The 57,671-nt window shown below is 62.7% G+C and carries 50 protein-coding genes and 3 pseudogenes (2 of these 53 cut by a window edge); 32 read left to right on the top strand and 21 right to left on the bottom strand.

The genetic code is table 11. From position 1 onward, the window contains the following. The 16 genes from V5B40_RS17340 to V5B40_RS17415 all read left to right on the top strand — a co-directional run. Positions 1-434: the 3' portion of a sulfurtransferase gene (locus tag V5B40_RS17340; protein ID WP_332355654.1), read on the top strand. The gene continues 415 nt to the left of window position 1, outside the view; only the last 434 of its 849 coding nucleotides appear in the window; its start codon lies beyond the left edge, outside the window; the stop codon is at positions 432-434. A 155-nt stretch (positions 435-589) separates the two neighbouring features. Next, positions 590-1,174 (top strand): hypothetical protein, encoded by a 585-nt coding sequence (locus V5B40_RS17345; protein ID WP_332355655.1) that lies wholly within the window; start codon positions 590-592, stop codon positions 1,172-1,174. Positions 1,175-1,403: 229 nt separating this feature from the next. Continuing rightward, positions 1,404-2,027, top strand: a complete 624-nt coding sequence (locus V5B40_RS17350) for a lytic transglycosylase domain-containing protein (protein WP_332355656.1) — start codon at positions 1,404-1,406, stop codon at positions 2,025-2,027. An 83-nt stretch (positions 2,028-2,110) separates the two neighbouring features. Then, positions 2,111-2,539, top strand: coding sequence for a type II secretion system major pseudopilin GspG (gene gspG, locus V5B40_RS17355; protein ID WP_332355788.1), 429 nt, complete (start codon positions 2,111-2,113; stop codon positions 2,537-2,539). Positions 2,540-2,557: 18 nt separating this feature from the next. Then, a complete protein-coding gene (locus V5B40_RS17360; protein WP_332355657.1) occupies positions 2,558-3,760 on the top strand; it encodes a type II secretion system F family protein in 1,203 nt (400 codons plus the stop codon). Continuing rightward, the gene (locus V5B40_RS17365; RefSeq protein WP_332355658.1) at positions 3,757-5,469 is read left to right on the top strand and encodes a GspE/PulE family protein; all 1,713 of its coding nucleotides are present in this window, start codon (positions 3,757-3,759) and stop codon (positions 5,467-5,469) included. Before V5B40_RS17360 ends, V5B40_RS17365 begins: the two co-directional genes overlap by 4 nt. Beyond that, entirely contained in the window at positions 5,450-6,355 is a 906-nt protein-coding gene (locus tag V5B40_RS17370; protein ID WP_332355659.1) for a hypothetical protein, read from the top strand. Before V5B40_RS17365 ends, V5B40_RS17370 begins: the two co-directional genes overlap by 20 nt. After that, positions 6,352-6,957 carry a hypothetical protein gene (locus V5B40_RS17375; protein WP_332355660.1) on the top strand — a complete coding sequence of 202 codons (606 nt, stop codon included), beginning with the start codon at positions 6,352-6,354 and terminating at the stop codon, positions 6,955-6,957. Before V5B40_RS17370 ends, V5B40_RS17375 begins: the two co-directional genes overlap by 4 nt. After that, complete coding sequence (locus tag V5B40_RS17380) at positions 6,954-7,598, top strand: hypothetical protein (RefSeq protein ID WP_332355661.1); 645 nt, start codon at positions 6,954-6,956, stop codon at positions 7,596-7,598. Before V5B40_RS17375 ends, V5B40_RS17380 begins: the two co-directional genes overlap by 4 nt. Continuing rightward, on the top strand, positions 7,595-8,188 hold the full coding sequence (locus tag V5B40_RS17385; RefSeq protein ID WP_332355662.1) for a hypothetical protein: 594 nt from the start codon (positions 7,595-7,597) through the stop codon (positions 8,186-8,188). The genes V5B40_RS17380 and V5B40_RS17385 overlap by 4 nt, the downstream gene beginning before the upstream one ends. After that, a complete protein-coding gene (locus V5B40_RS17390; RefSeq protein ID WP_332355663.1) occupies positions 8,188-10,581 on the top strand; it encodes a secretin N-terminal domain-containing protein in 2,394 nt (797 codons plus the stop codon). The genes V5B40_RS17385 and V5B40_RS17390 overlap by 1 nt, the downstream gene beginning before the upstream one ends. Positions 10,582-10,662: 81 nt before the next feature. Further along, complete coding sequence (locus V5B40_RS17395) at positions 10,663-11,145, top strand: type II secretion system protein (protein ID WP_332355789.1); 483 nt, start codon at positions 10,663-10,665, stop codon at positions 11,143-11,145. Positions 11,146-11,149: 4 nt separating this feature from the next. Then, positions 11,150-11,545 (top strand): type II secretion system protein, encoded by a 396-nt coding sequence (locus V5B40_RS17400; protein ID WP_332355664.1) that lies wholly within the window; start codon positions 11,150-11,152, stop codon positions 11,543-11,545. Between the two features lie 2 nt (positions 11,546-11,547). Next, entirely contained in the window at positions 11,548-12,225 is a 678-nt protein-coding gene (locus tag V5B40_RS17405; protein ID WP_332355665.1) for a type II secretion system protein, read from the top strand. Between the two features lie 137 nt (positions 12,226-12,362). Next, positions 12,363-13,142 carry a GAF domain-containing protein gene (locus V5B40_RS17410; RefSeq protein WP_332355666.1) on the top strand — a complete coding sequence of 260 codons (780 nt, stop codon included), beginning with the start codon at positions 12,363-12,365 and terminating at the stop codon, positions 13,140-13,142. 148 nt (positions 13,143-13,290) lie between these two features. Beyond that, entirely contained in the window at positions 13,291-15,507 is a 2,217-nt protein-coding gene (locus V5B40_RS17415; RefSeq protein ID WP_332355667.1) for a putative transposase, read from the top strand. Between the two features lie 272 nt (positions 15,508-15,779). Here V5B40_RS17415 and V5B40_RS17420 read toward each other — a convergent pair whose 3' ends face one another. Both V5B40_RS17420 and V5B40_RS17425 read right to left on the bottom strand, forming a co-directional pair. Next, positions 15,780-16,331, bottom strand: a complete 552-nt coding sequence (locus tag V5B40_RS17420) for a hypothetical protein (protein ID WP_332355668.1) — start codon at positions 16,329-16,331, stop codon at positions 15,780-15,782. Between the two features lie 293 nt (positions 16,332-16,624). After that, complete coding sequence (locus tag V5B40_RS17425; protein ID WP_332355669.1) at positions 16,625-17,062, bottom strand: DUF411 domain-containing protein; 438 nt, start codon at positions 17,060-17,062, stop codon at positions 16,625-16,627. A 429-nt stretch (positions 17,063-17,491) separates the two neighbouring features. On the opposite strand from V5B40_RS17425, the gene V5B40_RS17430 reads away from it, so the two are divergent. Next, positions 17,492-18,538, top strand: coding sequence for a DMT family transporter (locus V5B40_RS17430; RefSeq protein ID WP_332355670.1), 1,047 nt, complete (start codon positions 17,492-17,494; stop codon positions 18,536-18,538). Between the two features lie 226 nt (positions 18,539-18,764). Here the strand turns inward: V5B40_RS17430 and V5B40_RS17435 are convergent, their stop codons facing one another. The 3 genes from V5B40_RS17435 to V5B40_RS17445 form a co-directional block, all read right to left on the bottom strand. Then, the gene (locus tag V5B40_RS17435; protein ID WP_332355671.1) at positions 18,765-20,516 is read right to left on the bottom strand and encodes a type I restriction enzyme endonuclease domain-containing protein; all 1,752 of its coding nucleotides are present in this window, start codon (positions 20,514-20,516) and stop codon (positions 18,765-18,767) included. A 131-nt stretch (positions 20,517-20,647) separates the two neighbouring features. Next, complete coding sequence (gene istB, locus V5B40_RS17440) at positions 20,648-21,394, bottom strand: IS21-like element helper ATPase IstB (RefSeq protein ID WP_332355672.1); 747 nt, start codon at positions 21,392-21,394, stop codon at positions 20,648-20,650. Next, positions 21,381-22,181: a Mu transposase domain-containing protein gene (locus V5B40_RS17445; RefSeq protein ID WP_332355673.1), complete on the bottom strand. Its 801-nt coding sequence runs from the start codon at positions 22,179-22,181 to the stop codon at positions 21,381-21,383. The genes istB and V5B40_RS17445 overlap by 14 nt, the downstream gene beginning before the upstream one ends. Here V5B40_RS17445 and V5B40_RS17450 point away from each other — a divergent pair. The 5 genes and pseudogenes from V5B40_RS17450 to V5B40_RS17470 all read left to right on the top strand — a co-directional run bounded on the left by V5B40_RS17450 (position 22,145) and on the right by V5B40_RS17470 (position 25,618). After that, on the top strand, positions 22,145-22,555 hold the full coding sequence (locus V5B40_RS17450) for a DUF5372 family protein (protein ID WP_332355674.1): 411 nt from the start codon (positions 22,145-22,147) through the stop codon (positions 22,553-22,555). The two genes, V5B40_RS17445 and V5B40_RS17450, sit on opposite strands and share 37 nt — an antisense overlap. A 170-nt stretch (positions 22,556-22,725) precedes the next feature. Then, entirely contained in the window at positions 22,726-23,193 is a 468-nt protein-coding gene (locus tag V5B40_RS17455) for a helix-turn-helix domain-containing protein (protein WP_332355675.1), read from the top strand. Further along, the gene (locus tag V5B40_RS17460) at positions 23,190-23,468 is read left to right on the top strand and encodes a hypothetical protein (protein WP_332355676.1); all 279 of its coding nucleotides are present in this window, start codon (positions 23,190-23,192) and stop codon (positions 23,466-23,468) included. Before V5B40_RS17455 ends, V5B40_RS17460 begins: the two co-directional genes overlap by 4 nt. Further along, positions 23,465-24,478 (top strand): annotated as a pseudogene (locus tag V5B40_RS17465) (recombinase family protein); the annotation flags it as partial. The gene V5B40_RS17460 and the pseudogene V5B40_RS17465, both read left to right, overlap by 4 nt. Before the next feature lie 366 nt (positions 24,479-24,844). Then, positions 24,845-25,618 carry a hypothetical protein gene (locus V5B40_RS17470; RefSeq protein ID WP_332355677.1) on the top strand — a complete coding sequence of 258 codons (774 nt, stop codon included), beginning with the start codon at positions 24,845-24,847 and terminating at the stop codon, positions 25,616-25,618. Between the two features lie 50 nt (positions 25,619-25,668). Here the strand turns inward: V5B40_RS17470 and V5B40_RS17475 are convergent, their stop codons facing one another. From V5B40_RS17475 to V5B40_RS17485, 3 genes are all read right to left on the bottom strand, one after another. Next, the gene (locus tag V5B40_RS17475; protein ID WP_332355678.1) at positions 25,669-26,601 is read right to left on the bottom strand and encodes a transglutaminase family protein; all 933 of its coding nucleotides are present in this window, start codon (positions 26,599-26,601) and stop codon (positions 25,669-25,671) included. 23 nt (positions 26,602-26,624) lie between these two features. Then, positions 26,625-27,278: a DsbA family oxidoreductase gene (locus V5B40_RS17480; RefSeq protein WP_332355679.1), complete on the bottom strand. Its 654-nt coding sequence runs from the start codon at positions 27,276-27,278 to the stop codon at positions 26,625-26,627. Positions 27,279-27,388: 110 nt separating this feature from the next. Continuing rightward, positions 27,389-28,081, bottom strand: coding sequence for a TetR/AcrR family transcriptional regulator (locus V5B40_RS17485; protein WP_332355680.1), 693 nt, complete (start codon positions 28,079-28,081; stop codon positions 27,389-27,391). Between the two features lie 81 nt (positions 28,082-28,162). Here V5B40_RS17485 and V5B40_RS17490 point away from each other — a divergent pair. The 3 genes and pseudogenes from V5B40_RS17490 (at position 28,163) to V5B40_RS17500 (ending at position 35,196) form a co-directional block, all read left to right on the top strand. Next, a pseudogene (locus tag V5B40_RS17490) lies at positions 28,163-29,774 on the top strand (4-hydroxyphenylacetate 3-hydroxylase family protein). 180 nt (positions 29,775-29,954) lie between these two features. Further along, the gene (locus V5B40_RS17495) at positions 29,955-31,148 is read left to right on the top strand and encodes an ATP-binding protein (protein WP_332355681.1); all 1,194 of its coding nucleotides are present in this window, start codon (positions 29,955-29,957) and stop codon (positions 31,146-31,148) included. Positions 31,149-31,152: 4 nt separating this feature from the next. Further along, positions 31,153-35,196, top strand: a complete 4,044-nt coding sequence (locus V5B40_RS17500) for a hypothetical protein (protein ID WP_332355682.1) — start codon at positions 31,153-31,155, stop codon at positions 35,194-35,196. A 140-nt stretch (positions 35,197-35,336) separates the two neighbouring features. Here the strand turns inward: V5B40_RS17500 and V5B40_RS17505 are convergent, their stop codons facing one another. Next, a complete protein-coding gene (locus V5B40_RS17505) occupies positions 35,337-37,565 on the bottom strand; it encodes a thioredoxin domain-containing protein (RefSeq protein ID WP_332355683.1) in 2,229 nt (742 codons plus the stop codon). 119 nt (positions 37,566-37,684) lie between these two features. Here V5B40_RS17505 and V5B40_RS17510 point away from each other — a divergent pair, with 119 nt between their 5' ends. The 4 genes from V5B40_RS17510 (at position 37,685) to V5B40_RS17525 (ending at position 41,466) form a co-directional block, all read left to right on the top strand. After that, complete coding sequence (locus V5B40_RS17510) at positions 37,685-38,161, top strand: TerB family tellurite resistance protein (protein WP_332355684.1); 477 nt, start codon at positions 37,685-37,687, stop codon at positions 38,159-38,161. Positions 38,162-38,297: 136 nt separating this feature from the next. Further along, positions 38,298-39,371, top strand: a complete 1,074-nt coding sequence (locus V5B40_RS17515; RefSeq protein WP_332355685.1) for a hypothetical protein — start codon at positions 38,298-38,300, stop codon at positions 39,369-39,371. Positions 39,372-39,467: 96 nt separating this feature from the next. Continuing rightward, a complete protein-coding gene (gene gor, locus V5B40_RS17520) occupies positions 39,468-40,826 on the top strand; it encodes a glutathione-disulfide reductase (protein WP_332355686.1) in 1,359 nt (452 codons plus the stop codon). Between the two features lie 115 nt (positions 40,827-40,941). Continuing rightward, positions 40,942-41,466: a peroxiredoxin gene (locus V5B40_RS17525; protein WP_332355687.1), complete on the top strand. Its 525-nt coding sequence runs from the start codon at positions 40,942-40,944 to the stop codon at positions 41,464-41,466. A 121-nt stretch (positions 41,467-41,587) separates the two neighbouring features. Here the strand turns inward: V5B40_RS17525 and V5B40_RS17530 are convergent, their stop codons facing one another. The 3 genes from V5B40_RS17530 to V5B40_RS17540 form a co-directional block, all read right to left on the bottom strand. After that, positions 41,588-42,430 (bottom strand): putative RNA methyltransferase, encoded by an 843-nt coding sequence (locus V5B40_RS17530; protein WP_332355688.1) that lies wholly within the window; start codon positions 42,428-42,430, stop codon positions 41,588-41,590. A gap of 203 nt (positions 42,431-42,633) precedes the next feature. Beyond that, positions 42,634-44,370, bottom strand: a complete 1,737-nt coding sequence (locus V5B40_RS17535) for a bifunctional protein-serine/threonine kinase/phosphatase (protein WP_332355689.1) — start codon at positions 44,368-44,370, stop codon at positions 42,634-42,636. A 91-nt stretch (positions 44,371-44,461) separates the two neighbouring features. Then, positions 44,462-45,316, bottom strand: coding sequence for a formate/nitrite transporter family protein (locus V5B40_RS17540; protein WP_332355691.1), 855 nt, complete (start codon positions 45,314-45,316; stop codon positions 44,462-44,464). Positions 45,317-45,753: 437 nt separating this feature from the next. Between V5B40_RS17540 and cynS the strand changes: the two genes are divergently transcribed. Further along, complete coding sequence (gene cynS / locus V5B40_RS17545; RefSeq protein ID WP_332355692.1) at positions 45,754-46,197, top strand: cyanase; 444 nt, start codon at positions 45,754-45,756, stop codon at positions 46,195-46,197. A gap of 90 nt (positions 46,198-46,287) precedes the next feature. On the opposite strand, the gene V5B40_RS17550 is transcribed toward cynS, so the two are convergent. The 4 genes from V5B40_RS17550 to V5B40_RS17565 all read right to left on the bottom strand — a co-directional run bounded on the left by V5B40_RS17550 (position 46,288) and on the right by V5B40_RS17565 (position 49,629). After that, on the bottom strand, positions 46,288-46,947 hold the full coding sequence (locus V5B40_RS17550) for a DUF998 domain-containing protein (protein WP_332355693.1): 660 nt from the start codon (positions 46,945-46,947) through the stop codon (positions 46,288-46,290). Between the two features lie 93 nt (positions 46,948-47,040). Beyond that, complete coding sequence (locus tag V5B40_RS17555) at positions 47,041-47,694, bottom strand: SDR family oxidoreductase (RefSeq protein ID WP_332355694.1); 654 nt, start codon at positions 47,692-47,694, stop codon at positions 47,041-47,043. A gap of 358 nt (positions 47,695-48,052) precedes the next feature. Then, the gene (locus V5B40_RS17560; RefSeq protein ID WP_332355695.1) at positions 48,053-48,565 is read right to left on the bottom strand and encodes a hypothetical protein; all 513 of its coding nucleotides are present in this window, start codon (positions 48,563-48,565) and stop codon (positions 48,053-48,055) included. Continuing rightward, on the bottom strand, positions 48,556-49,629 hold the full coding sequence (locus tag V5B40_RS17565) for a Druantia anti-phage system protein DruA (RefSeq protein WP_332355696.1): 1,074 nt from the start codon (positions 49,627-49,629) through the stop codon (positions 48,556-48,558). Before V5B40_RS17565 ends, V5B40_RS17560 begins: the two co-directional genes overlap by 10 nt. A gap of 458 nt (positions 49,630-50,087) precedes the next feature. On the opposite strand from V5B40_RS17565, the gene V5B40_RS17570 reads away from it, so the two are divergent. Together V5B40_RS17570 and V5B40_RS17575 are read left to right on the top strand one after the other, a co-directional pair. Then, entirely contained in the window at positions 50,088-50,513 is a 426-nt protein-coding gene (locus V5B40_RS17570; RefSeq protein ID WP_332355697.1) for a hypothetical protein, read from the top strand. Next, complete coding sequence (locus V5B40_RS17575; protein WP_332355698.1) at positions 50,513-51,586, top strand: hypothetical protein; 1,074 nt, start codon at positions 50,513-50,515, stop codon at positions 51,584-51,586. Before V5B40_RS17570 ends, V5B40_RS17575 begins: the two co-directional genes overlap by 1 nt. A 16-nt stretch (positions 51,587-51,602) precedes the next feature. On the opposite strand, the gene V5B40_RS17580 is transcribed toward V5B40_RS17575, so the two are convergent. The 5 genes and pseudogenes from V5B40_RS17580 to V5B40_RS17600 form a co-directional block, all read right to left on the bottom strand. Continuing rightward, positions 51,603-54,158, bottom strand: a complete 2,556-nt coding sequence (locus V5B40_RS17580) for a tetratricopeptide repeat protein (RefSeq protein WP_332355699.1) — start codon at positions 54,156-54,158, stop codon at positions 51,603-51,605. A 410-nt stretch (positions 54,159-54,568) separates the two neighbouring features. Further along, the gene (gene guaB / locus V5B40_RS17585; protein ID WP_332355700.1) at positions 54,569-56,053 is read right to left on the bottom strand and encodes an IMP dehydrogenase; all 1,485 of its coding nucleotides are present in this window, start codon (positions 56,051-56,053) and stop codon (positions 54,569-54,571) included. Positions 56,054-56,394: 341 nt separating this feature from the next. Then, positions 56,395-56,784 (bottom strand): annotated as a pseudogene (locus V5B40_RS17590) (tyrosine-type recombinase/integrase); the annotation flags it as partial. A 91-nt stretch (positions 56,785-56,875) separates the two neighbouring features. Further along, positions 56,876-57,106, bottom strand: a complete 231-nt coding sequence (locus V5B40_RS17595; RefSeq protein ID WP_332355701.1) for a hypothetical protein — start codon at positions 57,104-57,106, stop codon at positions 56,876-56,878. A 150-nt stretch (positions 57,107-57,256) separates the two neighbouring features. Beyond that, positions 57,257-57,671: the 3' portion of a hypothetical protein gene (locus V5B40_RS17600; RefSeq protein ID WP_332355702.1), read on the bottom strand. It continues 284 nt past the right edge of the window; 415 of the gene's 699 nt are visible here — the last part of the coding sequence; its start codon lies beyond the right edge, outside the window; its stop codon occupies positions 57,257-57,259.

Here is a 57,671-nt window from a genome sequence, read left to right on the forward strand (position 1 = left end):
CAGAAGTTGCCGCAGCGCGTTTCGCGGGATCGCCACGTGACTGGGTAGCCACGACTCAGGAGGTCCTGGCTGATGTTAGCAACGGCCAGTTCTGCCTGATTGACGCCCGCAGCCCCGATCGCTTCCGTGGCGAGAACGAAACGCTCGACCCGGTCGGCGGCCATATTCCCGGTGCGCGCAATCGCTTCTTTCGCGACAATCTCGATAGCGAAGGTTGTTTTCGCTCCGCCGCCGAACTGCGCCGGGAGCTACTGGCGCTGCTCGCCGGGATCGATCCGAAGCAGGCGGTAATGAGCTGTGGCTCGGGCGTCACCGCCTGTCACAATCTCCTGGCCATGGAAATTGCCGGCCTGCATGACGCACGCCTGTATGCCGGTTCGTGGAGCGAGTGGTGTAGTGACCCGGCGCGGCCGGTCGCCAGTCAGGCTTCCTGACGCGTCAAACGGCGCACAGGGCGACGGCCGATTCTCTTGTCTTTCCGGTTGAATTAATGAGATTTTCTAAGATACTTTTTGCAACTTTCACGGGTCGGCGAGCCGATCTATTACTGGCGTTTCCTGTTTTTCAACATCACTTAGGAAGAAAAACCATGAAAAAACTTGCAGCTATGGTAGCGGGTGGTTTGTTGCTGTGCGGTGGCGCCGGTGTTGCGACGGCGGATTCTCGTGCGTCGCGTTGCGAAGAGTTCAGGGGAAAGCTGACGTTGGATTGGGCGACTTCTTGCGAGGAGTTCAACACGATAATGCGAAAAGAACGCATTTTTGAGGACGCGTTCTTTCTACCGTCGGGGGCGCCGGCGATCTGCTTGGCGGGGACGATGACTGATGCCATGTTGGGCGGGCGTGCGGTTGAGGCTAAGTCGCTATCGGCACTTACAGCCAATAGCTTCGCGAATGTTCTGCTTCCCGGGCAGGATGCATTTACCGCGGCAACGGTGGTGACTATTTCTGCCGATCGAGAGCCTCGGCTAGACAAGGAACTGGGCCAGATATTCCTGCGGGATACGGGCGTTTTGCGCAGTGATACGTTCGCGGTCGAGCAGCTTATTGGCGTTGGCGGCACCAAGAAGTTCTCCAAGGCCAGCGCTTCAATGGAGATCGTTGGCTACGAGTTCAAGACGGCCCAAGACCTAGGTCTCCGGCCCGCCGAGTTCAAAGGCACCATCTGTCGTTAAGCGATGCCGGCCAGCGAGGTGCACGGAAACCGCTGACCAACAGTGGCTACCACCTCGCCCCGGTCGTATGCGAACGCTCGAACGATGCAGGGAATCGGGCGCAGTTTCAGAAGCCGCGGTCGGCGAGCGTGCTATGCTCGGAGGCTAATTCCCCCCTGCTCGAGCATGGACGTGTCGTTCTGATGTTAAAAAAAGGGTGGTCGATGCTACCCACGAGTGTTACCCGATAATGCCAATCCGGCTACTCATGGCTCTGGCATCGTGTGCCTGCTGCCTGCCGTTGTTTTCGGCGAATGCCGCGACCGTTGGCAGGGTTTTCGTTTCCTACGCCGGTGACGGGAGTCCCCGTTATGCCAGCCAGCGTCTCGACGCCAGTTATCGCTTGTTCATTCGCGGCGAGACGGTGCGCCAGAAAAGCAGCACTGCGCCAGGAGCAGGAAGGCGCGCCAGCCAGCGACAGGAGCGGCAGAAGCTGACGCCATTGATCGAGCATTTCGCGCGTCTTCACCAGGTCAAGCCGCAACTGGTTGCAGCGGTGGTTGCCGTCGAATCCGGCTTCAACACTGCCGCTGTTTCGCCGGCAGGGGCAGTGGGTGCGATGCAACTGATGCCAGCGACTGCGGCACGCTACGGCGTGACCGACGCCGCCGATCCGGCGCAGAACATCGACGCCGGCGTGCGCCATCTCAAGGACCTGCTTCGCCAGCATGGTGGCAACGTTGCCCTGGCGCTGGCGGCTTACAACGCCGGCCAGGGAGCGGTGGCCAGGAATGGCGGCCGGATTCCGCCTTATCGCGAAACCATGCTCTATGTACCAGCGGTACTATCGGCAGCGGCACGGGGGGCAAGGTAGTGAGCAGAAGCCAGGACAGCATTTTCAAACGACGGAGTGGTGATGGTGCCGCCTGCGCTATTTCTGTGGCGGTCGCTCCTGCCCTGCGCAGAGGTCGCGGTCAGGGGCGCACCGCCGCCGGCTTCACCCTGCTCGAACTGCTCGTGGTGGTGACCATCATCGGCCTGTTGGCGGCCTATGTGGGTCCGAAGTACTTCTCGCAGTTGGGCAGATCCGAACAGGGGGTGGCCAAGGCGCAGGTGGAGGCCTTCGCACGCGCGCTCGACACCTATCGGCTGGAAGTCGGCCGCTATCCGAGCAGCGAGGAAGGGCTCGATGCCTTGCTCAGCAAACCGGCCAACGCCGCTCGCTGGAACGGCCCTTACCTGCAGAAGGCGGTGCCCGACGATCCCTGGGGTCACGCCTACATCTATCGGTCGCCAGGCGTCACTGGCGACTTCGAGATCACCTCGTATGGCAAGGACGGCCAGCCCGGAGGGACCGGCGATGCCGCCGACGTCACTTATCAATGAGAATCTGGCGGAGCGAGGATGCGCTTTGAGGTTCGTGCCTTATCTTCCGACAACCTGATCGAGACGCACAGCATCGATGCCGCGGATGCCGGGGAGGTAGGCCGGTTGCTCCAGCAACGGCGGCTGCAGCCGTTGTCGATCAAGGCGGCAGGTGGTGTCGGTGACGCGGCGGCGCGCTTGCCGGGGCGCGGCAGGCGAGCGTTTTCACTGCTCTTGTTCAGCGCCGAATTGTTGGCCTTGCTGGAAGCCGGCTTGAGTCTGGTCGAGACCTTCGAAGCCTTGCTCGAGAAAGAAAGCTCTCCGACCTCGCGGGCAGTACTCGAACGATTGACCACTCACCTGCGCGAAGGCCTGCGTTTTTCGGCCGCGCTAGCCTTGCAACCCGGGGTCTTCCCGCCACTTTACGTCGGCATCGTCAGGGCGGCCGAGGGGACCAGCGACCTGCCGCACGCCCTGGCGCGCTATATCGACTATCAGACGCGGCTCGACGCCGTGCGCAGCAAGCTGCTCAGTGCGGCCATTTACCCGGCCATCCTGCTCGCCGTCGGCGCTGCGGTGACTGTTTTCCTGATGGCTTACGTGGTGCCGCGTTTTTCTGCCGTGTACCAGGGGAGCGGTCGTTCGCTGCCCTGGTTGTCACAGCGACTGCTCGACTGGGGACAATTGGTCAGCGAGCATGCCGACGCCGTCTTTTTGGGGCTGCTGGTGCTGACCACGCTGGCTATTTTCTGGCTGCGGCACTTCATGCGCAGCGGTGGCTGGATCGTTTTCCTGACCCGCCTGCCGGGTATTGGCGAGCGCATCCGGGTGATCGAGTTGTCGCGCCTGTACCTGACCACCGGCATGTTGCTCGAAGGGGGGATACCGATCCTGACGGCGCTTGATATCGTCGGCGACGCCGTTTCTCCGAAAACGCGCGACGCACTGCGTACTGCGCGCAGCTTCATCTCCGACGGCGGCGCCTTGTCGGAGGCTTTCGAGCGCAGCGGGCTGGCGACGCCGGTTGCTCTGCGCCTGCTGCGCGTCGGCGAAAAGTCCGGGCAGATGGGCGCCATGCTGACCCGCTCGGCCTTGTTCTACGAAGGTGAGAGTGCGCGCTGGATAGAGCGCTTCGCAAAAGTCTTCGAGCCGCTGCTGATGACTGCCATCGGTCTCCTGGTGGGGCTGATCGTGGTTCTTTTGTACATGCCGATTTTCGACCTCGCGGGTGCGCTGCAATGAACCCTGCCGGCGAGCCGTGCAGCGAAAGCTTGGACGATGCCCTGCTGCAGAAAGCCAGGAATCTGGCGCGCGGCTCCGGGTGCTCGCTGGTCAGCGAACTCGAAGCGCTGACCGCCAGTGAACCGCGCCAGCTGGTCGACGCTCTGGCGCGGCGCTTTCAGCTGCTGGTCATGGATACCACCGAGATGCTCGCCTGTGGTGCGGCTTTCGACCTGCTGCCGATGCTCAAGGCGCAGCAGCGTGGCTGTGTGCTGCTGCGCCGGCTATCCAGCAGCGGCGAGGAGGCTGAAACGCGGCTCATCGCTGTCATCGCCGATCCTTTTGACAGCGACTGCATGGTCTGGCTGAGCAGCCTGGCCGCTACGCCGCTGCAGTATTGCCTGGCTCTGGCGGCCGACATCCAGGCCTATCTGTCGAAACATGAAGAATCGCTGCATGCCGTGCAGTCGCTGGTGCACGATAGCGCCAGCGCCGCCGATCGCTCGCGGAGCGCAGAAGTGCTCAGTTTTGCGTCGCTCAGCGAAGCCTCGAGCCCGGCTGTCAAGCTGGTTAATTCGACCGTCTATGACGCGGTACGGGCGGCCGCCAGCGACGTGCATCTCGAGAGCACGCCGACCGGCATTACCATCAAGTATCGCCTCGACGGGGTACTCGACACGGTCGCGCAGATCAGTGGCGTGGCCCTCGCCGAGCAGGTGGTGTCGCGCCTGAAAGTGCTCGCCGAACTCGATATCGGTGAGCGGCGAACGCCACAGGATGGCAGCTTTCGAGTTCAGGTGGCCGGTCGCGACATCGACCTGCGGGTGTCGATCATGCCCAGCATTCATGGTGAGGATGCGGTCGTGCGCATCCTCGACAAGCGTGGCGTCATCGAGGCGCACGGCTCGCTGACCCTGGACCTGCTGGGCTTCGACGCACTCTCGCTGAAAGCCCTGCGGCGCCTGGTCGAAGAGCCTTACGGGATGTTGCTGGTGACCGGCCCGACCGGCTCGGGCAAGACCACCACCCTGTACGGCGCGATTTCCGAGATCAATAGCGGTCGCGACAAGATCATCACCATCGAAGACCCGGTCGAGTACCAGCTGCCCGGCGTTCTGCAGATTCCGGTCAATGACAAGAAAGGCCTGACTTTTGCGCGCGGCCTGCGTTCGATTCTGCGCCACGATCCCGACAAGATCATGATTGGCGAAATCCGTGACCGCGAAACCGCCGAGATCGCCGTGCAGTCGGCGCTGACCGGGCATCTGGTGTTGACCACCGTGCATGCCAACAATGTTTTCGATGTTTTCGGTCGTTTCACGCACATGGGCATCGACCCCTACGCCTTTGCCTCGGCGCTGAACGGCATCTGGGCGCAACGTCTGCTGCGCGTCAACTGCGCGCGCTGCAGCGAAGCCTATACGCCCGGCGAGGCGGAGCTCGAACGCTTCGTCATCGCCGCCGATGCGCTGGCGGATTTCGATTTCCGCCGCGGCAGCGGCTGCGGCGATTGTCGAGGTAGCGGTTATCGCGGGCGCAAGGCGATCGCCGAGATTCTGAATCTGAACGACGAGTTGCGCGAATTGATCATCGAAAAACGTCCGCTCAGACAGCTCAAGGAAGTCGCCTACCGCAACGGCACGCGCAGCCTGACCGAAGCCGCGCTGCGTCTGGTCGCCAGCGGCGAGACCACCCTCGAGGAGCTGCACCGTGTCACGCTTTCGCGCTAGACGACTGCTGCTCGGCTGCAGCGCGAGCGACCTCGTCCTCCTGGCCGAGCCGGAAGCAACTACGGACGCACCGCAGCTTCTCGCGGCGCTGGCTGTCGCCGCCCCTGCCGCGGCGACAGCCAGCGCCGCCACGGCAGCCTTGGGCGCGGCCCTGGCAGGGCTGCAGCCGGCGCCGCTGGCGGCCGCCGACCAGGCGCCGGCTGGCGCGCAGTCCGACGCGCAGTCCGACGCGCAGTCCCACTTTTTGAGCGTTACGCTTGATGACCACCTGGTCAGGAGTTTCGTCGTCACGCCGCCACGTGGCGCGCGAGGGTTGCGCGAATTGCGTGCCACGGCGGCAGCCCGCTTTGCGGGGCTCTATGGCGAGTCGGCCGAGCATTGGCTGCTGTCTGGCGACTGGCATGCGAGCTTCCCGTTCATCGTCTGCGCGCTGCCGCGGGCCCTTTATCAGGCGCTCGATCAGTGGGCGCAGGCGCATTCCTGGCGGCTCGATTCAATGACTCCGGCCCTGGTCCGCGTCTGCAATCGCCTGTGCGCATCGATTCCGAGCGACGGCTGGCTGCTGGTCGGCTTCGGGCAGACGCTGAGTTTGCTCAATCTCTGCAACGACCAGATCGCAAGTACGCGCAGCGTGCTCTTGCCCGGTGTCCCGGATTTCGCCGCTCTGGAAACACTGTTGGCTCAGGAGCGCCTGCGCAGCCCGGATCGGGGTGCGAGCGGCAAACAGCAGTCGCTGTTGTGGGCGGGCGCGGCCGACTGGCTGCCGCTCGCAAGCCGCATTGCCGGCCTCCCGTCGCGGACGATTCGCCTGCCTGACGCTGGGGCGCTAGCTGGCGCCGGAAGCTCGGCAGCCACACAGCTGGCGCTTGCCGAGCGGCGCTCATGAAGCCCCTGAACATCGATTTCGTCGCCCGTCCGCCGTGGCAGCAGCCCCTGGCCACGCGCAGCCGGGCGATTCTGATCGCCTTTGGCGGGGTGGCGGTGCTTGCCGCCGCAGCGCTGGCCTGGCAAGTGCTACAGCTCGAACGGCAGCTCGCTGCAAGCGCTCAGGCGATCGCTCGGGCACGCCAGGAAGTTGCCGCCCATACGCCGCCGCCGCGACCGCCGCTGTTTTTGTCGGCCGCGCAGGTGCTGGCCATCAACGCCGCCATCGGGCAACTGAATACACCGTGGCCGGCGATGCTCGACGCTTTCGAGAGCGTGGCCAGCGGCGACATTGCGCTGCTGCAGATCGAGCCCGATAACCGGCGGCGCCTGGTCAAGGGGGTCGCCGAAGCCATGGATCACCAGGCGATGCTCGACTATCTGGCCGCGCTGGGGGCGGCCGCGCCTTTTGCCCGGGCGCTGGTGATCAAACAGGAAATCAACGACAAGGACCCCAACCGGCCGCTGCGCTTCAGTTTCGAGGCGCTGTTCGACGATACGCCAGGCAAGGGCCCGGCCAGCGACCGCGCGACGCTGCAAGCGCGTCCCCGGGAGCGCCGGTGAAGCGCGTCTCGCTGCTGGTCGACCGCCTCGACCGCCTGCGCCTGAGCGCCGAGATCGGCTTGCACCGGCATGGGCCGTGGTGGCTGCTTCTGGCGCTGAGCTTCTGCTTGTTGCTTGTCCTGGCGGCAACACTCCTGCCGGCGCTGCACGCCGACCTGGCGGCGGCGCAGGGCAGTCTGCGCGCCTTGCAGGCGCGTGCGGCGAACGGCGAGGCGCCGACGGGAGCGCCGCAATCGGCCTCCGAACGCCACTACCAGGCGTTTCAGGAGGTTCTCGCCGAAGAAAGTCAGGTTCTCGCGAGTATCCAGGCGGTGCTCGACCTGGTGGCCAGTCATCAGTTGCTGAGCACGCACGCCGAGTACCAGCGTGGTCGTGACCTGCAGGCGCAAGCCGATACCCTGCAGATGATCGTGCCGGTGCGTGGGCGCTACGCCGATATTCGTCGCTGGATCGAAGAGATCCTGGCCACGCAGCCCTTCGTTGCGGTCGATGAACTGGGATTCAAGCGCGATGAAATTGCTCGCAACGAGGTCGAAGCCAGGGTCCGCCTGAGCATCTGGCATCATCCGGCGCGGCCGGCAGAGGGCGTTGGCGTGCTCGGTGCGGACGCGACGGAGCGGGCGGATGAGGTGAATCGATGAACCGGCGCCGCTTGCTGCTCTTTGCCCTGCTGCTGCTTGCTGCCTGGCTGGCGCTGTTTGGCGACAAGACGCCGCCGGACAGCTCGCTCGGCGAAGTCGTGGCGCCGACTTCGCCGAGCGCGGCGTCCGCGCCGAACGCAGACAGCAGGCTTGCAGCCCGCAGGCCGGTCGACAGTCGCTCGGCGCGGTCACCGACGCGTGCCGGCAATGCGGCCGCGACGGTCGAAATCGCGGCCCTGATTCCGCGCGCACAACTGATTCCCGGCGCCACTGATGGGGGTGCAAGTCGCGATCTGTTTCCGTCGCTAAGCTGGACGCCGCTGCCACCGGCGATGCCGGTGACCTCGGCAACACCCGCAAGAACACTCGCACCAATGGCACCGCCGCCCCCATTCCTGTACCTTGGCAACAAATTCGAAGCGGGGCGCTGGGAGGCTTACCTCGCTCGCGGCGAACAGGTGTTCATTGTTCGCGAGGGGACGAGGCTTGAACGAGACTACCAAGTCAAGGCGATTACCCCGTCCGCCCTGACCTTGATCTACCTGCCGCTGAAGCAGGCGCAGAGCATATCGATCGGAGGAACGCCATAGTGAGCAAGGACAGGTCGGGCACGCGCGCAGCACTGCCACGCTGGCGGCGTTGCTGCCTGAGCGTGGCCGCGGCCCTGGTGCTGGCCGGTTGCGCTGCGCAGACCGCGTTTACCGAGGGGCAGGAGCTGTTGGCCGCTGAACAGGTCGACGCCGGGCTGGCCAGAATTCAGGAGGCGATCAAGCTTGAACCGGGTTCTGCGGAGTATCGCATCGCCTATGCACGGGCGCAGGAACGCTACGTCAAGGCCAGCCTGGAGGCCGGCGAACGCGCCCTGGCGGACGCCAGTTACGACGCCGCCGATCTTGCTTTTCGGCGTGCACTGGTGCTGCAAGCGGGTAATGAGCGGGCGCTCACCGGGCTGCAGTTGGTGGCTGCTGCGCGTCGGCATGACCTCCTGTACAGCGAAGCGCTGGCCGCCTGGAGGCGGGCCGACAGCGAAGCGGCGCTGGCCAGCCTGCGCACGATTCTCGTGGCCAATCCGCAGCACTCGCGGGCGCTGGATTTGCGGCGCGTTATTGACAGCAGCGCTGCGCGCGTCGTCAAGGAATCGGCGCTGGCGGTGGCCTACCGCAAGCCGATCAGCATCGAGTTCAAGGACACGCCGCTAAAAACTGTTTTCGAAGTGATTTCGCGTACCTCGGGGCTGAACTTCGTTTTCGACAAGGATTTGCGCGCCGATCAGAAAGTCACCATTTTCCTGCGCAACAGCACCATCGAGGCAGCGATCAACCTGGTGCTGCTGACCAACCAGCTCGAGCAGCGGGTCCTCGATGGCAACTCGATCCTGATCTATCCGAACACCCCGCTCAAACAGCGCGACTACCAGGCCTTGACGGTGAGAACCTTCTATCTGGCGAATTCGGACGCCAAGACCGTCGCCACTACCTTGAAGACGATCCTCAAGAGCAGGGATATCGTGGTCGACGAGAAACTGAATCTGCTGATGATTCGCGACAGCCCGGAAGCGGTTCGTGTGGCCGAGAAACTGGTTGCCTTGCAGGACGTGCCGGAGCCCGAGGTGATGCTCGAAGTGGAGATCCTCGAGGTCAAGCGTTCACGTCTTCGCGACCTGGGGGTCAACTGGCCGAACAACCTGGCGCTGACCCCGCTGCCGTCGGCCGATGGTGGCCAGCTGACCTTGAACGATCTGCGCAATCTCAACTCGTCAACCATTGGGGCCACCGTCGGCCCGGTCATCATTCGCGCCAATCAGCTCGATTCCGATGTCAACCTGCTGGCCAACCCGCGGATTCGCGCGCGCAACCGCGAGAAAGCCAAGATTCTGATTGGCGAACGGGTGCCCAACATCACCTCGACGGCCACCTCCACAGGCTTTGTCTCCGAATCGATCACTTACATCGATGTCGGCCTCAAGCTGGACATCGAACCGACGATCTACCTGGACAACGAAGTGGCCATCAAGGTGACTCTCGAAGTCAGCAACATCGTCGATCAGGTGGAGACAAAATCGGGCACCGTCGCCTATCGCATTGGCACGCGCACGGCGACCAGCGTCCTGCGTCTCAAGGACGGTGAGAACCAGCTGCTTGCCGGTCTGATCAGCGACGAAGACCGCCGGACTGCCGACAAGGTGCCGTTCCTGGGGGATATTCCCGTGCTCGGTCGACTGTTCGGAGGGCATCGCGAGGAGGGAATCAAGACCGAGATCGTGCTCTCCATCACTCCCCGGGTGCTGCGCAACATCCAGCGCCCGGAGGCCTATCTTGCCGAGTTCGATGGCGGCACGGAGAGCAACTTCCGCAGCCGGCCCGCTGCTCGGGGAGCGGCAGTGGCCGGTGCCTCTGGCCCGGTCGCCCGTAGCGGGTGGCCACTGAGCCCGGTGGGCCTGTCGGCGGCTGCCAGCGGCGCTCAGCCGGCGTCGACGGCCAACTCCCCAAGCATCCAGACGGCTCCGGATGCCCAGGCCGCCCAGGGCGCACAGACCGCCGAGATTGCTCCGGCGGCGGTCGCCTCCGGTGGTGGGGCGCAACTGCTCTGGCAGGGCCCGACGCAACTCGGCACCGGTGACAGCTTTGCCTTGCAGCTGCTCATGCAGGCAGATCAGCCGGTGGTCAGCCTGCCGCTGGCGATCGCTTTCGATCCGCGCGTCGTGCAGGTCGCCGACGTCAGCGAGGGGGGGTTCCTCCGCCAGAATGGCGGCGAGACCAGCTTCACTTATCGCGTCGATCCCGGTGGACAGGTGCTGATTACCGGGACCCGTTCCGGGGCCGGTGGCGCGACCTTGCAGGACGTGGTGGCGACGCTCAATTTCCGTGCCGTGGCGCCCGGCGAGGCGAAGATCGAGCTGATTACCATCGCGCCGGTTGGCTCGGGCGGCTCGGCGATCAAGGCCAAGCTGCCGCCGGCGCACCCCTTGACCGTTGTCCAGTGAACAATGATGAGCCGATTGGCCCGACCTTGGGCGACGATTGCCTGGCGTCGGATCGGTGCCACCGGCGGTGGCGTGGGTGGAGTGGGTGGAGTGGGTCGGGGCGATGGTTTCTCGCTGATCGAACTGCTGATCACCCTGGCCATTGTTGCCGTGCTGGCAGGGGTCGTCGTGCCGGTGGCGCAGACTGCCGTTCAGCGCGCCAAGGAGCAGGAGCTCAGACTCGCGCTGCGTGAACTGCGCAATGCCATCGATCAGTACAAGAAGGCCGGTGACGAAGGTCGCATCAGGACGGCGGTGAGCGACAGCGGTTATCCGGCGAATCTGCAGGTTTTGCTTGAAGGAGAAGTGGATCTGCGCGACCCCAGGCAGCGGAAAATCTACTTCCTGCGGCGGATTCCCCGCGATCCGCTGCATCCGGATAGTCGGGCGCAGCCAGCCGATACCTGGGCCAAACGCGCTTACACCAGCGAACCCGATAACCCGAGCGAGGGCGACGACGTGTACGACGTGCACTCCAGATCAAAAGGCGTCGGTTTGAACGGCGTGCCCTACCGGCAATGGTGAATCGGTGACGCGCGCCAGGCCTCGCCTGCGCGGGCAGGGTTTTACGCTGATCGAGCTGCTGGTCGTGCTGTCGATTATCGCCCTGCTGCTCACCCTGGCCGTGCCGAGGTACTTCAACAGCATCGACGTCTCGAAAGAGGCGGTGCTGCGCGAGAATCTGCATCTGGTGCGCGAGACGATCGACAAGTTCTACGCTGACAAGGGCCGCTATCCCGAAAGCCTCGACGAGCTGGTCAGCGAAAAATATCTACGCTCGCTGCCCTACGATCCGATTACCGGTAGTTCGACTACCTGGCTGCTGATTGCGCCCGATTCGGCTGGCGTCGGAGGCAGTGTCTATGACCTCAAGAGCGGCGCCGACGGTGCCACCCGCGACGGCCAGCCGTTTACCGAACTGTAGCCATGCGCGGCGATCGTTTTTGTCGCGCTTGCGCCGGTTGCTGCGAGGCCGGCTTTACTTACCTCGGGCTGCTGATTTTGGTCGCCATCCTGGCGCTGGCGACGAGCGCTACTTTGACTCTCGGCAGCATCGTGCAGCGGCGTGAGGCCGAGCAGCGGCTGCTCGAAGTGGGGGCTGCGTACCGGCAGGCGATTGCCAGTTATCTGAACAGCAGCCCGGCTGGCGACCGCCGCTACCCGGGCGCCCTCGCCGAACTGCTCAAGGACCCGCGCTATCCAGGCGTGCGCCGGCACTTGCGGCAACTCTATCCGGACCCGATCACCGGCAAGAACGAGTGGGGCCTGGTCGGCGCGCCGGGCGGCGGAATCATGGGTGTGTACAGTCTCTCGAACGCGAAACCGATCAAGATCGCCGAGTTCGAGCTGGCGAACGAGTCTTTCGAGGAGGCTGTGCACTATTCGCAATGGGTGTTTATCGCCGGGCCGACGAGCCGAGGGAGCAGCGCGACCCGCGCTTTGGAAGGCGCGCCACCGGCCGCAAACGCGGCTTCGTTCCCGGCAGCAAACCCGTCGCTGCTGTCGTCGCCGGCAGCCGCGGCCATGTTCGCTCCGCAGAATGCTGCCCCTGCCGCCGCACAACCGTCTCAGTCGAGCCCTTTGCCGAACGTGCCAGGGCGCTGACCGCAGGCTTGCGCCGAGCTTGAGATCTTCATCGCGTCGCCGGCCATGCTGACCTTGGTCAGCGGGTCGGAAACCTTGATCGGCGTGCCGTTGGCGCGCCTATAATCCAGGCAGCGGACCATTTGCAGGGGAAGGTCATGAGTGATAGAGAAAATTCGCTGATCAAGCTGCAGGATCTCGCCAGCTTCCTGGACGAAGGCAGCTTCGACGACAACATGCAGCAACTCGCAGCAATTGCGGCACGAGTGCTCAACGCCGAGAACTGTTCGCTGATGTTGCTGACCGAGAGCGACGACGAGGCGGCTGGCGTTGACGACATGTGCCTGCGCGTCTGTGGCAGCTGCGGCCTGCTGCCAGCCGCGGCCTACAAGGAAAACACTCGCACCGGCGAAGGCATTGCCGGGCGAGTGCTTGCCACGGGGAAAGCCTTGCTGATCGAGGACATCGAAAGGTCCGAGTTTGCGCAGTGGGCGCGGCGTGCCAATGATCCCCGCAAGAGCCTGCTTGCCTCGCCGATTGCCATCAATGGCAAAACCATCGGCGTGATCAACATCAGCGGACATCGGCAGGCGCGCAGCTTCATCAAGAACGACCTGAGTCTGCTCGAGGTCGTCGCGCTATTCGTTGGCAAAGCCATTCAGGTGGTGCAACTGCAGAACATCCTGAGGTCGCGCTTTACGCAAATGGCGCTGATGCAGTTCGCTGAAAAAGACATTGGCGGCGCGCTGGAGTGCGCCGTGGCCAATCCCGACCAGGTGGCCAGGATCCTCGCCAAGTCGTTCTTCAAGGAAATGACTCGTGCCGGTTTCGGCTCAAGCCAGATCATCAACGCGGCTTCGGAGATCGTCGGCCAACTGAGTGGCAGCCTCAGACAACCTGATCTCCGCCCCATGACGTTCGCACGATCATCATCATAAATCCTTAGAAGTTCATGAGCTTATCCTGCCAAACGAGGAGCAGTTCGGGTTGGTGGCGGGGCGGCGTGTCGGATATTGCGAAGATACCAATAATGGAGGATAGTACGTGTTTTTGCTCGGCGCCACGCTGAGCTTGCTGGAGATTCGGATGGCCCAACTCCTGTTGCCGATTTTTCCTGATGCTGTCACGCCGGTCAAGGAACTGCTGTCTGTCGGGAAGCAGAATGGACAAGTCGTGTATTTCCATGGGGTCCTGCCGGTGTTCAGTCATGCCGAGGACGATCTGGCGACGTTCCGGATGATTACGGCGCAGTTTATCGCGCAAGGTCATTTGCGCGTGGTGGACGTGTCACGCGCCTTCGGGGTGCCCGCGTTGAGTGTCAAGCGGGCGTTGAAGCGCTATCGGCAGGAGGGGCCGAAAGGATTCTATGTGCCGCCGCGGCGCCGTGGTCCGGCGGTGCTGACGGCCGAGGTGTTGAAGCAGGCGCAGGCGCTGTTGGACGACGGACAGACGGTGCCCAGCGCGGCGGCAGAACTGGGGATCAAAAGCGACACCTTGTCGAAAGCGGTGCGCGCGGGGCGGCTGCATGTGGCAGCGGCGAAGGGGCGCTGCGCGCTCGTCGCGAGCACCAAAAGCGAGCGCAGCGCACTCGACAGCAGCGCCCCGATGGGGGTTGGGGCCAGCAACGTGGAAGCCCGGGTGGCGGCGAGCGTGGGTGGGCTGAATGCGGTGCTCCCTCAGTTCCAGTTGGCCGTCGACGTGCCACGTGGCGGCGTGCTGTTTGCGCTGCCCGCCCTGCTGGCCGTTGGGCTGCTCGAAGGAGCGGAGGGACTTCCCCTGCCAGCGGGCTACTATGGGATTGACAGTCTGTTGATGTTGATCGCCTTCATGGCCTTGGCGCGGCTGGAATCGGTCGAGTCCCTGCGCAGTTGTGCGCCTGGCGAATGGGGCAAGCTGCTGGGTCTGGATCGGATTCCGGAAGTGCGCACCCTGCGCGAGAAGATTCAGCTCCTGAGTCAGGGGGATCAGGCCGAAAAATGGAGTGCCGATTTGTGTCGGCGCTGGATGGAAGCGGCGCCGACAGAAGCGGGCATCCTTTACGTCGACGCGCATGTGCGGGTGTATTACGGCGAGCAGACCAAGCTGCCGCGCCACTACCTCGCGCGGCAGCGGCTGTGCCAGCGGGCGACCGCCGATTACTGGGTCAACGCGATCGACGGACAGCCCTTCTTTCGGGTCACGCAAGCCGTCGATCCCGGCCTGATCAAGGTCCTCGAGGGCGAGATTCTGCCCCGTCTGGAACGGGATATCCCGGGCCAGCCGAGCTCGGAAGTGCTAGCAGCCGAACCGCTGCGCCATCGCTTCACCCTGGTCTTCGATCGCGAAGGCTATAGTCCGGAGTTGTTCAAACGCCTGAAGGCGCGTCGCATTGCCTGTCTCTCCTATCGCAAGTACCCCGGTGACGATTGGTCCGCCGAGGAGTTTGTCGACGGAACGGTCGAGCTGCGCAGCGGTGAACGGGTACGCATGCCACTCGCCGAACGGGGCACGCTTCTCGGTGGCGTGTTGTGGGTACGCGAGATACGCAAGCTCTGTGACAGCGGTCGCCAGGTCGCCCTGATCAGCACGGATTACCAATCCGGCATAGGGCTCTTGGCGGCCACCCTGTTCGCCCGCTGGTCTCAGGAAAATTTCTTCAAGTATGCCCGTGAACACTTTGCCCTGGACCGCTTGGCCGACTATCAGACCGAACAAATTCCTGATACCGCACGCGTCGTTAACCCGGCTCGCAGAACCCTTGACGGCCAGGTGCGCTCGCTGACCAGCAAGCTCAGCCGCCGGCTCGCCGAATTCGGCGCGCTCAACCTCAACGAGACGATTGACCCCGTGAAAGTCGATGCCTTTGTCGCAAAAAAAGCCGCGGCCCACGACGAGATCGAACATCTGCAGGACGAGCTCAAGACCCTGAAGGAACAACGCAAAGAGACCCCCTCTCATCTCGACATCAAGGACTTGCCGGAAGAAAACCAATTTCGCCGGCTGAGCACCCACAGCAAGCAACTGCTCGACACGCTGAAGATGATTGCCTATCGCGCGGAAACGGCCATGGCCAACATCCTGGCACCCTTTCTCGCGCGCCCGGACGAGGCTCGCAGCTTGCTACGCGCGATCTACACGACCGAAGCCGATTTGCTCCCCGACGTTGAGGCGGGAACCTTGACCGTACGCCTCCACCACATGGCGCATGGCGTGTCTGACCGCGCCGTCCAAAAACTCTGTGACGAGTTGAACTCTACCGCGACTCTCTTCCCACGCTCCAACCTCCGCTTGATCCTGCAAATCGGTACATCGCAAAATCCGTGAGATCAGGTTGTCTGAGCCTGAGCCGGCACAGCAAGCGGATCGAGCAAAAGACAGCCGGTTAGGCCGCGCCGGAAGCAGCAGCCCGGCGCACTGCGCTCCTGCTTAGGCGGGTGGCGAATGGGATGGCAACAGCCTCGTCAAGATCCTGCTCGTAGCGCCTCCGCTGGCGCCAAGCGCGGCAGCGAAAGCGACGCTGCCCGGGCTCTATCCCTAGCCAGCCGGCTGAGCGATGAGCGGCGGTGGCGCTCTAAATCGTCCGCTCGGAATCGTCATTAGTCGCCGAATTTCTGGCCGATCAGTGACCAGGCATCGTTAAAACCGCTGCCCACTCCCCAGCCCAGGTTGCGGCCGGTGGCGCGGATGTCGGCCAGCTCGCTGATGAAGTGCTCACGCTTCGCTTCCGGCAAGGTCATGACGGTCGTCAACGCTTGCTCGAACATGTGCAGCAGCGCGTCGAAATAGTCCTTGTCAGCAACGCCGATTTCGCTGCTGAAGCCGACGGCGTGTCGGCAGTAGAAGACCATCAGCTCGGCCAGGCCCTCGGCGTCGCCGACGTCTTTCTGGTAGTCGGCAATCGGTTTCCGGGCGTTGGCCACCGAATAGCTCTGGTTGCTGAAGACGTCCGGCCACAGCCAGCGATCGATGATTGCCTTGTACGGTTTGAGGGCATCGCCACCGAGTCCGAAGCGGGCGTGCAGGAAGGCCTTGTTGTCCTTGCGCGCGGCGTACAGATCTTCAAGCAGGCCAAGCAGGTCTGCCCGGTCGAAGTCCTCCAGGGCGGCTTTGACGTCGCTCCATGTGGGGGCTGTTTTCCTGGTCACCATTTTCTTGCTCTCCTTTTGTTGGCAGAGGCAGGGGCCTTGCGGCGCGCTCCTGAATCCTGGCCCTGGACTGACAAATTTTCGTGCCTGGCGCACTCTCCGCACTCCTCGCACTCACTTGTGATCCGCAACTTGGGCGGCGAGGTACTACGCATGAACTCATACTAGACCGTTTTTCTGGATGAATTGCTCACGCGGACTGGTTTTACGTCCTTCACATGTTCGCTCGCGGCTGCAGCGGCCAAGACGTTCATCGGGAGGTCGACGGACAAGGCTTTGCTGCGGGTGTCGTCGACTCAGTGGTGGGCGTAGACGCTGGTCGAGCCCTGGGGGTCGACCAGCAGGGTGTCGTAGGGGACCGGGCTGGAGCTTTCCATTCCCGGTGATCCAGCCGGCATCGACGGCACCGCGAGTCCCAGCGCCTTCGGCTTTTCCTTGAGCAGGCGCTTGATGTCGGCTGCGGGGACATGGCCTTCGATCAGATAGCCGTCGACCGTCGCGGTGTGGCACGAGCCCAGATCCTCCGGCATGCCCAGCTTCTTGCGCTTGGCGGGCACATCGTCGACATCGTGCGTACTTACCGCGAAGCCATTGTCGCGCAGATGCTCGACCCAGCCGCCGCAACAGCTACAGGAAGCATTCTTGTAAACCTCCACACGCGGGGCGCTTTGCGCGAACGCGCCGCCGGCGGCGGAGAGCAGAACAAGGGCGAAGAAGAGGCGAATCAGCGTCATGGCAGGATCTCGGTTGGTGGCAGGGAGGGACGGAAAGAGAAGGCTGGCAGCGTTGGCATGCCTTTTGAATGCTCGACAATTCCCGACGAGCGAGCATTCTGCAAAATGAAAACGTACGGCAAGCTGACAGCAAGATTACAGTTTCGTCATTCGTGGCCCCAGATAATTCGTCGCGCTGGCGAGGAGTTGTTGTACGCCGGTGCGGATCGCTGGGGTGAGCGCTGGGAGGACCGACGCCGGCTGAGGAAGCGGCGTCTCGTCGCGCCTTCCCGACCCGCTGATCGGCGTCCACACAGTTCGGTCGGACGGCTGCCAATGCGCTACCATCGCCCTGACCGTCGCTACTTTGCGGCGAGATGTAGATTCTGTAAAGCCTGTAAACCTCGTCCGTCATCCCTCGTCTCGCATCCCTCTTGCGTGTGTGCTCCGATGAATCTCTCTGTCGTCTACGCCTTGCTGGCGGCCCTTCTTTTCGGCGCCAGCACACCGCTGGCCAAGCTACTGCTTGGCGACGTGCCACCGATCCTGCTTGCCGGTCTGCTCTACCTCGGCAGTGGTGTCGGGCTGAGTACGGCGCGGCTGATTCGCGATCGGCGCTGGCAGCCTTCAGGCCTGGCGCCGGCGGAATGGCCCTGGCTGCTCGGCGCCATGCTCTTCGGTGGCGTGCTCGGACCGGTCGCTCTGCTCTACGGCCTGGTGCATAGCAGCGCTGCGACGGCTTCGCTGCTGTTGAACCTTGAAGCCGTGCTCACGGCGCTGCTGGCCTGGGTGGTGTTCAAGGAGAACGCCGACCGGCGCATCGTTCTCGGCATGCTGGCCATCGTTGCCGGCGGCGTGCTGCTCGCCTGGCCGACTGGCGAAGCACGGCAGGACAGTTGGCTCGGCCCGCTGGCGATCAGCGCTGCCTGCCTGTGCTGGGCAATCGACAACAATCTGACGCGCCATGTTTCGGCGTCGGACGCCCTGTTCATTGCCGGCAGCAAGGGGCTGGTCGCCGGTGGCGTCAATACCCTGCTGGCGCTGGCTTTGGGAATGACGCTGCCCGGTGTGGCGACGCTGCTTCCGGCCATGACGCTTGGCCTGCTCGGCTACGGGGTGAGCCTGGTGATGTTCGTGCTGGCCCTGCGCGGACTCGGTGCGGCGCGAACCGGCGCCTATTTTTCCACCGCACCTTTCATTGGCGCTGCCGTCGCGCTGCTCCTTCTCGGCGAGTCGGCGTCGACATCGCCGCTATTCTGGGCTGCCGCCGCCTTGATGGGCGTCGGCGTCTGGCTGCATCTCACCGAGCAGCACGGCCATCAGCACACTCACAACGACCTGGAACACGCCCACAGCCACCGCCACGACGCGCATCACCAGCACCCGCACGATGCCGGCTGGGCCGGCGACGAGCCGCACAGTCATCAGCACCGGCATCTGCCGATGGCGCACAGCCATCACCACTTCCCCGACATCCATCATCGACACGAGCATTGATCAGGCGGGATTGACCGCGATCGGCTGCGGGCTGCACCCCCTGGTGTGGCGCTGCATTCTTGATGAGACTTTCGGAAACATCTCCCACCCACCGTCATCGCGAGGAGGCGCAGCCGACGCGGCAATCCAGAGCTTTGGTTTTTCGCCGTGTCATCAGGGGTGCCTCTGTCTCGACAGGTCATGACCGTTTTGCTGTTCGGGGAACGTCGCCTGCTGCAGCAATAGCTCAGGCATACGCCCCGGCATTTCTCTCCGGGTAGCTCTCATATACATGTTCGAAGACCGCCGCGCATTTCTGCTGGTAGAGATCGGGGCCATAGGCGCGCGGCAGGCCGCAGTCGAGGGTGTCTTCGATGGCCAGCTTCAGCTTTGAGCGTGCCGCGGCCTTCTGCCGCCAGTTCAGCACCAGCAGCGCTTTCAGCCGCGTCAGCAGTTCGCGCGCTGCCTTCTTCACCTCGCCCCGTTCCGCGCTCGAGAGTTCCGGCGCCGGCCGCGTCAGGATGTCGAAGATGACCAACTCTTCTTCGCTCATGTGCTCGCGTACGTGCCGTTCCTGCTCCTCGTTCAGGCTGTTGGACAGCTTCACCAGCTCCGCGAACAGGTCCTCGATGCCGCGGCTGCTGGCGTTGTAGTTGTCGATCAGCAGCGCGAACTTTTCGGCGAAGTCGGCACGCGTGCCGTTCAACTGGAGCATCCTTTCCAGTTGGGCGCGGATGGCGGCCTTGAGCACTTCGAGCTCGGTGTTCCTGTGCCTGGATTCCTTGAAGCGTTGCGCCAGCGCCGTGAAGTTGATCTTCGACAGGTCGAGTGCCGGCGGGCCTGATTGGCGGATTGCGTGGCCAGTGATGGATTCGTCGAGCAGGCCGTTGATCTGCCCCATCACCTGCGAGATGTCCGGCGGGTTCGGGTTGAGCTTGGCGCGGATGGCCTCGGCCAGCGTCGTCAGGCAGGCCACCCGGCTGGCGAATTCCAGCGCCGATGAGTCGGGCTTCACGGCGCGGTAGAGCGTACTCGCCAGCCGCTCATGGGCGAAAAAGTCGCGGCGCAGCGGGTCGGGGGAAATCAGCGCGTTCACGCCGTCATCAATGCGCGACAGGCGCTCTATGCTACCGGCCGCCGTTGCCTCGATCTCGGCCAGGCTCACCTTGTGCAAGGCGCAGAAAGCCGTGGCATCCACCACCGACTTGCACAGTTCCTCAACCAGTTGCTGTTTGTCCTTGACCGGAGTGTTGTCAGACCCGTTGCCGCCCTTGCCGGCACCGTAGATCGCCAGCGCCTTTTCCAGCGACGCGAAGACGTTGGCGTAATCGACGACGCCGCCGCTGTGCTTGCCGGGGAAAACCCGGTTGGCGCGGGCGATGGTCTGCATCAGCGTGTGGTTGCGCATTGGCTTGTCGAGATCGATTGTCGAGCAGCTCGGCGCGTCGAAGCCGGTCAGCCACATGGCGCAGACGAAGACCAGGCGCAGCGGGTCTTCGGTGTCCTTGAACTTTTCGTCCAGCCCCGGCTGCGATTCGTTCATGCGCTTGCGATGCGGCTCGATGTCGAGACCCAGCATCTGCATCTGCTGGATTTCGTTCTGCCCCGGCGAGACGATCACCGCCATGTCCGTGCTGGTCAGCACCTCCAGCCGCTGTTTCAGTTCGGCCTTACGCAGGTCGCGTCGCGCCTGTTCGGGCGTCATGCCGCCGCCAGGCTGGTAATGCAGCTCGCCCAGTTCGTTCTGCACCCTTGCCGTTTCCGCCGCCCAATGCACCTTGGCCTTGTCGTGCATGCGCAGCGCGGTGGCCTTGTCGATCGACACCACCATCGCCTTGCCGACCGCATTGGCCAACATTCCTGTCCCCAGGACGTGCCGCACGATGTCCTTTGCCACGGTTTCTAACCGGTCATCACGGGTGATCAGGTGGTATTGCCGCCCCAGCACACGCTCCAGTTTGGCTTCCTGTGTTCGCGCCGTGGCGAAAGCGGCGTCCACGAGCCGACCTGAATCTGGTGTAAGGAAAGCGGGCTCCGGGGCGTGGAACCTTTGGTTTGAGCACGAAGAAGGAGGGCCGAGCCCCCGGAGTGAGGGCGATCGGAGCAGGCTGGTAGAGGACGGGTTCTAAATCAGGCGTCGTGCTGCTCGCGCATGCGGTAGGACGGTCCTTCGATGACCAGTGTCTCGGCATGATGCAGCAGGCGGTCGAGCAAAGCGGCGGTGAGGGTGCTGTCGTTGTTGAAGATCTCCGGCCATTGTTTGTACGCTTTATTCGACGTAATGATTGTCGAACCGCGCTCATAGCGCTGACTGATCACCTGGAAGAGGCCATCGGCGCCAAACTTGTCAATCGGCAGATAGCCCAATTCATCGACGCAGAGAATGGCGGGTTTGAGCAGTCTGGCCATCTCGCGTTTGACCCCGCCGGTGGCCTGGGCGGCGGCGAGAGCATTGACGATGTCGACGGCGGAGGTGAACAGCGTCGTCAAGCCCTGCAGGCAGGCCGCATGAGCAAGAGCGATGGCGAGATGAGTCTTGCCGACGCCGACCGCGCCGAGCAGAATCACGTTGCCATGCGGCGGCACGAAGTCGAGGCGAAACAGATGCTGAATTTGCGCGCGATTGATCTTCTTCGGCCATGACCAGTCGAAGCCGTCGAGCGTCTTGATGCCCGGCAAGCGCGCGGCCTGGATGCGGCGGGCAATCAGCGCCTCGTCGCGACGAGCCACCTCGCCGGCCACCAGGTCTTCGAGAAAGCGGCCATGAGACCACGACTCGCGGGCCGCCCGAGCCATCAAGTCGGGCGCGTGCTGGACGAAATACGGCAGCTGCAAACGACCCAGATGCTTGGCGAGAAGCGCCTCAGTCATGGCCATGATCGCCTCCTCCCTCGTTCTGCAGATCGTTTCCTGTCGGGATGTCCGGATAAGCGGACAAGTCCGCCGGCGGCAGTTCAAGCTCCAGCAGGTCCTGCCGGCGGATAAGGTGTAGCGGGCTCGGTTCGGGCAATTGGCGACGACGTGCGTCAATCAGATGGGCGATGTATTCGCTGCTGAAAGCTTCAAAGGCCAGGGCGTCGGTGATCGCCCGCACAACAGCGTCGTCGCCATGGATCTCGACCAGCGCCACGATCTTGCGCACATGCGCCATCGCATTCCCGCGGCGATCGAGCAAGCCCGCGTGATACTTCTCTGCCAAAGGCGTCAGACCCAGAAAGCGCTTGAGCAGCAGCGCATCGCGCGCATGCCGACGTTGAGCGATCAAGGCCTTCGGATGATCGGGGTCCTCAATGTCCTGATGGCGCTCGAACGAACGACCATGGCGGGCGACCAATTCGCCGTCGTGATAGATACAGACGCGATCCGGATAGACCTTCATCGTCACCGGTCGTCCCGCCAGGCGGGCGGGGACCGAATAGCGATTGCTCTCGAGCGTGACCCGGAACTGTCGGTTGGCACGCACGCTCAGGACGCGGCCGACATCGAACAGGCGGGGATTGACCGGCTGCAGATGAGAACGCTCTTCCCCCCAGAGATCTTCCGGCCGGCGTTGCGTTTCGCGATGCTGGCGGACGTTGGCCACCGTCTCCAGCCACAGCCTGACGGCCGCATTGAGCGCGCTGAAGTTTGGCAGTTCCAGGCCGGCCAGGAAATTGGTTTTCACATAAGCGACACCCCTTTCCGCGCGTTCCTTCACATGAGCAGCCGACTGCACGTAATGCAGTCGATGGGCAAGAAGTCTTTCAGATCACCCATCCCTTCCATCCTCTCTTCGGACGCGAGTTCGTCCTGATCGAGCGGCGCAATGCCTGGGGTGAGGAGCGCGTCTACTTTCACGATGACAGTGGCCGGGTACGCCGCCTGACGGCCGCCTGGACCAACGCGGTTGCGCCGGATCCGTTCGAGAGGGTGTCGGCCGGACGCTCGCACTTCCGCGTCGACCACCTCTTGCACCTCGTGGCGCTGATTGCCCGCCAGGACGAGGCCAAGGGTGCGCTCAAGGCGAGTCCGCGGTCACGCAAAGTGTCAAGCAAATAACGCCGTTAACGTAAAGAGAATTACGCCTTGCTTGACGATGCCCGGCTCGTAGACTTGCCTCTATGCGCTGGGCGTGCGAGAACTAAACCGCTAACAGTTCTGAGGTTATCGCCAGATGTTTACAAATATTCCTTGACACCGTCCGGTTTATGACATAATTTTAATTACACATGGCACACTCCTCCAAACCCGACCTCAAGCTCCTTGCGCTGGCAGAGAGCGGCACCGTGAATCCGCATGCGCAGGACGTGCAGGATGTCGCTTTCATCGGCAGCGATTTCTTCGATGCGCGGGATTTGGTGCAGGTGCGTTACGAGATGCTGCGTCGGGTACGCAGCGAGGGGCAGAGCATTGCCGACATCGCGACGCGCTTCGGGGTCTCCCGGCCGACTTTCTACAAGGTCCAGGCGGATTTCGAACGCGCCGGTCTGGTGGGGCTGCTGCCGGCGAAACGGGGACCGCACGGACCACACAAGATCACCGCCGAGGTGATGGCCTTCATCGAAACGGTACGCACCCAGGAAGAAGGCTTGGAGGCCCAGGTGCTGGTCGAGAGGATCGCGCAGCGCTTCGGGCTGGCCGTCCATCGGCGGACCGTGGAACGGGCTCTGGCCCGGAGCAAAAAAAAACGCCCATGAAAGCCGCTGCGATGATCGCGGGCCACACCCTGGCCGAGCGTTACGAGTCCTTGCGGCAGGACGTGGTCGAGTTGTCCGGGCGCACTGTGCACGGGCGCGCGCTGCTGATGTTCAAAGGGATGGCGGCCTGGATGCGCTGCGCGAACGACACCGTCCCAAGTCCAATGTCCGCCGCTTCGCCAAGTGAGTCGCGCTTACCGGCGGGGATCGAGCAGAAGCTGATTCATCTCGTCGCCAACATGACGCTGGCGACGGCAAGGGAGAGCCGGCCATGATGGGTGAGACACACGCGAAAGTGCAGGCACGACACCTGAAGAGAAACGCCTATCTCTACGTGCGCCAGTCGACGCTGCGCCAGGTCCTGGAGAATACCGAGAGTACCAAGCGCCAGTATGCTTTGCGTGAGCGGGCCATGGCGCTGGGGTGGCGTCTCGATCAAGTCATCGTCATCGATTCCGATCTCGGGCAATCGGGCGCGAGTGCGGTCGATCGCGAAGGTTTCCAGCAACTGGTCAGCGAGGTCGGTGTGGGGCGGGCCGGAATCGTCATGGGTCTGGAAGTGTCGCGTCTGGCGCGCAATTCGACTGACTGGCACCGCCTTCTGGAAATCTGTGCGCTGGCCGACACGCTGATCCTGGACGAGGACGGGGTGTACGACCCGGCGCACTTCAATGATCGCTTGCTGCTCGGTCTGAAGGGCACGATGAGCGAAGCCGAGCTGCATGTCTTGCGGGCCCGGTTACGCGGCGGCATCCTCAACAAGGCACGCCGTGGCGAACTGGAGATACGCTTGCCGGTCGGCTTTGACTACGACCCCGCCGGGCGTGTACGTCTGGATCCCGATGTCCGTGTTCAGGAAAGCCTGCGCCAGTTCTTCCGGACCTTTCGGCGTACCGGCTCGGCGACGGCGACGGTCAAGGCCTTTCGTGCCGAAGGGCTGAGTTTCCCGCACCGGATTTACCGCGGACAGCAAGCCGGCGAATTATCGTGGTCCGAACTCGATCACTCGCGCGCGCTATGGCTCCTGCATCATCCGCGTTATACCGGCGCCTTTTGCTTTGGACGCACGCGCGTACGCAAACAGCCCGACGGTTCCTGCAAGCATCAACGGCTGCCGGCGGAAGAATGGATCGCGCTGATTCGTGATGCCCACCCCGGGTACATCACCTGGGACGAGTATGAGCAGAACCTCCAGATCCTGCGTGACAATGCCCAGGGGCCGGCCGCAGGGCGCGATCGGGGCCCGCCGCGTGAAGGGCCGGCGTTGCTGCAGGGGCTGTGCGTTCACCGGCTGTTTCGACAAGCCGGCGCAAGCGGCCTTTTCAATTCGTGCTGCGGAACGGCGGCAGCCCATGGCTGCAAACCCATAGCGGCCGTGAATCTTAGGGAAGGCGGCGCTGTATCATTGATGTCCTCTATGGGAATGCAGCGCTGGCGGCGGTTGACCGCGTATGGCGTTTCTGGGATATTCGTCGCGTACCGTCACTTAAGCGCTCTCGGTTCCTGATCTTTGTTTGTCTTAAGCGCTTTTGAGAGTCGTGCGCGCATCGCTGGTGCCGTCAAGCTTGTCCAGGAGACCTTGGCAACGGCAGGCTGATGGCGAATCGGTCCTGCCTCCTTCGCTTGCCGAATAGACGCTGAGTAGACGCTCATGCTGCTTGTGCTACAAAACGCCATCGACGTGCTGCTGAAGAGCGCATTGCCGTCGCTGTTCACCGGTGCTGGCGCCGCGGCAGTGACTTTTTCTGCCGACAGCTGGGATTTTGATCGCCTCGCGGCCGATCCGATCGCTGGCGAACCGGGGCCCGAGGACGCGGTCGACGAACTGCTCTTCGACCCAGCCGCCCCGGCCGGTCCCTACGCGCTGACGCGGCTGCCGTATCCGGGTCCGAAACGCGTCTACCTGCGCTCGACCAGTGGCGAGTTGGTGGCCTTGCGCAACACCGAGGTTGTCTGGAACGTCGCTGACGCGGCGTCGTTCTCGGTCGTTCCCGCCGCCGGCAGGGTTCTCTCGGGATTCGACTATCTGCACGTGATGTACGGCGTCGTTGCCGCGGGGACACGCCTGAAGTCGCTACACAAGCTGGCTTTGCAGATTACCGGCGCGGACGCCGAGAGTGCCGAGCGAGCCTTCGCCCTCTCTCTTGCCGTGCTGGTGATGAACCGCGAAGCCCTTCAGCGTTCGGCGTCCTTTTTCTGGACTGCCGGTGGCTATCAGGCTGACGGCACGCTGAAAACGCTGAGGTTCGCCTCGGGCGCGTCGCCTGGCCCGACACAGCGCACGCTGGTGCTGGAAGTGGAAGTCGAGTTGCGTCTGGAGCGTCTCGTCGGCGATGACGACGGGGGTGCGATCGAAGCTATTCCTTCGCCGGGACGAAGTCCCGGCAGCAAGGTCGTAGGCATCGACCCGGCAGTGCCGTCCTGAGCTGTTGAACTCCGGAAGTCCTGAACCACCCGCAGCGTGCGTTCGCGCGGTCAGTCGCCTGGCGTCACCCGCCGCACCTGCACCGTTGCCGTCATTCCGAGGTAGGCATTTGCCGCCCCGAACCAGTTTCCCGAGATCGGCGACGCCTGGCCAGGGTCGCGTGCGACGCCGACCCGGATCAACTGGTTGCTGCCGAGCAGGTTGTTGGTCGGGTCGAAAGTCACCCAGCCGGCGCCCGGCAGATAAACTTGCAACCAGGCATGTGTGGTGCCGGCGCCGATGGTGTTTTCGCTGTCACGGCCACCGCCACCGTCACCGTCTTTGCCGCTTTCGTTGCCACTATCCAGCGCCTGATCGTAGAGGTAGCCGGACACGAAGCGGGCCGCGACACCGAGGCGCCGTACAGCCTCCATCATCAGCAGCGCGAAGTCACGGCAGGTTCCGGTCCCCAGTTCGAGGGTCCGCAAGGGTGTCTGCGTGCCTTCCTGTTCGCGTTGGGCGTAGCCAAAATAATTGCGAATGAACTGGTTCATGTTCAGCAACAGGTCTCGCGTGCCGGTCGGACCATCGGTGCGCATGAACTGGCGAGCCCAGTGGGTCAACACGCCTTCGGGGTCGTCGTGGTGAGGGCGCATGTAGTGTTCGAGGTCGAAACGCTCTTCGACCGAATAGGCAAACGGGAAGATCTGCGCGCTTGGCGAGAGCTGCAGTTCCGGGTAGGGGCTCAGCGCGTGCTCGATGGTGAATGAGCAGACGATCTTGAGTTCCGTGGCGGCGCCCAGCGGTGTCACCAGCGCCACCGAATTCGAGTGCGGATCCTGAATCATGCGCACCACTGCTTCCGGGCTGACCTGCAGGTCGGTGGCCAGCACGCGCTGGTCGTGACTGTCGCGCGGACGGAACATCACCCGGTGTTCGCCGAAAGTCACCAGCGAGCTGTAACGGTAGCAGGTGGTATGGGTGATGTTGTAATGAACGTGCATCGCTGGCCTCGCCTCCCGCGGTTCTATTGCATTGCTTCGATGATTGCCGCCGCCAGCACTTCGCCACTTTGCGCGCCGGAGAGGCTCAGGCGGCGCTGAATGATGAAGAACGGCACACCACTTACGCCAAGTGCGGTGACCTTGTCGGCCAGCAACCGGACCGGCCGTTCGCCTTCGCTGCTGGCCAGATAATCGGCGACGTCCTTCTTGATATCACCGCAGGCAGCGGCGATATCGGCCAGCGTGGTGACGTCGCCGATATCTTCGCCGCGCTGGAAATGCGCCACGAATAGCCGCTCGACCAGTGCTTCGACGGTCGCCGGTCGATGGCCGATGGACTGTGCGCGATAGACCAGGCGGTGCGCACGCAGCGTGTTCGGGCGGGTGACGATGCGAGCAAAGTCGAATTCGACGCCCGCTTCACCTCCGGCGGCAGAGACATCGTTCTGCATCTTGTTTACCGCGACCGTGCTGCCGAACTTGGCTTCCAGAAAAGCCCGGTAGGGTTCGCCTTCGGCCGGTGTGTTCGGGTTGAGAAAATACGGTAGCCAGTTGAACTGGAAGCGGCTCTCGGGATGGCTGGCCTGGACCAGGGCGACGGCCTGCGCCAGCCTTCGTTTGCCGACGAAGCACCAGGGGCAGACGAGGTCGGAAACAATGTCGATGGTCACATTCATGGGGATCGGTGCCGAGTTTCTTTGCAATCAGTGAGGTGTGTGGGGAGGGGCGGCGAGGGGTAGAGGGAGGAACGGCGCACCATAACACAATGCACAATGCCTTTTCATCGTCAGTGCCCGGCGCGCTGCAGTCTTTCCGTCAGTTGGTCGAGATACTGCGCCAGAAGTTGCGGCGCGTGTTGCCGAAACATGCGGATGCGCCCGGTATGGATCAGCACCAGCAAGCCGACCATGTGGGCGAACAGCGCGGTGACTTCGGTTTCGCAGGCGCTGGCATTGAGGTCGTACTCGCCCAATGCGTCGGCGGTCGGCTGCAGGGCGCTGCGCAGCTGCGCGTTGAGCTGGGCATCGAGTTCGCGGCTCAGGCCTGACGGGCGCACGCCCTGAAAGAGATAGAAGCCAAGATCGAGATCGCGCGGGTTGTCGCGGTAGAAATCGAAGAAAGCGCTGGCCTTGCTGCGCACTCGGTCCGCCGCGTTTCCGCCACCAGGTGCGCCGGCGACCTGCGCGTTGAGGCGCAGTAGCGACTCGCCGAGCAGGGCCGCGTAGATTTCCTCCCGACTCGCAAAATAGCTGTAGAGGGCTCCCGGCGTATAACCGGCGCGCTTGGCGATCTCGCGCATGCTGGCACCTTGCAGCCCCAACTCGAAGAAAGTGGCGCGCGCCGCGTCGAGAATCAGTTCGCGGCGCAGCTGCGCCATGGTGTCCGTACGCTGGCTACGCGCATCGTCGCTGCGTGCCTCGGGCGCGCCGGGTGCCGCCGTTGCGGTGGTGTCCGCCGATCTCTTTATTGACTTGCGCATGAGTGCATTATACGCTTGCCAAAAACCTGAACGACGTTCAATTTCTCTTCAAAAGTGGTCTCGATAGAAGGAGCCAGGACCATGAACCGCGCAACGCAGGAAGCTTCGTCCGGGCTGTTGATGAGCGGCAGCGAGTATCGTGAATCGCTGCGCCGTTATCGACCGCTCGTCTATGTCGATGGCCGGTGGATTGAATCGGTCGCCGATGCGCCGGAATTGCAGCCAGGGATCAATGCCCTGGCCGTCACTTACGATTTCGCACTCGACTCCGCCAAAGCGCCCTTGATGACCGCCCGCCAGGCGCAGCGCGCCAGCCCGGTGAACCGCATGCTGCATATCAACGAATCGGCAGGCGACCTGCTCAACAAGCTCGAAGCGGTGCGTCTGCTGTGCCAGGAAACCGGTTGCGCGCAGCGCTATCTCGCGCACGATGCGCTCAATGCCATCCATCAGGTCAGCGCGCGCATCGATGATGCGCGTGGCAGCAGCGAGCATCGCGCGCGTTTCGCCGAATACCTGACGCAGGTGCAGGATCAGGATCTGGCGCTCGGTATCGCCATGACCGACGCCAAAGGGGATCGCAGCAAGCGCCCGCATCAACAGAGCAATCCCGATTCCTATCTGCACATCGTCGAACGCAATGGCAAGGGAATCGTCATCTCCGGCGCCAAGGCGATCGTCACGGGCGCCGCGTACATGCACGAGTTCCTGGTCATGCCCTGCCGCAACATGGGAGCGGAAGACGCCGATTTCGCCGTGTGCTGCGCCGTACCGGTCGACGCCGACGGGTGTCACCATCGTCTCGCGGCCTGCCGGTCGGCCGGGCGAGAAGCCCGAACACGGCCAGCCGCTGTTTTCGCGTCGCTACGGTCAGGCGACTGCAGTCGTCCTTTTCGAGCGCGTCTTCGTTCCCTGGGAGCGGGTGTTCTACGCCGGCGACTGGGAACACTCGGGAGTGCTGACCTACAACTACGCCACCCACCACCGCCATAGCTGCATCGCCGCGCGCGCCGGTTTCGGCGATCTGCTGATCGGCGCCGGCGCCCTGATGTGCGAGGCCAACGGCTTCCCTGATCCCGGTGCGCAGTCGAATCTGCGCGAAGCAATGGTCGAGCTGATCACCATCACCGAGAGCTTCTTCGCCTGCGGCGTCGCGGCCAGCGTCTATGGCAAGGCCGACGAGGCCAGCGGCAGCTTCATGCCCGACCCGGTCTTTGCCAACATCGGCAAGCTGCTGCTGGCGAGCAAAATTTACGACATGCACCGCCTGGCGCACGAAGTATTTGGCGGCCTGATCGTCGCCCTGCCGGGTCCGGACGAAGATCACAATCCGGCCACCGCCGCCAGCCTGGCCGAAGTCCTGCGCGCCAATCCCGACGTTCCCTATGAAAAACGCATCGAAGTGGCACGTTTCATGGAAGATCTCAGCGCCTCGTACCAGGCCGGCTGGTACTCGGTGATCAGCCTGCACGGCGGCGGTTCGCCGGCAGCCATGAAGCAGGAGATCTGGCGCAACTACCCGGTCGGCGACAAAGTGGCGCTGGTCGAACGCCTGCTCGATCGCGGTTTGGTCGACGATCCGGCGCGGCCGATCACCCGCAACCGCCAGCCGGGCCGTTGCTGCGACAGCGGCTGTACGCAGCCGGGGCGGGCGGTGATGGTGCCGTTGCCGTCTGGTGACGATCGTGATTGACGATACGCCCTCGTACGAAGGCGGGCGGGGGTCGGAGCGCTGACTTCTTCCTCCTTGGCTTGCATACGCTGTCGGTCTCGTTTACTGTTGTGAGTAAATTAACTCAGTACAGTAACTATGCCTTTCGAACGCAGTCAAATCAACATCTTGAGACAGCGGCTTGCTGAATCCCCGCGGTTCATGATTGTCGTCGCTGGCCCCCGACAGGTCGGCAAGACAACGCTGGTCAGGCAGGCGCTTGCGGCGCATTCATCAACCTTCGTTGCTGCTGACCAAGCGCTTCCGGACGCCGTCGACCCCTTCGGTCAACAAGGTAGCGCTTTCTTGACGCAGCCGCTTGCCGGCTCGTCCCCTAACGCCGAGTGGTTGGTAGGGCAGTGGACGCAAGCACGCGCAAGAACACGGGCGCGCCCCGACGAGACATGCCACGTGCTTGCGATTGACGAGATCCAGAAGATTCCCCGCTGGTCCGAAGTCGTGAAAGGCCTCTGGGACGCGGACCGCGCCGAAAACCTGCCTTTGCATGTCATCCTGCTTGGTTCCTCACCGTGGCTGATGCAAAAAGGCCTGACCGAAAGCCTGGCTGGCCGCTATGAGCCGATCCGCATGGCGCATTGGTCCTATTGCGAAATGCAGGAAGCCTTTGATTTTTCGCTCGACGAGTACATCTATTTCGGTGGCTACCCAGGTTGCGCGAGCCTCGTTCGCGAAGAAAAGCGCTGGCGCCAATACGTTCGCAGCGCCTTGATTCATCCGAATATCGAGAAGGACATCCTGCAGATGACGCGGGTCGATAAGCCGGCCTTGCTGAAAACCTTGTTCGAGCTGGGCTGTGGCGCGTACTCCGGGCAGATCATCTCCTACACCAAGCTCCAGGGGCAGTTGCAGGATGCCGGCAACACCGTCACCCTGGCCCACTATCTTGAACTGCTCTCGCAGGCAGGTTTGCTGACTGGTCTGTCAAAGTACGCCGGCCAAAAACACCGGCAACGTGCCTCCAGCCCTAAACTGAATGCGCACAACACCGCGCTGATTTCCGCGCTTTCGGGATATAGCTTCGCTGAAGCGGGCAATGACCGGACTTACTGGGGCCGGCTGGTTGAAAGCACCGTCGGGGCGCATCTCATCAACACGAGATCCGACGACTGTGAGGTTCAGTACTGGCGCGAGAGCCCGGCCGAGGTGGATTTCGTGCTGACCAACGGCCGGAAACTTGTCGCCATCGAAGTCAAGAGTGGTGCTAGCTATGCCGCTCCCAAGGGGCTGGCAGTCTTTGCGGGGAAGTTCACGGCGTGCCGCCAGCTGATCGTCGGCGAGGGCGGGCTGCCTTTGAACGAATTCCTGTCCCGCCCGGCGGAAGACTGGCTGGAGTAAAGCGATGCTGATCGTTTCTCGGTACGTTCGCCCGGTCAAAAAGGACGACGATCGGTCGGTCGAAAACCCGACCCAGTCCCTGGAGGATTTCCGCGACCAGGCCGCCTGGATCCTGCTCGGCGAGCCAGGCGCGGGAAAGTCATCGGTGTTCGAGCAAGAAGCCAAGGCACACGGCGGTATCGTTCTTTCCGTCGCTGAATTTCTGGAAGACCTGGACGCTGAATGGCAGGGGAGGACGCTATTTCTGGACGGTCTTGACGAAACGCGGGCCGGTGGCGGCGGCGATCGTGTCCTCTTCAAAATTGGTTCTCGCCTGAAAAAGCTCGGCAATCCGTCGTTTCGCATCGCCTGCCGCGCGGCTGACTGGTTCGGTTCCACCGATCGGGACACCATGGCCGTTGCGTCGCCGGATGGCGAGCTCCCCGTGCTGCTGTTGGAGCCACTCGGCGAGCAAGATATCCTCGACATCCTGAGGAGCAACCACGGGGTCGAAGACCCGGAGACTTTTGTCTACAAAGCGAATGAGCAGGGTGTTGATGGCTTGCTCAGCAATCCGCAAACTCTTGGTCTGCTTGCGCAGGCCGTACGTGGTGAACAGTGGCCCGCGACTCGACAACAAACATTTGAACTGGCATGTGAACAGCTGGCTGAAGAAGCCAGCAAGCAACATCGCGACAAGCTCCGTAGTTGCCCACTTCCAGTTGACAAGCTGCTCGAAGCGGCAGGCCAACTCTGTGCCGCTCTACTGCTTGCCGAAAAACCCGGCATTGCCCTGGATCGAGGATCCGCCGACGTGCGCTTTCCAGCGCTGGAGGAATTCTCTCCGCCGGATCTCGAAATGGCCGCCGGCGCAGTACAGAGAAAGCTGTTCATGCCGTCGGCATCAAGGGAGGAACGTGTCGAGCCGATACACCGCAGCATCGCAGAATTCCTTGCAGCACGCTGGCTGGCCATGCAGGTCGATGACCGTGGCTTGCCGCTGGGACGAGTGCTGAATCTTCTGCTCGGCACGGACGGTCGGACTGTCGCTGGCTTGCGCGGACTGTATGGCTGGCTGGCCCTGCATTGTCACGCGGCTCGTTCTCTATTGATTGATGCCGATCCCTTGACCGTGGTGATCTACGGCGACGCAAAACCGATGCCTCGGCTCGACAAGCAGCGCATTCTCGCTGCTCTCGGGCAGGAAGCCGAACGCCATACTGCCTTTGGCTGGCAGGTTCAAAGAACTCAAGCCTACGGTTCCCTTGCAGACCCAGAGCTCAGTAACGATTTCGCGGCCATTCTGAACTCGCCTGAGCGTGGCGACGCAGCCCAGGCCTTTGCCTCTTGCGTTCTGGAAATTCTTGCCCAGGGTGAACGCCTGCCAGAGTTGGCGACCACAGTATTGGCCGTCGTCGCCGACGAGACGCGTTGGGGCAGAGTACGAACGAGTGCGCTTTCTGTATGGATCAAGTTGGACGGATCAGCGCAGGAGGCCCTGACTCTGCTTGATGCCATTTCCGGCGACAAGATCGTGGACAGTGATGATGAGTTGGCCGGGATGCTGCTGCACCACCTTTATCCGAAGGGCATCCAACCGGAAGACCTGCCACGCTACTTGCATCGTCCGAAGAATCAACGATTGTTTGGAAGCTACGCGTCTTTTTGGGACCATGAGTTTCCGATTGTCGCCCCGAAACCACATCTGCCAATCCTTCTCGATCAACTCGCAGGCCGCACCGACCTACCGTTCTCTGACCCTCACGACATTCACCTTCGCCAAATGATCAGTAGTCTGCTATCAAGAGGTGTTGTGGAACACGGAAAGGATGTAAGCAGCGAGCGACTGTTCGCTTGGCTGGGAATCGGCGCCGACAAATTCGGTCATTTCAAGCGGGAGATGGACGGGACCCAAGTCCTCGCCGACTGGCTGACGACACATCCCGAGCGATACAAAGAGTTGTTGGCACTCTGCTTCGAGCAGTGCGCCGGGAAAGAAAACCTGGGAGCCTGCTTAGTCGCCTGCGAGCATCGCTTACACCGCGCCGCGGTTCCTGAAGACATTGGCCTTTGGCACCTTGAGCAAGCATCAACACGCTTGAACGATGCGCTTGCTGAACAACATGTCTTGAGAGCCCTCCGAGCTCTTGAGTATAAGCACGGGGCCACTGGCCTGACACAGGAAAAAATTGAAGCGTGGGGCGAAGACAATCCCGCGCGAAAGAAGTGGTTGACACCGACGCATGCGCAGGAAATTCGGGAGTGGCGTGAGTGGCAAATCGAGCACGCTGCCCAGGAGGGCCGCTACAAGCAAGAACATAGTGAAAAAAGGAGAGCACTCAGCCAGGACCTGAACGAGCAAATGGCTGCCATTCGGAATGCCACCGCAAGCCCTGCCCTGATGCATGACCTGGCTGACGTTTGGTTGAATCGTTTCCGCGACACCCCTGGCGAAACGCCGTTGGAGCGATTCGAGCGCTATTGCGACGACGGTGCACAGGTTCTGGCTGCTGCCGAATCTGGCTTTCGTCAGTGCGTGGAGCGCAACGACCTTCCGACGGTTGCGGAAATTATCGCTCTCTGTATCAAGCAGCGAGAACACCTCATTCGGCAGCCTTGCTTGCTCGGTATGGACCTGAGTTGGCGTGATGGTGAAACGGCTATCGATGCCCTCGGCGATGAGACCCTGTGTCGCATGGTTGCTTTTCGGCTGACCTACGGCATTGGCAACAGTGCAGCCTGGCTCAACTACCTCGCGAGACGAAGGGCGCGGCTGGTGGCTGGAGTTCTGATCGAGTACGCAAATGCCGCACTGAAGTCCAGACAGGAGGTTCTGAACGGCAGTTACGAGATCGCACACGATCGGAGCTATTGCGAAGTCGCCCGAATCGCAGTTCCCCAATTGCTGGAACGTTTCCCACTGCGTGTGAAAGCGGGTCAGCTGCGTCATCTTGAGCACTTGCTAAGCGCCGCTCTAGGTTACTCCGTCGCTCGGTTGCCCGAACTCGTCGAGAAAAAGACATCCGCGAAAAGCATGGACGTTGCTCAGAAGGTGTATTGGCTTGCGGCTGCAATGTTGCTGGATCCGGAGAAACACGAAGCGCAGCTCTGGGGCTACATTGGCAACTCCTGGACGCGTGCCAACTATCTGGCTGGCTTTCTGAGCGAACGGTCTGGGGGGCTAAGCAGCCGGTTCGAGCTGTCCCCTCGTACGATCGGCAAACTGATCGAACTACTGAGTCCGCACGCAGAACTGGATTGGCCAGCAGGCGGCGGCCTGATAAATGACGCAATGCGGCGAGGCGACCAGATACGTTCAATGGTCACTCGCTTAGGCGCTCTTGGCACGGGCGAAGCTACCCAGGAAGTCGAGCGACTACTTGCTCTGCCGACGCTGAACAGATTGAAATTCTCGCTGGAAGATACCCGTCACCAGTTGTGCCTGCAAAGGCGTGAGAGCGCCTTCAGATTCCCGCCGTTAGCCGCCGTGGCGCAAATTCTCGCCAACCGGGAGCCGACGAGCGCCGCCGACCTTGCCACATTGGTACTTGACCATCTGGACGACATCGCGCGCGACATCCGTACGGACAACGACGACGGTTTTCGTGCCTTCTGGAACGTTGAGAACAGAAAACCACCCAGCGCGCGCGAGGAGAATCTGTGTCGCGATGCATTGCTCACCCGCTTGAAGCCGCGCCTTAAGCCGTTCGGCGTGGAGTGCCTACCGGAGGTCGATCATTCCAATGATAAGCGCGCCGATATAAGTGTTTCCTACCGCAATCAGTTTGCCTGCCCCATTGAAGTCAAGGGCGAATGGCATCCGTCCCTTTGGACGGCTCTGCGTAGCCAACTGATCGAGCAATACGCCATTGGTCGAAGGGCTGCTGAGCATGGCATCTATCTCGTGCTGTGGTTCGGTGGCGAGCGGCTGGGAGGAGCCAGGGACGGAGGGAACAAGCCACGTTCACCGGAAGAGTTGCGCGATCGGTTGCAGGCCCAACTCGATCCGGTCGAACAGAAACGCATTTTCGTACGGGTGCTTGACGTCAGTTGGCCAGCCAAGCGATGAGGCGACAGCAGCGTCCGATTTTCTCGGGTGATGGCCATGCGCCAGTGGACCAGGGTGTCGAAGACGTCGACGATCAATGCCTTGATCTCGTTCATGATCGCTGCAGGCGGAAGATGCCAAGCATGCCGCCTGCAGCCTGCTCAGCGAGCACCGCGCCCGAGTTTCGCCGCCAGCGCGGCCGCATCCGTGACCGGCAGCTCGCAACGACCCTGACGGCAGACGTAGGCCGTCGGGAGACCGCCTTGCGCCACTTTTCCGCGCACGAAGGTGACTGTCTCGGCCAGGGTTTCGATCGCCGATTCCGGGCCGCCGGCGATGGCGCGTGACGGCAGGTAGGTCCGACGCAGGACCGATAGCAGCGGCGCCGCCGCGTCGGCCGCGTTGGCCGTGTCAGCCATCCCATCGGGCCAGACGATAGCAATTTCGAGCGGCGTGTCGGCCAGGAAATCGAGCGCCAGCAGCGCTTCGGTCATGGCGATCGGGCGTTCGCGGAGCACCTGGGCGTGTGCTCGCAGTCCGCGCTCGGCGATTTGTCGCCAGCGCTCGTCGCCGGTGAACACGCCCAGGCGCAGAGCGTTCATCAGCGCCACCGAGGTTCCCGAGGGCTCGGCGCCGTCGTAAGCCGGTTTTTCGCGCGCGATCAGCGTTTCGTGCCGGGGACTGCTCATGAACCAGCCGCCCGTCGGGTCCGCGAACAGGCGCTCGGTGGCTTGCGCGAGAGTCAGCGCTTCTGCCAGCCAGCGCGCGTCGAAGCTCGCCTCGTAGAGGTCGATCAGGCCGGCGGCCAGAAACGCGTGGTCGTCAAGGAAAGCGGGGTGCCGCGCCTGCCCGTCCTTGAAGCTGCGCTGCAGTTCGCCGTCGCTGCTGCGCAGATGGGCGAGCACGAAATCGGCCGCGCGTACCGCCGCGTCGAGGTAGCGCGGTTCGTCGAGAATCCGTCCGGCAACCGCCAGTGCCGAGATCATCAGGCCGTTCCAGCCGGCCAGGATTTTGTCGTCGCGCAGCGGCGGAATCCGCCGTGCTCGCAGTTCGTAGAGGATGGCACGCGCGTTGGCCAGCGCTGCCCAGTGCTTTTCATCGGGGCTAGGGACATTGAGGATGTTGCGCCCCTCCCAGTTGCCGCCGGCTCGTACGTCATAGTGTGCGAGAAACAGCCGCGTCGTCTCGCCGCCAAGCGGGGCCAGTCCGCGGCGTATCTCGTCCTCGGTCCATACGAAGAAGCGTCCTTCGTCACCTTCCGAATCGGCGTCGGTGGCGGAATAGAAAGCGCCGTCGCCGTCGCTCATCTCGCGCAGGACGTAGTCGCAGGTCTCACGCGCGACGCGGGCAAAGTCGGCACGGCCGCTGACCTGGAAGGCCTCGGCGTAGGCGACGACCAGCAAGGCATTGTCGTAGAGCATTTTTTCGAAATGCGGCAGCAGCCACTGCGCGTCGGTCGAGTAGCGATGAAAGCCGCCACCGAGCTGATCATAAAGCCCGCCGGCAGCCATTTTCTCGAGCGTCAGGGTCGCCATGTGTAGCGCGTCGCTGTCGCCCGTGCGCTGAACGTACCGCAGGAGGAGGCGTAGCGGAACGTGCGACGGAAATTTCGGCGCCCGCTGCAGGCCGCCATGCTCGCTGTCGAAAGAGGACTTGTAATGCGCGACGGTGGCGGCTATCAGCTGACGGGCGGGCAGCTCGGCCATGTCTTTTCCGGCGTTGGCCGCGTTCGCCGCAGCCGTGCCCTGCATGTCCTGACGCACCGCGTCGACCAGCGCCGCCGACGCCTTGCCGACGCGCCCGGGATCGCGATGAAAAGTCTCGGCCAAGGCGCCGAGCAGCGACAGGAAGCCGCGCGAGCCACCGCGGACGCCGTCACGCGGCGGGAAGTAAGTGCCGGCAAAAAACGGTTCGCGCGCGGCGGTCAGCCAGACGCTCATCGGCCAGCCGCCGGAGCCGGTCAGTTGCTGCACGGCGCTCATGTACACCGCGTCGACGTCCGGACGCTCCTCGCGATCGACCTTGACGGCTACGTAATGCTGGTTGAGGAAGCGGGCGATCTCCTCGTCTTCGAAGGACTCGGCTTCCATGACGTGGCACCAGTGACAGGTCGAATAGCCAATCGACAGAAATACCGGCCGGGCGAGCCGCCGCGCTTCGGCAAAGGCCTCGTCTCCCCAGGGAAACCAGTTGACCGGGTTGTGCGCGTGCTGCAACAGGTAGGGGCTGCTCTCCAGTGCTAGGCGGTTGCTGAAGCGGGGCCGACCGTGTTCATCGAGGTGTTGCGTGCGCGGCACGTAGTGCGGGCCACGTTGGGAAATCGCTGCGCCGAGCGTCTTCGCCAGCTGGTCGGAAAAAGGCGCGCTTCCAGGCGGGGTTCCGTCAGTCATTGTCTTTCTCCAGTCGATGGGTCAAGCAGTGGCCCACTGCCCGGCAGCCGACCCGAAAAAACGCTCAGGCGAGCAGGCTGCTAGAATACGTCGCTTGCAAGCCACGCGACAAAACAGACATGATCGCCACCATCAAGGAATTCTTCAACCAGTTCATCGAACCCGGCACGCGGCAGGGCGCGGCGGGGGCCGAACATGGCCTGCAGGTGGCCACGGCCGCCTTGCTCCTGGAAATGATGCGCATGAACGATCGCATCACCGCTGAAGAACAGGCGGCCATCGCCAGCGCCTTGCGCGCGCAGTTCAAGCTCGATGCCGCAGAGCTCGATACCTTGATGGCCCTTGCCGAACAGGAAGCCCGTGGGGCCAGCGGCTACTATCAGTTCACGTCGCTGATCAATGCCAGTTGCGCCGCCGAACAGAAGATCCGCATCATCGAAAACATGTGGCAGGTGGCGCTGGCCGACGGCCACCTGGACGCCCACGAATCGCACCTGATGCGCAAGATTGCCAACCTGCTTTACGTCGGCCACGCCGACTACATCGCTGCCAAACAACGGGCGCGCGAGGCGATGGGCGTGCCGCCGGCAATGTAGGCCGGATTTGGCCCGATTTTCCCGATTCCGCCCGGTATCCGGTCGGTGTGCAGCGCGGAACGTGCAGCGTGCAGCGTGGACCAGAGGCGCGGCGCAGCAAGCCGTCACCGCTCACTCTTTGTGGAGGTCAACAGTCATGCCCGGATCAGCCCAGCTTGTCAGTCGCGCACTTCTACTGGTTTCGCTCTGCCTCCTGCCTGTCGCTCAGGCGCTGGCTGTCGAACTTGAGCCGCAGCGCGACGTGCACGTGAGCTTCTCGACTGAAGGTAGCGAGAAGGGCGCCGGTTTCGTCGTCGGTGAGGTCAGCAAGGTGGGCAAAACGGCCACGCACGACTTCTCCTGCATCCTTCTCGACTTCGGCTTATTCACGCGCTTCGATCAGAAGGCTCCCGGGCAGCCGTCGCAGCGTCTCGGAAGGCTTTCTGTCGAAATCAAAGATCTGGGCTCGCAGACGCCTGTTGCCTACCGCAAGGCTTTGCCGTTTCCGGCCGGGATCCGCCTGGAAAAGATCAGCACCTGCGACAGCCAGGCGGCGAAAGAAGCAGCGAAAGATCCAGCGAAAGATCCAGCGAAAGAGCCCGCGAAAGAGCAGGAGAAAAAAGCGGGACCACCGCAGATCGTCTCGTTCAAAGTGACGCCTGATCGTGTTCAGCGCGGCGGCTCGGTGACTCTTTCCTGGGAAGTGCAGAACGCGGACGGCGTACGCCTGTTCGACGATTCCGGCGAGGTCGAGACCAGGAACATGGTGCCTGGCGCTCAGCGCGGCCGGCCGCTGTCGATCTCGGGTTCGGAGGCCCTGTCGATCGACAAGGCAACGACCTTCAGGCTGCTGGCGGTGGATCGTCAGGGGCGGCGGGTGGCGGCGACGACGACGGTTCGGCTGCTCAATGGACAGTCAGTCAGCTGCCGGATCTTCGGGAAAGTGAGCGGAACGCCGGTGCGCATTCGCCTCTCTCCCAAGGGGCCGCTGGAAACCTTCAAGCTGACGCACGTAGGGGTCTTCGTTCCCGGTGAAGGGCAACCGACACTCAGCACGCGAGTCAATGCGCAAGGAGGCTACAGTTTTCCGGCGGTACCCGGGAATCAGGAGTTTCGCGTCGTGCCTCTGGGGCCAAATTGGCTCTACGAGGACAGCAACGAGAGGGTGTCGTGCCTGGCGGGAAAATCGTTCAGGGTAGACTTTGCGATCAAGGGTGTGCGGGCCGACTGAGTGCTTGCGCTGCCCTGGATTTGAACGCCGTGTCGGGTGCCTGGCGAGGTCGCCGGACCTGGCAGGCTGGAGTGCACAAATCAGGAGGAAATACCTGTGCAGAACTATGACTATGATCTTTTCGTGATCGGCGCCGGCTCGGGCGGGGTAAGAGCTGCGCGCATGGCTGCCGGTTTTGGCGCCAGGGTGGCGGTCGCCGAAGACCGTTATCTCGGCGGCACCTGCGTCAATGTCGGTTGCGTGCCCAAGAAACTCTACGTTTACGCGTCCGAATTCGGCAAATCCTTCAAGGATGCGCGTAATTTTGGCTGGGCGAGTGAGACGCCCGCTTTCGACTGGGCAACCCTGCGCGACAACAAGAAAGCAGAAATCTCGCGCCTCAACGGGATCTATGACAAATTGTTGTCCGGGGTACAGGCCGAGGTAGTTATCGGCCGTGCGCGTATCGTCGACGCGCATGGCGTGGCCATCGGCGAGCGGCGCTACACGGCAGGCAAGATCCTGATTGCCACCGGCGGCTGGCCGCATATCCCGGACTTCCCGGGCAGCGAGCACGCCATCAGTTCCAACGAGGTTTTTGACCTGGAGACTTTTCCCAAGCGCCTGGCCATCGTCGGCGGCGGCTACATCGCGGTGGAATTCGCCGGCATTTTCAACGGCCTGGGCGCGCGCGTCACGCAGTTGTACCGCGGCCCCCTGTTCCTGCGCGGCTTCGATGCCGATATCCGGGCGCATGCTGCGCAGGAGATCGCCAGGACCGGCGTAGAGCTGCGCTTCGAAGTCAATGTCGAGTCCATCAGCGCCGGTCCCGGTGGCCTCAAGCTCAGTCTGAGCGACGATACGGCCATCGAAGTCGATGCCGTGCTCTACGCGACCGGGCGCAAAGCGAATCTGCAAGACCTGGGTCTGGAGAGCGTCAACGTGGCCCTCAACGACGATGGCACGATCAAGGTCGACGAGGATTTTCGCACTTCCGAGCCGAGCATTTTCGCCCTTGGCGACGTCACCGGCGGCATCGAGCTGACGCCGGTGGCTCTGGCCGAAGGCATGTCTTTCGCCAGGCGCCAGTTTGGCGGGCTGGAAAACACGGTCGACTATGACTTCATCCCCACGGCCGTGTTTTGCCAGCCGAATATCGGCACGGTCGGCTTTACCGAAGAGGAAGCGCACGCCAGGTTCGGTCACATCCGCTTGTTCAAGTCCACCTTCAAGCCCATGAAACACACCATCAGTGGGCGGGAAGAGAGGACTTTCATGAAGCTGATCGTCGATAAGGCCAGCGACCGGGTCGTCGGTGCGCACATGATGGGTCCGGACGCCGGCGAGATCATGCAGGGAATCGCCATCGCCATGCGCGCGGGGGCCACCAAAGCCGTTTTCGATACGACGATCGGCATCCATCCGACCGCGGCCGAAGAATTCGTCACCATGCGCGAAGCCTGGCGGGAAGACTGATGGTGCCTGTTTAATGCCTTGCCCACCCCTTTGTCGAACCCGAATATGGCATACAATAATTTCCGTCTGACCCGCAAGAACTACTGATTTTCAAACTCAACGAAGGAGAAACAAGATGTCGCATGCTGTCCCTAGTGTTACTTTCAAGACTCGCGTACGCAATGATGCCCTGGGTGGGCCGAACCCGTTCGAGTGGAAGGATCTGACCAGCGACGAGATCTTCAAGGGCAAGAACGTCGTCGTCTTTTCACTGCCCGGCGCATTCACGCCGACCTGCTCGACCTCGCATTTGCCGCGCTATGAGGCGCTCTATGACGAGTTCAAGGCGCAGGGTGTCGATGCCATTGTCTGTATATCGGTCAACGACGCCTTCGTCATGTACCATTGGGGCAAGAGCCAGAATGCCGAGCATGTCTTCCTGCTGCCCGACGGCAATGGCGAGTTCACCCGCAAGATGGGGATGTTGGTCGACAAGCACAATCTGGGCTTTGGCCAGCGTAGCTGGCGCTACTCGATGTATGTCGAAAACGGTGAAATCAAGCGCCTGTTTTCCGAAGAAGGTTTCACCGACAACTGCCCGACCGACCCCTTCGAAGTATCCGACGCCGACACCATGCTCAAGTATCTGAAGAGCCGCTGATTGAAGAGCCGCTGATTGAAGAGCCGCTGATCACCAGCGCCGGGGAACGGGAGGCCTTGTTACGCAGCGGCAAGCGTCGTGGTCCTTCCTTGTCCCCGCTGTGTCGTGTGCGCGACCTTTTTTACGTTACGGCAAAGCGCGTCAGGCGCACATCGACGGTGAGTGACAGGGTCGTCAACTCTGCCGCCACCGCAAGGCCCTCGGCACTGGCCCGGTAGAGGTGCGGGGTCATCGCCAGCAGGTCGGCAATCGTCTTCTGGCCCGCGAGGTCCAGCGAGTAACGCAGGTTTTCGCTGGCCAGGCTGGCAAAGCCGGGCGGTGCCAGCAGCTTGGCCGTAGCTTCCGGCTTCAACCTTGGGTAGATGATTTCGCGCAGTTCGCGCAGGTGATCCGGGCCGGCATCCACCTGCAGCAACTCGCCGTTCGGCTTGAGGACGCGGGCGAATTCGGCATGGACGGGAAAGCCGAACAGGCACAGCAGGCGGTCGATGCTGCCCGTCTGCACCGGCAAGTGGGCGTTGCTGCCGACGACCCAGTTCGGCCGCGGCTCCTGTTTCGCTGCCGCCAGGATCGCCCACTTGGAAATGTCCAGCCCGAGCAGAGCCAGCGTTTGTCCCTTCCCCGTCGCCGCTGCCAACCGGCGCAGGCAGTAGCCCTCACCACAGCCGGCATCGAGGCAAGCAGCCCTTGCCGTAGCGGGCAGATCCGCCAGTGCGGCCTCGCTGACTGCGGCCGCAATCGGCTGGTAGTAGCCAGCATTCAGAAAACGGCGGCGCGCAGCGACCATCTCCTTGCTGTCGCCCGGGTCGCGCGAGCGCTTGTGCTGCACCGGCAGCAAGTGGGCATGGCCCTGGCTGGCAATGTCGAAGCTATGCCCGGCCTGGCAACGCCAGGTCGAGCCGCACCGCTGCAGCGGTACGCCGTCGAGCGGGCAGGCCAGCGCCTGGAAGGGGGTGATGTTCATGAACGGTGGGGGCTGAAAGCCTTAGGAACGAGCTTGGTCAGTCGCGGTAGGTGGGCTTGGTGCAGGCGAGCGAACTCCCGGTGGCGCATTGATGAAGTGACGCGCCCTCGAGCCGGCCCGAGGTAGCGCGCGGCTGACGTCGGTCATTCTACGCCCGGCTACGCCCGGCGGATGCGCATATCGCATGCGATCGGCCGCCGCGCCTATTTCACCAGCGGGTGGCTGCTCAGCAAGAGGAGAAGCATCACCGCCAGAACGAAGGACAGGCCCTGCCAGAAGCGCAGCGGGTGGCGCTCGATGAGTGGCGGCGGGCGTTCTTTGAGCAGGACCAGGTTGGGGTGGCGGAGGTCGTGGGTGAACTCGGAGAGTTCCGCGTAGCGCTGGTTGGGGTCGGGGTGCACCGCTTTGGCCAGGGCGGCGTCGATCCAGGCCGGGATTTCGCGCTGTTCGTCGAGTACCGATTGGTAGCGCAGTTTTCTTTGTGCGGCCCTGCTTCTGGCCTTGGCGACCTCTGCCCCGTAGGGCAGTCGTCCGCAGAGCATCTGGTAGGTGATGACCCCCAGAGAGAACAGGTCGGAGCAGGGCAGGCCGGGTTCGCCGAGGAAGTATTCCGGCGCGGTGTACTGGACCGTGCCGAGAATGTGTGGCTGCAGGTTGGCCATTCCGGACTCGGCGAGTCCGGAGACGCGGGTGGCGCCAAAGTCGATGATTTTCACGGTGCCGGCAGCGTCGATCATGATGTTGTTCGGTCGCAGATCCTGATGCAGCATTTCCATTCGATGGAAGGCAAGCAGGCCTCTCGCGATCTGTTCGACGATGGCGCGCACCGTTTCCAGTTCCGGCGCGGGATTGTCGAGCATCCACTGCGCCAGCGTCTGGCCTTCGACGTATTCGGTCACGACATAGAGATAGTGGCGTTTGCGCGTCTGCGGACAGGGTTTCAGCACCTGCGCACTATTGATCCGCCGCGCGATCCACTCTTCCAGAATGAATCTCTCCAGATAGGCGGGGTCGTCGCGAAGATCGATGGACGGGGTCTTGACGATGACCAGCGCGCCGCTGTCGACATCCTCGGCGAGATAGACATGGCTGCGGCTGCTGCCGTGCACCTCGCGAATGATCCGGTAGCCATCGAAGATCATTCGCGGTTCGAGAACGGGAGCGGGTGGCAATTCCGCCCACTGCTGGTAGAGCTCGTTGGCGGCCTGTTGGGGCAGGGTTTCGATGCGCACGATCTGGGCGGTCAGATTGTCCTTGCTGCCGCGCGCATAGGCTTCCTCGGCAAGGCGTCTGGCCGCGGTGTCGAGATCGTCCCCGGCTTTCCTGAGGGTCTCGATGATGAACGCTGCGGGAGCGAATTCGTAGACGCCGTCGGTCGCCAGGATGAACAGGTCGCCTTCTTCGACCTGTAAGTCCAGATAATCGATTTCGAGTTGCGGGCTGATGCCCATGGCGCGGCTGAGATAGCTCTGATCGGCGGAAACGACCAGGCGATGATCATCAGTCAGTTGCTCCAGGTTGCCGTCGCGGAGGCGATAAACGCGGCTGTCGCCGATATGGAAGACATGAGCGGTGTTGGACTTGATGATCAGCGCGCTCAGCGTGCACACATAGCCACGGTCCATGTCGTAGCGGTACTGGCTGTTCCGGCTCTGCGCATAGAGCCAGGAGTTTGCTGCGGTCAACACGCGCTGCGCCGAGGACTTGACCGACCAGGCTTCCGAAGTGCAGTAGTAGTCGTCGAGAAAACTCTTGATCGCCGATTCGCTGGCTAGGTGGCCGACCTCGCTGCTGCTGATGCCGTCGGCCAGAGCGATGGCGATTCCCTTGCAACTGAGTTGCGGTTCGTCAGGAATATAAAGCCCGTGAAAATCCTGATTGATCTCCTTGCGGCCCTTGTCGGAGTACTGGCCGACGGAGAGAGTGAGCTTGCTGGGCATTGTGCGTGATTTGAGTGCGTGGCTGGCGTGGCTCGCGTGGCTGGAGGGTCTCGCCGCGCGCAGACGGCGAGACCCTCTCTCCGACCAGCGCTCAGGCGGCGTTGCGCTTGGCGCCGGTGTGCAGGCGGCCGGCGTAGTCGGTGTTGCGCTTCGGTGCCGTGCGCACGTGCGTCGAGTAGAGGGTCAGGCCGACGAAGGCCAGGCCGCCCACCAGGTTGCCGAGGACGGTCGGGATCTCGTTCCAGACCAGGTAGTCATAGATCGAGAAGTTGCCGCCCAGCATCAGCCCCGACGGGAACAGGAACATGTTCACGATCGAGTGCTCGAAGCCCATGTAGAAAAAGACCATGATCGGCATCCACATGGCGACCACTTTGCCGGTCACGTTGGTCGACACCATGGCGCCGACGACGCCCGTGGAAACCATCCAGTTGCACAACACGCCGCGGATGAAGAGGGTCAACATGCCGGCTGCCCCGTGGGCGGCGTAGCCGACCGTACGGCCTTCGCCGATGACGCCGATTTTCTGGCCGACGATATTCGGTTCGGTGCTGAAGCCATAGGTAAAGATGATCGCCATCATCACCGCCACGGTCATCGCCCCGGCGAAGTTGCCGACAAAGACCAGACTCCAGTTACGAAGAATGCCGCTCATGGTCACTCCGGGTCGCTTGTCGATCAAGGCCAGGGGGCACAGCGTGAACACCCCGGTCAGCAGGTCAAAGCCGAGCAGGTAGAGGATGCAGAAGCCGACCGGGAAAAGAATGGCGCCGGCGAGCGGCTGTCCGGTCTGCACATTGATGGTGATGGCAAAGGCGGCGGCAAGGGCGAGGATGGCGCCGGCCATATAGGCACGAACGAGGGTGTCGCGAGTGGACATGAAGATCTTCGCTTCTCCCGCATCCACCATTTTGGTGACGAACTCTGTGGGTGCTAGGTAGGACATGATGTGTTCCCCTGGGTGAGTGATTGAGCGAATTGATGAATGGGCGTCAGCGCCGATTGCTCGTTTCTGTCTCTGCATCAAGCAGCCATTCGCCTGACTTGACTCTCACAAAGCATGTAGCGTGCCAGCCAAAGAAAGCCCAGTAACGGCAAGCTTTCCATCGTCTCTGGCCGCCCTCCTCGAAGCGATCTACGCCCTCCCCTGGGGCGCTCCGATCCGCGCCGTGCCTGCTCCTGGTGCGGCACTGCAACAAGGCGCGACGGCAACGAAATCGCCGTGGTACATTGTTCGCGTCGCGCGCGCCGCCGCGTCAAGTGGCTTGCAGACGCGCAATTTGCTGCCGGGCACGAATACTGCTTGAGCTATCCGGTGGGCAAGAGGCATGAGCCTCTCTGCTGCTTTCAACCGAGCCACTTCCCCCTGACCAGGAGCAAGCCATGAATCGCATTGAAGTCACCGAAATGATCGTCACCGCCAAAATCCAGAAAGGAATGAAGTGGGCCGATGTGGCCAGGGAGGTCGGTCTGTCGAAGGAGTGGGTCACCGCCGGCTGCCTGGGCCAGATGACTTTCGACAAGGAGCAGGCGGCGACCGTCGGCAGGATCTTTGACCTCTCTGCCGAGGCCATTGCGCTGCTGCAGGTGGTTCCCTACAAGGGCTCTCTGCCAACTGCCGTGCCGGCAGACCCGCTGCTCTATCGCTTCTACGAGTTGATCAACGTCTACGGCACGACCTTCAAGGAGCTGATTCACGAAGAATTCGGCGACGGCATCATGTCGGCAATCGACTTCAACGTGAATCTCGAGCGGGAAGCGAACGCCGCGGGAGACCGCGTGAGCATCGTCATGTCGGGCAAGTTCCTGCCCTACAAGACCTACTGATCGCCTCGTTGCGCAGATTCGACGCTACCTCAGGCTCTGGCGGGCCTCTCGGTGTGGCGTGGGCGCCGCGAGTGACCTCGGGTTAGCCGATTAGTCAGCGCCGCGGCTACGCGAACCGCCCTGGCAGGACGGCTCCGGGGAGCGCAGCAAGCGTACGGCGAGAACCAGGACCCACAAGGAAAGAATCAATGTCGCGAGGTGTTCGAACAGGCCGGGAGCAGGCACCGGATTTCGCGTCCACGACATGAGCAGGAGGCAAGTCAGCGCCAGGGTCCCGCTGCCCATAGAGTACCAGCTCAGGGCCCGCGACCAGGCGTGGCGCCGGCAAGCGATGCCCCAGGCGAGGGCCGCCAGGATGCCCGCGAGGAAGCCCAGCGTGGCGAACAGCCGGTGTAATTCCTGGCTCGTCGAGAATCCCGCGCAGCCCGGGTCGCAGGCGAACACGCCGGCCCCTATCCGCCCGACGCCATCGAGCGCGAGGAGCACCGCCGCCAGCGTGCTCCATCCCCAGCCGCCGTCCCGAAAAGTCGCCAGTAAAGCCAGGGCGAAACAGACGTAGAGAAAACCGGTGAATCCGAAGGCCGCGATACGCATCATGAATTCTGTGGAGCTGCCATGTTCCGCGAGTTCGCTGATGTAGTGCGTGCGATGACTGAACTCCGGGCGCATCGCTCCTGCCACCCCGATGAGTGCCAGCCAAAGGAGCGGGCTCACGATGCCGCAAATGAGGCCAAGTTTTCGCAGGCTCATGGCAGCACCGCAACGCGTCGTCGGTCAAGACGGGCAACGGGGTGCCCGGTAGCACAGCAGGCGCAAGGCTGTGAAGCGAACTGCAGCAATCGCTCAGCTTTCACGCGCGCTCCGGATTGCCGCAACGTCGAGCATACGTATCCCGGACGGCCCCTGCTCGACGCAGGCGACCAACGCGCGCAGCATCTGCTCGCGCGTGACCAGGCCGAGACGTAGAGCCGCTTCTCGGGTCGCCGGCAGTCGTTCCAGGATTGCGTAGCAGGGAACAAGCAGAACCGGCCAGCGGTGGCCGGGACCCAGCACGTACCACGGACGGAGAATGGAGGCACTGATTCCACTCGAGCGAATACGGTCTTCGGCAGCTTGCCGCGCGGCGATGTAGGCCTGCATCAGCGGCGCGGGATGGGCCACGCTGACATAGACCAAGTGCCGAATGCCTGCGCGACGAGCAGCATCGAGCGCGGCGTCGACCGAGGCCAGATCCACGGCCTGGAAACTGGCGGTTTTCGCCGGACTGGGGTGGCGCGTACCGATCAAGTGCACCAGGGTGTCGGCCGCGATGGCACTTGCAAAGGACGCCGAATCCAGGGCGTCTCCCAATACCGTCTCCGCGCCAGGCGGGATGTGCTGTGCGCTTTCCTTTCGGGCGAGCGCCTGAACCCGATGACCACGCGCCAACAGAGCCGGAACGAGCGCGCTCCCCATATATCCGGTAGCGCCAGTAACGAAAACGGAGCGGAGCATCATCGGTGCCTCTGCGGTCTGAACCCTGGGGTCTGATAGTGTTCATCTGTCGCGCCAAAAGCGCTCAGCCTGACCGCCGGCGGCGCGTGGCAGAGGACTCTTGTTGGACGGATTGAATTGCCACGATGGCGGTCGCCATTCGGATTTTAAGGCCGCTTCGCGAGAGGTCAATCGCTTTGCATCTTTGCCGGGTGGAGCGATGCACGCTGATGGGCGAGCCTGGACGCTGCGGAAAGCCGTTGAACCCTGTGGTAGTGCTGAGCGGAGCGCCGGCTCAAGCCTGCCGGGTCATCCAATAGCAGGCTCCTCGCGGCCGTGGTTGCTGGTGGTCGGGCACGGTAAATCTGTTCTCCCTCTGGGATCAAGACGAGACGTGGCCGGTAGAGTTCTTGGTCATGCGCAGATAGTCGAAGACCAAGCGGATGTTGCGGTTGAGGCGGCGCATTTTCTCGGCAAGACTGGTTTTGTCATCGGCGAAGTGAAGGAGGATGCCGACGGCGAAGCGGCGCAGGCGTGACATATTCTCGGGACCGTGACCGGTGCGAATCCGGCTGCGGTCTTCGTCGTAATTCCAGTCGATGACGTAGTGACAGCGGTTTTCAATCGACCAATGGCCGCGATTGATGGCGAAGAGTCGCTGCGGGCTGGCCTGTTCTGGAGGGCGACTGGTGACTCCGAGAGCGGTTTCGAGCGTACGCTTGCCACTTTTCTTGTGCACCACCTCGCGCTCCACCAGGTAGGTCGCCAGCTTGCGCTGTGTCAGCAGCGCGTTGGCGGTGATGTCCTTGCCCTGAATATCGATCGCATCGAGCAGGGGCATGAACATCCCGATTTCATTGGTCTGCTTGAGCTCTTCACCGCCATTTACGGGCAAAGTGCCGACTTTTTTTGGGTGTAGCACACGCCGGTCTGATGCCCAACCGCGCTCATGATGTGCGTTTGCTGCCCGTGCTCGTCATGGGCATTGCACATGGTCTTGCCGTCGACGGCAAGACTGGGATCATCTTGAGCGTAGGCCTTGTTCCACTGCTGATACGCTTGGTCGAGCGCCGTGGGATCGACGCGGATCAGGACGTCACGGATGATGAACTCACTCGGTACGCGGTAAATTCCCTTCTCGCGGCGACAGCGGAAGCGTTCGCGCGCTTTGGGTTTGAGGTCTTGTGCCCAACCGGCGATGGCCTTGTAGCCGCGCATTCCGCACAACACCGCCGCGGTGGCGATGGCCAGAACGGCAGGCAGGGGGTGGCGCCTCCCTTGCGCGCGACGCGGATCGGTGATGTCGGCAAAGAGATCGGGGAGAGTGCGCATCTGTTCGGCGGTGAGCATCATCCTGGGCGCTCCTATGCGATAGTGGGGGTTGAGTATCGAACGGGAAAGTTGGGCGCGAGCATCGGCCTGCAATGGGCGAACGAAGACGCCTTTGGGCGACGCAGGGTGGGCGCTGTAGCCTTCTCGGGTCCGGTCAAAGCCTTGGGTCCGCCCCAGAGGCGTCCAGTTCGCGGCCCGATAGACGGCCCCCTGGAAGCGCGATGGGTCGACAAAGGTCTCCAGCAATAACAGGGGTTTCCTGAAATGGGCCTGCCAGTCCTCTGCGAGCCGTCGCTCACAGAGCGAGAGCACCTTGGAGCCGAGATTGGAATAATGCCAGTCGGGAAGGATCAGAAAGCGACTGTTGTTGGCGACCAGGCCCAGGCGATCGTACTGATGCCGATAGTCCCAGCCGATCCAGCGGTCACGAACGCCGCATTTCCAGGCCGCCGCGGAGAAACTCAGCAAGGCCGCCCACTCTTCGCCGTGCGTAGCCACGTACCAGAGCGTGTGCCCGATCTTCGCCAGATCGCCCAGGTAGTGATGCTCTGCCATCAATTTCCGATAGCGAGCCTCTTCGCTCTTGCCCACCAAGCGAACACGCAATGCACCAAGAACGCTTTCCATGCGCCATTTATACGGACTTTCTGAGCAGATGTTCAGGGGGAAAACTAACTGCTTGATTCCCTAGGCGCTACCTGAGAGGACAAATCCACCCTCAACTGGCGGGAAATTACGGTTGACTTTGGGCGGAATGTGCAGGGATACTCCGCGAAAGGTGGTTGAATTTCCTCTCCTTTTCCCGAACGCTTGATGATCTCGTTGGTCTAGAAGCTTTGTTCGGGATGACCAAACAATAGCGCTGACACGTTCTGCTGGGTTTGTGAGAAAAGAGCAGCCGCCATACTGAGTGGTTGACCTTGCTGTGACTTGATTGCTGTTCACTGCTTATGAGGCCGATCAGTTGATCAGGCATGGGCCACAAAGCTGTTCTCATATCGTTACGATTCTCGCCAGGACCGAAGCTGGTTCAATGGTGACGACGCAGGTGGAGCAGTGTTAGTATCCGCAGCCAGGGGGGTTAAATGGCAGATATCGCATTTGAATGGGTCGTATCTGAATCGCAGTTGTCCGAGCAGGTCACTGCGATCGAGGTGGATGGCGGCACTGTCGAAGACAGCGGCGTGCCCTTTCGGCCCGGGCCTGGAGAGGAAGCGGACTACCAGGCCGCCAACTTCGAGCCACTGACCGTAATCGTCGCGGTCGCTTCCATCGCATTCATCGCGCAGGTAGTTCACAAGATGATGCGAGATCACAATGTGCGCGGAGGAACGATCGTCGACACGCGGAGCGGAAAGTTGCGGATACGACCGGTACCCACGATGGCGACCGGTCGGCTGGTGATCGTCGAGAATGCGGGGACGACGATCTTCGATAAGGATGAGGCAAACGCAGGTCAGAAATTGCTTTCCGAGATCCTCACAAGGGGCGGCAAGATACAGGGAAGTTGATGGGGAGCTTCTGCCACGTCTCGATGCTAATCGAGCTTGATCAAGAGTGGTGGTGGCCAGCCCCGGAAGCCCTCACGGACACGGCGAACTATTTCCCGCGCCGCTCGCGGACCTATCTCCACGAGTCGATTCACTTTTGGCAGCAGCTGAGCCATGGCTACCTATTCGCGCTCGCCGAGGAAGACTGGCATCAGTTGCGCCGCTGGGAACAAGGCGGCGCAGCCGAGCTCGGGCCGCTCCGAGCACGCTTTCAACAGCCGGCGGGGCAGCACGGATTCTCTCCTTCGGATATCTGTGAGTCACTCGCTCGTTTTTGGGAAGTAGTCGCCGTCGGTCCGAGAACCATCCTCGCCGAAGCAATTGCAACCGAGCGGAAGCGCAGGATAGACGGCGTGGTGCCAAACGACTGGCTGGAGGCGGCACGAGATGCGGAGACATGGGCTGGCCTCGAGATCGCGATCGAACTGGGCGGCACCTACAGCACGCCGTATCTCGTGGCGCAGCATCAGCTCGGCAAGACGACGAGCCAGGTGCTTTTCCCACTGCTCGCGCATTTCTCGCTAAAGACGCACGAACCGGTCGAACTCTTCGAACGCTTTCTAATCCAGGTGGCACCGCTGGCAGGCGAGCACCTGTCGGCCAGCGGGGCCGAGGGAAGTCTTTGGCAACGCCCGGAGACGGTCGCCTCGCTATTCGACTTCGTGCGCCGAGCATGCGCAGACGTGGCTCGAGAAGCTGGCCAGCAGGGGCTCGTCGATGCCGCGACATTGTTTCGCAATAGCCCGTTGCAGGATAATGCGGTATACGCGTCCTGCTTCGATTCGTTAGCGAACGTCGATCGCGACGGCGATATCGACATTGCGATTGCAATGCCTGCCGGGCCAGGTTTTCGCCAGCGACTTGCGCGTGAGTTGCCGCCACCCTGCGTTCGTTTTCGAGACCGCCATCTGCCCATCCGGCAGTTGCTTCTTCCTGATGGCGCACCGGAACAGGCCGCCGCGAAAACCCTGGCCGAGAGTTGCCTCGAACTACAGGAGCGCTGGGTGAGTTTTCAGGACGCATTGCGGCGATAACACAAGCACCTCTGCGCTAGCCCAACCCGAAGAGCAGCTGCTTCAAAGCCTCTGCTCGACGCCTTTCCTCCTGCCAACGCCCGGGAGCCAATCGTGACAGTCGCACGACCTCGTCCAGCTCATCGAGCGCGTCTTCCTTGAGATCGAGAAGCATCAGGCATGAGCCCAGGTTGTGGTGTGCGTGGAGCCGATCCGCGTCGGGCTCCAGTCCGGCGCTCCGATGCAGTGTGATGGACTGCTCGAACGCGTCGACCGCGGCGCGGTGGCGCCTGAGATTCATCAGCGATACGCCCAGGTTGTAGTGCGTCCGGAGGTGGTCGGGTTCCAGTTCAAGCGCGCGCTCAAAGTATTCGATCGCGCGCACGGGGCCCTCCAGCTGCTCGGCGCACAGGCCGCGGTCGACGAGTAACTCTGGATTATCCGGGTGAAAATGCAGTGCATTGTCGAAAGCCTCGGCGGCGGCTGCGAACGCCCCCGAGTTCAACGACGCGTGCCCCTGCCGCGCGTAGACTTCTACCACCGATGTGCCGGGCCCGGCGAGCTGATGCACTCGGCTCGGATCCAGAGCAATGGCCCGCTCCCTGGCCTCCGAGGCTTCGTGATATCGACCCAGGCTCTCCAGCACCGTCCCCAGGTCCCACCACGCCTCGACGTCCTGCTCATCAATTCCCACTGCGCGGCGAAACGCCGCGATCGCACCATGGGGGTCGCTCGTGCGCGCCAGGGCCAGCCCTTTGCCATACCAGCCAGACGCGTTCTCGCCATCGATCTCGAGTGCGCGTTCGTACTGCACCAGCGCCTCGGCGGGCCGGTCGCTTTCCAGCAGCGCCAGGGCGTAGTTGCGCCGCGCCCTGCCCGACCCGGGGTCGAGCTCGATCGCGCGCCGGGTACAAGCGTCGCCCTCGTCGCTTCGGCCGAGCTGACACAACAGCGCTCCTCGCGTTATCCAGATGCTGGCGTCGTGCGGACGGATTTCCAGGCATTGCGCGAGACTCGCCAGCGCTCGTTCCGGCTCACCGGCCTGGATCAGGAGATCCGCGACGACGCGAGGAGCGGCCCAATTGGATGGATCGAGGGGAATTGCGCTCTCGAGATACGCAAATCCCTGGTTGATTTCACCTTGTTCAAGCAGGTGAAAGGCAAAACCTGTCTGCAGGCTTGAAGTCGCCGCATCGGTCCGATCCAATGCCTTGTTTGCCTCGGCCCTGGTGCGCCACGCCATTTCGGACTTTATGTTTACCTCCAGCCATCGATCGCAGGCGTCGAGCACCGCCGCATGCTGGCCGAGCTGGACCTGGCAGAACGCCAGATTCGTCCACGCGTCTTCGACTTTGGCATCGGTGGCGACGATGCGCTCGAAGCACTCGAGCGCATCCTGCCAGCGGCCGAGGTTCATCAGCGCGACCCCGTAGGTGAACGACAGGCTGTGCTCGGTCGAGCCCAGGGCAAGCGCGCGTTCGGAGCACTCTATGGCCCTTTCGTGTTCGCCACTGGCGACGAGGCAATCGGCCAGGCGTCGCCACGCGTCCGCGTGATCCGGCTCACGTTCCAGCAGATGCCCGAACGCCTCTATTGCTTCGCCATGGTGTCCTGCCAGCTCGAGACAATTCGCTTCCCGGTACAGGTAGTCGATGCGCGTCGGGTCGAGTCGGCGGGCGCTCGCAAAGCTGTCAAGCGCTTCATCGAAGCGGCGAAGCGCCTGCAGCGCCGCTGCGCGGCTCGCGTGATCCTCGGCAGACCGGGGTTGACTCGAAGCGACTCGTCCATACTCCACCTCTGCGGCCTTGCGCCGGCCCTGCCGGATTAAGATCGTCGCCTTGTTTGTAAGCGCGCTCACCGCCAACCGATCGTCCAGCCGGGCTGCGTGGTCCAGGGCTTCCAGTGCTTCATCGAATCGTACGAGCTGGCCAAGGCATACCCCGCGCCTCGCGTGAGCGACAGCCCATTTCGGGCGCGCGACGATCGCCCGGTCATAGGCCGCAAGCGCTTCGCCGAGCTGGTTGCGCTCGTGAGCATGGGCGCCCACGCTCATCCAGGTCTGGGCGACGTCCTCGGCCGATGCCTGTGTCTCTGCCTTCACGAAACACCGCCTGGCGTCTTCGACGCGTTCGAGGTGCTGCAGGCAGTAGCCCTGCCAAATCCAACCGCTCGCGGCAGCCGGCTCGAGCTCGCAGGCGCGCGCGAAATCGCCCGCCGCCGCCTGGTAACGCCGGAGCCGCAGAAGAGTGAGCCCGCGGTTATGCACGATGCGATTGCCTGACGGAGAAAGCCTGATAGCCTCGTCGTAAAAGCCTAGCGCCGTCTCGAGTTCGCCCAGCTGGGCGTAGCAGTTGGCCATCGCCAGCGGGATAGCTCCGTCGTCCGGGCCGGGCTCACCCTGACGCGCGCGCTCATAGCTTGCGATGGCATCGCGAAAATGGCCGACACCTTCCTCTGACTGCGCCTTGCCATACCACGCCGAGCGCCACTCGGGCTCGAGGTCGAGCACCACCTGGAAATGTCTGAGCGCTTGCGCGTAGCGATCGGCACGCAGCGCAGCCCGCCCGCGCTCGATTAGAGACTCAATAGTCATCTCGGCCTACCTTCGCATGTGATTTCTGAAAATGGTTACAGTTACCTCAATTACCTGAACCAGGTTGATCACTATTTGAGTTAGCTGTCACGATAGCACCGTCGTTTACAGTTGCACCCTCGGTGCCGTGACCGGCACACTCGCCAATGCGTCCGAAGTAACCAACTGCCCTTGAGCGCTGAGTAGCTGGTTATCTCCGCACAACGGGCGTCCTTCGTATGTGGCCGCAGTGGCCGAAGACCGGCCGAAGGGCGTAGCTTGGCGACGGTCTGGACGTCGGCTCGAACCGTCGTTTGCTCCGTGCGAGCCCAACGACGGGTCCTGGCCCGAAAGCAGGCCTGCCATGAAAGCGCGCATTGCGCTCACCTCGACGGCACCGCCGCCGTTCAAAGCGGAGCACGCGCGAGCTCTCAGCGCTCGTAGGATTCGATGCGCGCGGCCGCGCTCAGCGGCACCAGGAACGCGCTCGGATCAGGCAGCACTTTCTCCCGCACCGCCGCCAGCGTGATCTCGCCGCCGTAGCTCACCGATGACTGCAGGTGGCCGCGGATGCGCTCCAGGATGCCACTGACGCTACCGCGGTAAGGCACCTGGATTTCCTGGCCTTCGGGCGCGGTTTCGAGCGCCGCGTCGAGCTCTTCGCTGCTGCCACTGTCGTACAGCGTTTCGAGCACGGCCTCGGGCGAGGTCATGCCGCGGTAGATCTTTTTCTTCATGTGGGTCGCCGGATCCTCTATCACGCGGCCCGGCGCCTCGTCGGTGCCGGACAGCGCGCTGCCGAGCATCACCGTCGACGCCCCGCAGATCAGGGCGAGAAAGATATCCTTGTCGGTTTTCACGCCGCCGTCGGCCATGATCGGCAGGCTGCCACCGACGGCGAGGTAGGCCTCGCGGATGGCCTGCAGCTGCGGCACGCCAGCCGCCGTTTCCAGCCGCGTGCGGCAGCCGCGGCCCGGCCCGACCCCGACCTTGACGGCATCGGCGCCGATATCGCGCATGAAGCGCGCGCCGGCGCCGGTGGCGACGTTGCCGCAAACCAACGGCACGCTGCCAAACTTGCCGCGCAGCCCGGCGACCGCCTGCTCCATGATTAGCGAGTGGCCGTGGGCGATGTCGATGAACAGCAGATCGGCGCCGGCCTCCAGCAACGCGGCGGCCCGCTCCAGGTAATCGCCGCGGGCGCCGACCGCCGCGGCGCAGCGCAGATGGCCGGCGCTGTCCTTGCTGGCGCCGGGCTGTGCGCGCTTGAGATTGATGTCGCGGCGTGTGATCAGCCCATGGATACGATTCGCGACATCGATCAGCGGCAGGCGCTCGATGCGGTGTTCGAACATCAGCCGTTCGGCCTCCTCAGTGCGGATGTCCGGCGCGCCGGTCACCAGGCGGGACAGCGGTGTCATAAAATCGTCGACCGCTCGATCTTCGTCAGCGCCGTGCACCGGCGTATCGCGGTTCGAGAGCAAGCCGGCCAGCACGTTCGAGCCGCTGGCCGTCTCGATCAGGATGCCGGTGATGCCGTTCTGCCGCGCGAAACGCCTGGCCTGGCGGATAGTGGTGCCCGCCGGCAGGCACAGCGGACTGGCGATCACGGCGCTCTGGCTGCGCTTCACCACCGCGACTTCGGACGCCTGGCGCGCGATGGACATGCCACGATGCACGACGCCAATGCCACCGTGCATGGCCATCGACCGCGCCATATCGGCGCCGGTCACGCTGTCCATGTTCGAGGAAACGATCGGCAGATCCAAGGCCACGTCCACCGTCAGCAGCGAGCTCACGCTGATCTTGCGGCGGGTCTGCGAATCCGTCTTCTGCGGCCGGAAAAGGAAATCGTCGAAGGTCCTGCCCGTCCAGAAAGCCGCCTCCTCCGGCGCAGCGGCGAAGGCGCCGTGCACGTTCTGCCACCTGCTCGTTGTCATGTGTTCGCCTCGGCTTATGCTACGGTTGGACTCGGGAATATAGTCGATCTGGCAATGAAGCTACCGTAACGCGGCCGGCGCGGCGCCGGATATCAATAGCCATGCCAATGCAAGCACGGATCACCGGCCACGCGACCGCGGCCAGAGTAGCTTACAGCGAATCCGGCTCCGAATTCGTCAGCCTAACGTGACCACGACCCAGCTTCCGCGGGCGTTCTTATGCCTGCTTGTGGCCGATTGTACGCATCGACCATCGCGCATGAAAGCGGCCGAACGAAGCCTTGGGAAGAGCAAGGTTGCGGCCGGAACTGGCAACGCTAGATTTCGGTCTGCTCCGAGATCTCCAGTGCGTCATCTACGTCAATTCCGAGGTATCGCACCGTGCTCTCGAGTTTGCGGTGCCCAAGCAAGAGCTGCACGGCACGTAGTTTCTTCGTCCGTTTGTAGATCAGCGTCGCCTTGGTCCGTCGCATGGTGTGTGTGCCATAAACGGTCGGATCGAGTCCGCTGGAAGCAACCCACTGATTCACGATGTGGGCGTCCTGTCGCGTAGAAACATGAGGTGACGTGGAGACGCGGCTGGGAAACAGGCATTCCTCCGGCTTCAATTTCGCCTTCTCGATCCACGCTGCGGCAGCGATCCTCGTGGGTTCGGTCAGTTCGAACTGTACCGGCCTTTGTGTCTTTCGCTCTACGACCCCGTCCCGTGGCAATTTTTCGGATGACACAGAATTCCGACTTCAAGCGCAACGGGACACGGCGCTTGTGAAGGTGTTTGAGGGCCGGTGCTGCCTCAGATCAGTATTGCAGCGACAGGCTTATCGTCCATCCCCTGACGTGCTCGCCGAACAGGTAGCTGGCGCCCAGTCGCGCTCGGTCTGGGCGCTTTTGATCGGTCACCAGAGGCGTCTCCATACCGACACCCGCTTCTGCGACTGACGTGAAGCCAAGCACATCGCGGTTGGGCCCGAAGAAGCCGGCGTAGCCGCCATAAATTACCCAGTCGAGCGGACGTCCAGCCAGTTGCATGTCGATGGGCGCGGCGTGCTCCGCCCGCAGCGAGTAGATATTGGCGGTTTCGTTGAATTCCAGTGCGCGGTCCGACTCGCCAAAGCTGGAAATCCACGAGCGCGCAACATGGCCGCTGATACTGATCCTTCGAGCCTCGTCGATCCTGTTTCACCCGAGTTCGACACTCGGGGTCACCAACCATGCATTCGTCCGCCAGTTGAACAACAACTCATCGAAAAACGGCTTCAGGAGCTTGGCCGTGCCGTCATAGTCTGCCCGGTTGTCCAGACGGGCGACGCCAAGATCCAGCGCCGGCGCGAGCGTAAAGCCGTTGCCGAGTCTAATCTTGGCGAGCAGCCCGCCCGTAAGGCTGTATGCTGACCACCTGCTTGCGATGCTGCCACCGCCAAAGCCCACGTCAAGATCTTCCTTCTGTTGCAGGTAGTCTCCGGACACTCGCCAATAGAGGTCGGAATCCCGCGAAAGTGCGAGCCAGCGAGACTGGTAGGGCAGGCGAAAAATATCGATGGTCGGCCGATTGCCTCCATCATCGATATCGAAATGTGCCGCACCGATATCGGGT

This window comes from Candidatus Accumulibacter meliphilus, from assembly GCF_036625345.1.
GTDB classification, from domain to species: domain Bacteria; phylum Pseudomonadota; class Gammaproteobacteria; order Burkholderiales; family Rhodocyclaceae; genus Accumulibacter; species Accumulibacter meliphilus.

Excerpts from the sequence above, each read along its gene's own strand:
- V5B40_RS17505 (WP_332355683.1), bottom strand. The coding sequence starts at position 37,565 with ATGACTGACGGAACCCCGCCTGGAAGCGCGCCTTTTTCCGACCAGCTG.
- V5B40_RS17420 (WP_332355668.1), bottom strand. The coding sequence starts at position 16,331 with ATGGTGACCAGGAAAACAGCCCCCACATGGAGCGACGTCAAAGCCGCC.
- V5B40_RS17480 (WP_332355679.1), bottom strand. The coding sequence starts at position 27,278 with ATGAATGTGACCATCGACATTGTTTCCGACCTCGTCTGCCCCTGGTGC.
- V5B40_RS17360 (WP_332355657.1), top strand. The coding sequence starts at position 2,558 with ATGCGCTTTGAGGTTCGTGCCTTATCTTCCGACAACCTGATCGAGACG.
- V5B40_RS17460 (WP_332355676.1), top strand. The coding sequence starts at position 23,190 with ATGAAAGCCGCTGCGATGATCGCGGGCCACACCCTGGCCGAGCGTTAC.
- V5B40_RS17365 (WP_332355658.1), top strand. The coding sequence starts at position 3,757 with ATGAACCCTGCCGGCGAGCCGTGCAGCGAAAGCTTGGACGATGCCCTG.
- V5B40_RS17575 (WP_332355698.1), top strand. The coding sequence starts at position 50,513 with ATGGGGAGCTTCTGCCACGTCTCGATGCTAATCGAGCTTGATCAAGAG.
- V5B40_RS17470 (WP_332355677.1), top strand. The coding sequence starts at position 24,845 with ATGCTGCTTGTGCTACAAAACGCCATCGACGTGCTGCTGAAGAGCGCA.
- V5B40_RS17510 (WP_332355684.1), top strand. The coding sequence starts at position 37,685 with ATGATCGCCACCATCAAGGAATTCTTCAACCAGTTCATCGAACCCGGC.
- V5B40_RS17485 (WP_332355680.1), bottom strand. The coding sequence starts at position 28,081 with ATGCGCAAGTCAATAAAGAGATCGGCGGACACCACCGCAACGGCGGCA.
- V5B40_RS17430 (WP_332355670.1), top strand. The coding sequence starts at position 17,492 with ATGAATCTCTCTGTCGTCTACGCCTTGCTGGCGGCCCTTCTTTTCGGC.
- V5B40_RS17475 (WP_332355678.1), bottom strand. The coding sequence starts at position 26,601 with ATGCACGTTCATTACAACATCACCCATACCACCTGCTACCGTTACAGC.
- cynS (WP_332355692.1), top strand. The coding sequence starts at position 45,754 with ATGAATCGCATTGAAGTCACCGAAATGATCGTCACCGCCAAAATCCAG.
- V5B40_RS17415 (WP_332355667.1), top strand. The coding sequence starts at position 13,291 with ATGGCCCAACTCCTGTTGCCGATTTTTCCTGATGCTGTCACGCCGGTC.
- V5B40_RS17555 (WP_332355694.1), bottom strand. The coding sequence starts at position 47,694 with ATGATGCTCCGCTCCGTTTTCGTTACTGGCGCTACCGGATATATGGGG.
- V5B40_RS17535 (WP_332355689.1), bottom strand. The coding sequence starts at position 44,370 with ATGCCCAGCAAGCTCACTCTCTCCGTCGGCCAGTACTCCGACAAGGGC.
- V5B40_RS17495 (WP_332355681.1), top strand. The coding sequence starts at position 29,955 with ATGATTGTCGTCGCTGGCCCCCGACAGGTCGGCAAGACAACGCTGGTC.
- V5B40_RS17500 (WP_332355682.1), top strand. The coding sequence starts at position 31,153 with ATGCTGATCGTTTCTCGGTACGTTCGCCCGGTCAAAAAGGACGACGAT.
- V5B40_RS17530 (WP_332355688.1), bottom strand. The coding sequence starts at position 42,430 with ATGAACATCACCCCCTTCCAGGCGCTGGCCTGCCCGCTCGACGGCGTA.
- V5B40_RS17350 (WP_332355656.1), top strand. The coding sequence starts at position 1,404 with ATGCCAATCCGGCTACTCATGGCTCTGGCATCGTGTGCCTGCTGCCTG.
- V5B40_RS17345 (WP_332355655.1), top strand. The coding sequence starts at position 590 with ATGAAAAAACTTGCAGCTATGGTAGCGGGTGGTTTGTTGCTGTGCGGT.
- V5B40_RS17515 (WP_332355685.1), top strand. The coding sequence starts at position 38,298 with ATGCCCGGATCAGCCCAGCTTGTCAGTCGCGCACTTCTACTGGTTTCG.
- V5B40_RS17375 (WP_332355660.1), top strand. The coding sequence starts at position 6,352 with ATGAAGCCCCTGAACATCGATTTCGTCGCCCGTCCGCCGTGGCAGCAG.
- V5B40_RS17550 (WP_332355693.1), bottom strand. The coding sequence starts at position 46,947 with ATGAGCCTGCGAAAACTTGGCCTCATTTGCGGCATCGTGAGCCCGCTC.
- V5B40_RS17385 (WP_332355662.1), top strand. The coding sequence starts at position 7,595 with ATGAACCGGCGCCGCTTGCTGCTCTTTGCCCTGCTGCTGCTTGCTGCC.
- V5B40_RS17525 (WP_332355687.1), top strand. The coding sequence starts at position 40,942 with ATGTCGCATGCTGTCCCTAGTGTTACTTTCAAGACTCGCGTACGCAAT.
- V5B40_RS17595 (WP_332355701.1), bottom strand. The coding sequence starts at position 57,106 with ATGCAACTGGCTGGACGTCCGCTCGACTGGGTAATTTATGGCGGCTAC.
- V5B40_RS17570 (WP_332355697.1), top strand. The coding sequence starts at position 50,088 with ATGGCAGATATCGCATTTGAATGGGTCGTATCTGAATCGCAGTTGTCC.
- istB (WP_332355672.1), bottom strand. The coding sequence starts at position 21,394 with ATGGCCATGACTGAGGCGCTTCTCGCCAAGCATCTGGGTCGTTTGCAG.
- V5B40_RS17455 (WP_332355675.1), top strand. The coding sequence starts at position 22,726 with ATGGCACACTCCTCCAAACCCGACCTCAAGCTCCTTGCGCTGGCAGAG.
- V5B40_RS17565 (WP_332355696.1), bottom strand. The coding sequence starts at position 49,629 with ATGGAAAGCGTTCTTGGTGCATTGCGTGTTCGCTTGGTGGGCAAGAGC.
- V5B40_RS17580 (WP_332355699.1), bottom strand. The coding sequence starts at position 54,158 with ATGACTATTGAGTCTCTAATCGAGCGCGGGCGGGCTGCGCTGCGTGCC.
- V5B40_RS17410 (WP_332355666.1), top strand. The coding sequence starts at position 12,363 with ATGAGTGATAGAGAAAATTCGCTGATCAAGCTGCAGGATCTCGCCAGC.
- V5B40_RS17405 (WP_332355665.1), top strand. The coding sequence starts at position 11,548 with ATGCGCGGCGATCGTTTTTGTCGCGCTTGCGCCGGTTGCTGCGAGGCC.
- V5B40_RS17540 (WP_332355691.1), bottom strand. The coding sequence starts at position 45,316 with ATGTCCTACCTAGCACCCACAGAGTTCGTCACCAAAATGGTGGATGCG.
- V5B40_RS17425 (WP_332355669.1), bottom strand. The coding sequence starts at position 17,062 with ATGACGCTGATTCGCCTCTTCTTCGCCCTTGTTCTGCTCTCCGCCGCC.